Source organism: Sulfuricurvum sp. (assembly GCF_028713855.1).
Classification (GTDB): domain Bacteria; phylum Campylobacterota; class Campylobacteria; order Campylobacterales; family Sulfurimonadaceae; genus Sulfuricurvum.
The window spans coordinates 56581-114251 of sequence record NZ_JAQTNN010000002.1; the positions used below are offsets into that span (position 1 = coordinate 56581).

At 43.6% G+C, this 57671-nt stretch carries 54 protein-coding genes and 1 tRNA gene (2 of these 55 only partly in view); 45 read left to right on the forward strand and 10 right to left on the reverse strand.

Going from position 1 to position 57671, the window contains the following annotated elements; all coding sequences use genetic code 11:
- The 10 genes in view from PHI47_RS02360 to PHI47_RS02405 are tightly spaced (at most 30 nt apart) and all read left to right on the forward strand, a layout consistent with a single transcriptional unit that may run on beyond the window.
- On the forward strand, nt 1-2089 hold the 3' portion of the coding sequence (locus PHI47_RS02360; RefSeq protein WP_299933359.1) for a 2Fe-2S iron-sulfur cluster-binding protein. 167 nt of this gene lie to the left of the window's left edge; only the last 2089 of its 2256 coding nucleotides appear in the window; its start codon lies beyond the left edge, outside the window; its stop codon occupies nt 2087-2089.
- Nucleotides 2086-4572 (forward strand): NADH-quinone oxidoreductase subunit G, encoded by a 2487-nt coding sequence (locus tag PHI47_RS02365; RefSeq protein ID WP_299933361.1) that lies wholly within the window; start codon nt 2086-2088, stop codon nt 4570-4572. Before PHI47_RS02360 ends, PHI47_RS02365 begins: the two co-directional genes overlap by 4 nt.
- Nucleotides 4573-4575: 3 nt before the next feature.
- Complete coding sequence (nuoH, locus tag PHI47_RS02370; protein ID WP_299933363.1) at nt 4576-5565, forward strand: NADH-quinone oxidoreductase subunit NuoH; 990 nt, start codon at nt 4576-4578, stop codon at nt 5563-5565.
- Between the two features lie 12 nt (nt 5566-5577).
- Nucleotides 5578-6201: an NADH-quinone oxidoreductase subunit NuoI gene (gene nuoI, locus PHI47_RS02375; RefSeq protein ID WP_299933365.1), complete on the forward strand. Its 624-nt coding sequence runs from the start codon at nt 5578-5580 to the stop codon at nt 6199-6201.
- A 9-nt stretch (nt 6202-6210) separates the two neighbouring features.
- Nucleotides 6211-6789 carry an NADH-quinone oxidoreductase subunit J gene (locus tag PHI47_RS02380; RefSeq protein WP_299933367.1) on the forward strand — a complete coding sequence of 193 codons (579 nt, stop codon included), beginning with the start codon at nt 6211-6213 and terminating at the stop codon, nt 6787-6789.
- A complete protein-coding gene (nuoK, locus tag PHI47_RS02385) occupies nt 6789-7094 on the forward strand; it encodes an NADH-quinone oxidoreductase subunit NuoK (protein WP_299933369.1) in 306 nt (101 codons plus the stop codon). The genes PHI47_RS02380 and nuoK overlap by 1 nt, the downstream gene beginning before the upstream one ends.
- A 3-nt stretch (nt 7095-7097) precedes the next feature.
- Nucleotides 7098-8984, forward strand: a complete 1887-nt coding sequence (nuoL, locus tag PHI47_RS02390; RefSeq protein ID WP_299933371.1) for an NADH-quinone oxidoreductase subunit L — start codon at nt 7098-7100, stop codon at nt 8982-8984.
- Nucleotides 8985-8993: 9 nt separating this feature from the next.
- The gene (locus PHI47_RS02395; RefSeq protein ID WP_299933765.1) at nt 8994-10541 is read left to right on the forward strand and encodes an NADH-quinone oxidoreductase subunit M; all 1548 of its coding nucleotides are present in this window, start codon (nt 8994-8996) and stop codon (nt 10539-10541) included.
- Complete coding sequence (nuoN, locus tag PHI47_RS02400; protein ID WP_299933373.1) at nt 10541-12046, forward strand: NADH-quinone oxidoreductase subunit NuoN; 1506 nt, start codon at nt 10541-10543, stop codon at nt 12044-12046. Before PHI47_RS02395 ends, nuoN begins: the two co-directional genes overlap by 1 nt.
- Nucleotides 12047-12076: 30 nt before the next feature.
- The gene (locus PHI47_RS02405) at nt 12077-14434 is read left to right on the forward strand and encodes a hypothetical protein (RefSeq protein ID WP_299933375.1); all 2358 of its coding nucleotides are present in this window, start codon (nt 12077-12079) and stop codon (nt 14432-14434) included.
- On the opposite strand, the gene miaA is transcribed toward PHI47_RS02405, so the two are convergent.
- Nucleotides 14426-15322, reverse strand: coding sequence for a tRNA (adenosine(37)-N6)-dimethylallyltransferase MiaA (miaA, locus tag PHI47_RS02410; protein WP_299933377.1), 897 nt, complete (start codon nt 15320-15322; stop codon nt 14426-14428). The two genes, PHI47_RS02405 and miaA, sit on opposite strands and share 9 nt — an antisense overlap.
- Before the next feature lie 68 nt (nt 15323-15390).
- Here miaA and mqnP point away from each other — a divergent pair, with 68 nt between their 5' ends.
- The 5 genes from mqnP (at nt 15391) to PHI47_RS02435 (ending at nt 19070) form a co-directional block, all read left to right on the forward strand.
- Nucleotides 15391-16251 carry a menaquinone biosynthesis prenyltransferase MqnP gene (gene mqnP / locus PHI47_RS02415; RefSeq protein ID WP_299933379.1) on the forward strand — a complete coding sequence of 287 codons (861 nt, stop codon included), beginning with the start codon at nt 15391-15393 and terminating at the stop codon, nt 16249-16251.
- Nucleotides 16248-16766: a hypothetical protein gene (locus tag PHI47_RS02420; protein WP_299933381.1), complete on the forward strand. Its 519-nt coding sequence runs from the start codon at nt 16248-16250 to the stop codon at nt 16764-16766. Before mqnP ends, PHI47_RS02420 begins: the two co-directional genes overlap by 4 nt.
- Nucleotides 16766-17281 (forward strand): hypothetical protein, encoded by a 516-nt coding sequence (locus tag PHI47_RS02425; protein WP_299933383.1) that lies wholly within the window; start codon nt 16766-16768, stop codon nt 17279-17281. Before PHI47_RS02420 ends, PHI47_RS02425 begins: the two co-directional genes overlap by 1 nt.
- Nucleotides 17282-17340: 59 nt before the next feature.
- Nucleotides 17341-17417 (forward strand) — tRNA-Arg (locus PHI47_RS02430).
- Nucleotides 17418-17522: 105 nt separating this feature from the next.
- Nucleotides 17523-19070, forward strand: coding sequence for a phosphoethanolamine transferase (locus PHI47_RS02435; protein WP_299933385.1), 1548 nt, complete (start codon nt 17523-17525; stop codon nt 19068-19070).
- Between the two features lie 81 nt (nt 19071-19151).
- Here the strand turns inward: PHI47_RS02435 and rsfS are convergent, their stop codons facing one another.
- Together rsfS and nadD are read right to left on the reverse strand one after the other, a co-directional pair.
- Entirely contained in the window at nt 19152-19481 is a 330-nt protein-coding gene (rsfS, locus tag PHI47_RS02440) for a ribosome silencing factor (RefSeq protein ID WP_299933387.1), read from the reverse strand.
- Nucleotides 19465-20010, reverse strand: coding sequence for a nicotinate (nicotinamide) nucleotide adenylyltransferase (gene nadD / locus PHI47_RS02445; protein WP_299933389.1), 546 nt, complete (start codon nt 20008-20010; stop codon nt 19465-19467). The genes rsfS and nadD overlap by 17 nt, the downstream gene beginning before the upstream one ends.
- A 77-nt stretch (nt 20011-20087) precedes the next feature.
- On the opposite strand from nadD, the gene gap reads away from it, so the two are divergent.
- The 4 genes from gap to fabI all read left to right on the forward strand — a co-directional run bounded on the left by gap (nt 20088) and on the right by fabI (nt 24000).
- Nucleotides 20088-21092, forward strand: a complete 1005-nt coding sequence (gene gap / locus PHI47_RS02450) for a type I glyceraldehyde-3-phosphate dehydrogenase (RefSeq protein ID WP_299933391.1) — start codon at nt 20088-20090, stop codon at nt 21090-21092.
- Between the two features lie 46 nt (nt 21093-21138).
- Nucleotides 21139-22329, forward strand: a complete 1191-nt coding sequence (locus PHI47_RS02455; protein ID WP_299933393.1) for a phosphoglycerate kinase — start codon at nt 21139-21141, stop codon at nt 22327-22329.
- A gap of 123 nt (nt 22330-22452) precedes the next feature.
- Nucleotides 22453-23172 (forward strand): triose-phosphate isomerase, encoded by a 720-nt coding sequence (locus tag PHI47_RS02460; RefSeq protein ID WP_299933395.1) that lies wholly within the window; start codon nt 22453-22455, stop codon nt 23170-23172.
- Nucleotides 23173-23175: 3 nt separating this feature from the next.
- Nucleotides 23176-24000, forward strand: coding sequence for an enoyl-ACP reductase FabI (gene fabI / locus PHI47_RS02465; protein ID WP_299933397.1), 825 nt, complete (start codon nt 23176-23178; stop codon nt 23998-24000).
- Between the two features lie 109 nt (nt 24001-24109).
- On the opposite strand, the gene PHI47_RS02470 is transcribed toward fabI, so the two are convergent.
- Nucleotides 24110-24580 carry a hypothetical protein gene (locus PHI47_RS02470; protein ID WP_299933399.1) on the reverse strand — a complete coding sequence of 157 codons (471 nt, stop codon included), beginning with the start codon at nt 24578-24580 and terminating at the stop codon, nt 24110-24112.
- A gap of 250 nt (nt 24581-24830) precedes the next feature.
- Between PHI47_RS02470 and PHI47_RS02475 the strand changes: the two genes are divergently transcribed.
- The 3 genes from PHI47_RS02475 to PHI47_RS02485 all read left to right on the forward strand — a co-directional run bounded on the left by PHI47_RS02475 (nt 24831) and on the right by PHI47_RS02485 (nt 27519).
- Nucleotides 24831-26039: a porin gene (locus PHI47_RS02475; RefSeq protein ID WP_299933401.1), complete on the forward strand. Its 1209-nt coding sequence runs from the start codon at nt 24831-24833 to the stop codon at nt 26037-26039.
- Nucleotides 26040-26135: 96 nt separating this feature from the next.
- Nucleotides 26136-26369 carry a hypothetical protein gene (locus PHI47_RS02480; protein WP_299933402.1) on the forward strand — a complete coding sequence of 78 codons (234 nt, stop codon included), beginning with the start codon at nt 26136-26138 and terminating at the stop codon, nt 26367-26369.
- A gap of 196 nt (nt 26370-26565) precedes the next feature.
- Entirely contained in the window at nt 26566-27519 is a 954-nt protein-coding gene (locus PHI47_RS02485) for an ABC transporter permease (RefSeq protein WP_299933404.1), read from the forward strand.
- Between the two features lie 133 nt (nt 27520-27652).
- Here PHI47_RS02485 and nusA read toward each other — a convergent pair whose 3' ends face one another.
- The gene (nusA, locus tag PHI47_RS02490; RefSeq protein WP_299933406.1) at nt 27653-28786 is read right to left on the reverse strand and encodes a transcription termination factor NusA; all 1134 of its coding nucleotides are present in this window, start codon (nt 28784-28786) and stop codon (nt 27653-27655) included.
- Nucleotides 28787-28948: 162 nt separating this feature from the next.
- Here nusA and PHI47_RS02495 point away from each other — a divergent pair, with 162 nt between their 5' ends.
- From PHI47_RS02495 to PHI47_RS02525, 7 genes are all read left to right on the forward strand, one after another.
- Nucleotides 28949-29191 (forward strand): HP0268 family nuclease, encoded by a 243-nt coding sequence (locus PHI47_RS02495; RefSeq protein WP_013459159.1) that lies wholly within the window; start codon nt 28949-28951, stop codon nt 29189-29191.
- Between the two features lie 114 nt (nt 29192-29305).
- A complete protein-coding gene (miaB, locus tag PHI47_RS02500) occupies nt 29306-30607 on the forward strand; it encodes a tRNA (N6-isopentenyl adenosine(37)-C2)-methylthiotransferase MiaB (protein ID WP_299933410.1) in 1302 nt (433 codons plus the stop codon).
- Complete coding sequence (locus tag PHI47_RS02505) at nt 30600-31223, forward strand: lysophospholipid acyltransferase family protein (RefSeq protein ID WP_299933412.1); 624 nt, start codon at nt 30600-30602, stop codon at nt 31221-31223. Before miaB ends, PHI47_RS02505 begins: the two co-directional genes overlap by 8 nt.
- On the forward strand, nt 31213-32061 hold the full coding sequence (locus tag PHI47_RS02510) for a tyrosine-type recombinase/integrase (RefSeq protein WP_299933414.1): 849 nt from the start codon (nt 31213-31215) through the stop codon (nt 32059-32061). The genes PHI47_RS02505 and PHI47_RS02510 overlap by 11 nt, the downstream gene beginning before the upstream one ends.
- Complete coding sequence (locus PHI47_RS02515; RefSeq protein ID WP_299933416.1) at nt 32058-33077, forward strand: hypothetical protein; 1020 nt, start codon at nt 32058-32060, stop codon at nt 33075-33077. Before PHI47_RS02510 ends, PHI47_RS02515 begins: the two co-directional genes overlap by 4 nt.
- On the forward strand, nt 33074-33598 hold the full coding sequence (locus PHI47_RS02520) for a hypothetical protein (protein ID WP_299933418.1): 525 nt from the start codon (nt 33074-33076) through the stop codon (nt 33596-33598). Before PHI47_RS02515 ends, PHI47_RS02520 begins: the two co-directional genes overlap by 4 nt.
- Nucleotides 33595-34113, forward strand: coding sequence for a hypothetical protein (locus tag PHI47_RS02525; RefSeq protein WP_299933420.1), 519 nt, complete (start codon nt 33595-33597; stop codon nt 34111-34113). Before PHI47_RS02520 ends, PHI47_RS02525 begins: the two co-directional genes overlap by 4 nt.
- Here PHI47_RS02525 and PHI47_RS02530 read toward each other — a convergent pair whose 3' ends face one another.
- Both PHI47_RS02530 and fliW read right to left on the reverse strand, forming a co-directional pair.
- Nucleotides 34114-34875, reverse strand: a complete 762-nt coding sequence (locus PHI47_RS02530) for a pyrroline-5-carboxylate reductase (RefSeq protein ID WP_299933422.1) — start codon at nt 34873-34875, stop codon at nt 34114-34116. It abuts the gene before it with no gap.
- Complete coding sequence (gene fliW / locus PHI47_RS02535; protein ID WP_299933424.1) at nt 34868-35257, reverse strand: flagellar assembly protein FliW; 390 nt, start codon at nt 35255-35257, stop codon at nt 34868-34870. Before fliW ends, PHI47_RS02530 begins: the two co-directional genes overlap by 8 nt.
- 126 nt (nt 35258-35383) lie before the next feature.
- Between fliW and bamD the strand changes: the two genes are divergently transcribed.
- Together bamD and lon are read left to right on the forward strand one after the other, a co-directional pair.
- Complete coding sequence (gene bamD, locus PHI47_RS02540) at nt 35384-36103, forward strand: outer membrane protein assembly factor BamD (protein ID WP_299933426.1); 720 nt, start codon at nt 35384-35386, stop codon at nt 36101-36103.
- Between the two features lie 18 nt (nt 36104-36121).
- A complete protein-coding gene (gene lon / locus PHI47_RS02545; protein WP_299933428.1) occupies nt 36122-38545 on the forward strand; it encodes an endopeptidase La in 2424 nt (807 codons plus the stop codon).
- Here the strand turns inward: lon and tilS are convergent.
- Both tilS and rimO read right to left on the reverse strand, forming a co-directional pair.
- Complete coding sequence (gene tilS, locus PHI47_RS02550) at nt 38520-39515, reverse strand: tRNA lysidine(34) synthetase TilS (RefSeq protein ID WP_299933430.1); 996 nt, start codon at nt 39513-39515, stop codon at nt 38520-38522. The genes lon and tilS overlap by 26 nt on opposite strands.
- Nucleotides 39508-40824, reverse strand: a complete 1317-nt coding sequence (gene rimO / locus PHI47_RS02555; RefSeq protein WP_299933433.1) for a 30S ribosomal protein S12 methylthiotransferase RimO — start codon at nt 40822-40824, stop codon at nt 39508-39510. Before rimO ends, tilS begins: the two co-directional genes overlap by 8 nt.
- A 51-nt stretch (nt 40825-40875) precedes the next feature.
- On the opposite strand from rimO, the gene msrP reads away from it, so the two are divergent.
- The 10 genes from msrP to recG are packed head-to-tail and all read left to right on the forward strand — an operon-like array spanning nt 40876 to nt 50791.
- The gene (gene msrP, locus PHI47_RS02560) at nt 40876-41799 is read left to right on the forward strand and encodes a protein-methionine-sulfoxide reductase catalytic subunit MsrP (RefSeq protein ID WP_299933436.1); all 924 of its coding nucleotides are present in this window, start codon (nt 40876-40878) and stop codon (nt 41797-41799) included.
- 11 nt (nt 41800-41810) lie between these two features.
- Nucleotides 41811-42413, forward strand: a complete 603-nt coding sequence (locus PHI47_RS02565; RefSeq protein ID WP_299933438.1) for a ferric reductase-like transmembrane domain-containing protein — start codon at nt 41811-41813, stop codon at nt 42411-42413.
- A complete protein-coding gene (locus tag PHI47_RS02570; RefSeq protein ID WP_299933440.1) occupies nt 42410-43558 on the forward strand; it encodes an aminoacetone oxidase family FAD-binding enzyme in 1149 nt (382 codons plus the stop codon). Before PHI47_RS02565 ends, PHI47_RS02570 begins: the two co-directional genes overlap by 4 nt.
- 36 nt (nt 43559-43594) lie before the next feature.
- Entirely contained in the window at nt 43595-44824 is a 1230-nt protein-coding gene (locus PHI47_RS02575) for an FAD-dependent oxidoreductase (RefSeq protein WP_299933442.1), read from the forward strand.
- Nucleotides 44825-44867: 43 nt separating this feature from the next.
- A complete protein-coding gene (gene kdsA, locus PHI47_RS02580; RefSeq protein WP_299933444.1) occupies nt 44868-45668 on the forward strand; it encodes a 3-deoxy-8-phosphooctulonate synthase in 801 nt (266 codons plus the stop codon).
- A 3-nt stretch (nt 45669-45671) separates the two neighbouring features.
- Nucleotides 45672-46142: a 6,7-dimethyl-8-ribityllumazine synthase gene (ribE, locus tag PHI47_RS02585; RefSeq protein WP_299933446.1), complete on the forward strand. Its 471-nt coding sequence runs from the start codon at nt 45672-45674 to the stop codon at nt 46140-46142.
- On the forward strand, nt 46142-46540 hold the full coding sequence (gene nusB, locus PHI47_RS02590) for a transcription antitermination factor NusB (protein WP_299933448.1): 399 nt from the start codon (nt 46142-46144) through the stop codon (nt 46538-46540). Before ribE ends, nusB begins: the two co-directional genes overlap by 1 nt.
- A gap of 6 nt (nt 46541-46546) precedes the next feature.
- A complete protein-coding gene (locus tag PHI47_RS02595; RefSeq protein ID WP_299933450.1) occupies nt 46547-47593 on the forward strand; it encodes a dehypoxanthine futalosine cyclase in 1047 nt (348 codons plus the stop codon).
- 38 nt (nt 47594-47631) lie between these two features.
- Nucleotides 47632-48981 (forward strand): pitrilysin family protein, encoded by a 1350-nt coding sequence (locus PHI47_RS02600; protein ID WP_299933452.1) that lies wholly within the window; start codon nt 47632-47634, stop codon nt 48979-48981.
- Entirely contained in the window at nt 48962-50791 is a 1830-nt protein-coding gene (gene recG, locus PHI47_RS02605; protein WP_299933454.1) for an ATP-dependent DNA helicase RecG, read from the forward strand. The genes PHI47_RS02600 and recG overlap by 20 nt, the downstream gene beginning before the upstream one ends.
- 82 nt (nt 50792-50873) lie before the next feature.
- Here recG and raiA read toward each other — a convergent pair whose 3' ends face one another.
- Nucleotides 50874-51410, reverse strand: coding sequence for a ribosome-associated translation inhibitor RaiA (gene raiA, locus PHI47_RS02610; RefSeq protein WP_299933456.1), 537 nt, complete (start codon nt 51408-51410; stop codon nt 50874-50876).
- Nucleotides 51411-51704: 294 nt separating this feature from the next.
- On the opposite strand from raiA, the gene PHI47_RS02615 reads away from it, so the two are divergent.
- The 4 genes in view from PHI47_RS02615 to PHI47_RS02630 are tightly spaced (each overlapping or abutting the next) and all read left to right on the forward strand, a layout consistent with a single transcriptional unit that may run on beyond the window.
- Nucleotides 51705-55571, forward strand: a complete 3867-nt coding sequence (locus tag PHI47_RS02615) for a choice-of-anchor L domain-containing protein (protein ID WP_299933458.1) — start codon at nt 51705-51707, stop codon at nt 55569-55571.
- Entirely contained in the window at nt 55565-56332 is a 768-nt protein-coding gene (locus PHI47_RS02620; protein WP_299933460.1) for a prepilin-type N-terminal cleavage/methylation domain-containing protein, read from the forward strand. The genes PHI47_RS02615 and PHI47_RS02620 overlap by 7 nt, the downstream gene beginning before the upstream one ends.
- Nucleotides 56332-57237, forward strand: coding sequence for a type II secretion system protein (locus tag PHI47_RS02625; protein WP_299933462.1), 906 nt, complete (start codon nt 56332-56334; stop codon nt 57235-57237). Before PHI47_RS02620 ends, PHI47_RS02625 begins: the two co-directional genes overlap by 1 nt.
- Nucleotides 57213-57671, forward strand: the 5' portion of a protein-coding gene (locus PHI47_RS02630) for a type II secretion system protein (RefSeq protein ID WP_299933464.1). The gene runs 42 nt beyond the window's last position; 459 of the gene's 501 nt are visible here — the first part of the coding sequence; its start codon is at nt 57213-57215; its stop codon lies off the right edge, out of view. The genes PHI47_RS02625 and PHI47_RS02630 overlap by 25 nt, the downstream gene beginning before the upstream one ends.

Sequence of the window (57671 nt, forward strand, 5' to 3'; positions counted from 1 at the left end):
CGGATTGATTCTCAGCTGTCAAACTCCTCCGACGGAAGGTTTGGGTGTTACGATTAATTCGGAGCGCCTTGAGCAAGAACGGACAAATATTATGCGTCTTTACGATGTCAACCATCCGTTGGAATGCGGCGTGTGTGATAAATCAGGGGCTTGCGATCTTCAAAACAAAACGTTGGAATTTGGTGTCTCCGCACAGCATTTCAGCGCCAAAGAGCATCACCGCACGATCGAGCATTGGGGTCTAATCAATTATGATCCATCACTATGTATTTTGTGTGAAAAATGTGTTCACGTCTGTAACGAAATTATCGGTGACGATGCGATTGAACTTCAATTCGGAGGATATAAATCAGCAGTTATTCCTAAAAACAGTGAGGTTCTTGATTGTACGTTCTGCGGTGAGTGTATTGCCGTATGTCCGGTCGGTGCATTGGTCAGTTCAGAGTTCCAATACAGTGCCAACGCGTGGGAACTTACCCAAATCCCTGCGACGTGTGCTCACTGTTCAGCGGGATGTTCATTGACCTACGAAGTGCGTCACACTTCAAACTCAATCGGTGCAAAAGCGAAGATTTATCGCGTAACGAATAATTTCGAACATACCACTCTCTGCGGTGCGGGACGATTTGGATTTGATTTTGCAGTCGAGGGAACGAAAGACGAAGCCGAATTGGCAAAAGCGGTTCATGCGATTCAAAACGCGACGGCTATCCGTTTCAATTCACTCATCACCAATGAAGAGGCGATGATTCTTCAAGGGCTCAAAGAGAAACTGGGGATTAAACTTTATAACGAAGAGGCACGTGCGTACCAAAGTTTTATGGCTGCATACGCGTCTATCAGCGGAAAAACAGGATTCGGCGGAAGTTTGGACGCCATTGTGCAAAGTGACGGTATTATTGTTCTCGGAGGGCGTATCGTCACCGATAATCCGGCAGTTCGTTATGCGATGACTACAGCGGCTCGTCACCGAGGTGCAAAAGTGGTGTATATGCACCCGCTTGAAGATGAGTGGCTCAAAAATGTCGTTACCCAATTTGTTAAATACGAAGTGGGAACTGAAGAGGGTGTGATTGCTATGTTAGCAAAAACACTTCTCAGCGGCGCGGATATCTCTGAGGAAACAAAAACCTTTTTCGACGGACTTGATGAGGGGTATTTATGCGCCGAGAGCAATGTCGGGGATGAAGAATACACACACATCGCTAAATCATTCGCGCGTGCAAAACGTAAAACGCTGATTATCGGAAGCGATGTATTGAATCATGAACGCGCATCGAATATCGCACGTTTGTGTGCAATGATCGAAACGTATACCGAGTTTTCGATTGTTGTGGTAGCTGGGAGCGTCAATACTATCGGTATATCGCTCATTTGTGATCTTGATGTTGATACGTTCGGCGGAAACGTTGTCGGATATAATGCGGCAGGCGATTATACGATGGGATCGATCGGTGATGTCATGTTGAAACTGCCGTCACTGAATTCTCAAGAGGGAACATTTGTTAGTATCAATCATCAGGTATTGCCGACCAATGTTGCGGTAGCTTTTGAGGGGTATACCCTTAACGACATTGCAAATGCTTTAGGGTTAGTGTCGCAACATACGATTGACTACACCGAAAAACTTCCTGTTTCCAAAGGATTTAATGGAACTTCATTCGATAGTTTGGGGAACTTTTACGGGGCTCTTGGAGAAGATAACCGAGGTTATATTTTGGAAAACATTGACGTTGAAGCCAATGGTATTTTGGAAGAAGTTGAAGATTTGCCGGAATTTAACGGCACTGTTGTGTACCGCTGTAATCCTGTCAATCAGTTCAACGGTTATACGGCTCGTACCAAACAGCTTGAAAAAGAGGCAACATTGCGCGGTTCGGCACAGTTTGCTGCTGCTGCAAAAATCGGTGATGGTGATAAAATTCGAATTGAATTTCCTCAAGGCACTCAAGAACGAATTTTTGAACTCGACTCTACTTTAAAAGGGACAATTGCATTAGTTCCGGCATACGATGTCGGATTCGGTGAATTGAATGAACAATATCGTTTTGAAAAGGTGAAAATTATGAGGATGGGGAGCGAATCATGAATGAAATCACGATTACCATAGACGGCCGCACTGTCCAGACGCAAGAGGGTGAATATATCCTGAATGCGGCACGGGCAAACGGGATATTTATCCCTGCGATTTGTTATTTGACACGATGTTCGCCGACATTGGCATGCCGTATCTGTCTTGTCGAAGCCGATGGTAAACAAGTTTATGCGTGTAATGCAAAAGCCAAAGCGGGAATGGATATTACCACTACGACACCGAATATTGTGGCAGAGCGAAGAGCAATTATGGAAGTTTACGATGTAAACCATCCGTTAGAGTGCGGCGTATGTGACCAATCGGGTGAGTGTGAATTGCAAAACTATACGCTAGAAGTGGGTGTAGATACGCAAACCTATTCGATCAAAGATACCCACAAGCCGGCACAAAACTGGGGATTGATCCATTACGATCCGGCATTGTGTATTATGTGTGAGCGTTGTATCACTGTCTGTAAAGATATGATCGGAGATGCAGCACTCTCTACGGTTGCACGTGGATCAGATGCTATTGAGGCTGAATTCAAAGAATCTATGCCCAAAGACGCCTATGCGATGTGGAACAAACTCAACAAATCGTTGATTGCTCCAAACGGCGGAGATAAACTCGATTGTACCGACTGTGGTGAGTGCAGCTCCGTATGTCCGGTCGGTGCATTAGTCAGCAGTGATTATCAGTACACTTCCAACGCATGGGAACATAAACAAATCCCTGCAACGTGTGCACACTGCTCGGCGGGATGCCAACTCAGTTACGATATCAAACACACCTCTATCGAAAATCCGGAGAGCAAAATCTACCGTGTCAAGAATGAGTGGAATTACGTTTCTCTCTGCGGTGCCGGACGTTACGGATATGATTTTGAAAATCGTGATGTTGTGAAAAATCCGGCTGCTTTTGATGCCGCGATTGCCGCATTCAAAAAAGCCGATACCATTGCATTCACCTCTACAATCACGAATGAAGAGGCTTTGATCCTTCAACGTTTGAAAGAGAAATACGGTTACCGTTTAGTGAATAACGAAGCATTGGCTCTCAAAAACTTTTTAAGCAGTTACAGTACTATTAGCGGGAAATCACTCTACGGCGGCGACTTGAAACAAGTTCATGAAGCCGATTTCGTTGTTTCAATCGGTAGTGCGCTTAAAACAGATAATCCGAATGCCCGTTTCGCGATGAACAACGCGTTATCGATGAACAAAGGGGCGGGGTTGTATTTCCATCCGATCAATGATCCTGTCATTGCGGATATGTCGAAAAATGTGACTCAATTCAACCATGCACCGATGATGGAAGAGGCGGCTCTTTATTTGATGCTCGATCTTTTCGGGGATAAAGCTGCTATGCCTTCAAGTGTTACAGAGTATTTGGCAACTTTTCACTCCACTAAAACAGTAACCATTGAAGAGACGGTCGATGAAAAAGTGACCGAAACCGTCGTCAAAAAAGTACTCAATGAAGAGACCGGGGTTGAAGAAGAAGTGAGCGAAGAGGTCACTAAAACGATTAAGAAAAAAGTTTCCAAAGAGGTCGAAGTGGATGAAAATGCACTCTTCGCTCTTTTAAATGCGCCGGTAGGATTTAGCGATACGCTCACTAAATATTTGGCGAAAAAAGAGAACTTCGCATTGATGGTAGGACCTGACCTCTATACCCATCCAAACACGGCTAACTGCGCACGATTGGTTGCCTTGATCGAAAAATACACTGCGTTTAGTGTCACGATGATTCCGAATCTCTCGAACACTCTCGGTGTCGCGTTGATTTGTGATTTGGACAGTGAGCGAGGAAGTTACACAATCGGCTACAACACCGCGGGTGATTTTACCCTTAGTGCACTTGGGAATGGCGATTTGGATATGCCATCACTTAATCAGCAAGAGGGGACACTCACCGGTATCGATAAACGGGTGAATCCGACTAATGCAGCCCTCAGTTACGGCGGATATATTCTTAATGATATTGCCTCTTCACTTGGCGTTACAGCGAAATTTACGGTGAACTATACAGCGCAGCTTCCGGTTGCGGCAGGATTCAAAGCGGTAGAATTTGATACCCTTCCGAATCACTACACCAACAGCGGGGAAGAGGTTCGCGGTTATTGCTTAGAAGCTCAAGCGATTGCGACGAACGGCGATGAAAGCGTTAAAGGATTTGATTCGAATGCGGCTATTACCGATAGCGTGGTCTATTTGGCAAATCCGGTTCTCCAATTTTCACCGTTTACGGCAGCTTCCCATCAACTTCAAGAAAATGGAGGTCTTTATGTCTCTAAAATGTTTATGGAATCTAACGGATGGAACGAAGGGGATCATGTGCGCGTGAAAACGGCACGTGGCGAGCTGAGTGTCAACGTTATAACCGACGGTAAGATTGCAGGAGATATCCCTTATCTTCCGACGTTCGATACCGCTATCAACTCTGAAGCACTGTTTGACGGTTACCGTTTTACGTGCGTATCAATTCAAAAGGTGTAAAGCATGGATGTAGCATTTATTATTGAGACGATTGCTAAAATCGTCGTCATCTTATTAATCTTCTCAGCACTTGCGGGTCTCGGAACCTATTTCGAGCGTAAAGTGCTCGCGTTCATGCAACGACGACTTGGACCGATGCACGTCGGTCCTTTCGGATTGCTGCAAGTTGCGGCAGACGGGATCAAACTCTTCACCAAAGAGGATATTATCCCTCAAAACGTGGTTAAACCGATTTTTAAAATTGCTCCGGTTATTACAGCGGCAACAGCGTTTATGGCGGCAGCCGCAATTCCGTTTTGGCCTCAATTTACGGTTATGGGCTATACGGTGCACCCGATCGTAGCGGATATTAATGTTGGTATCCTTTACGTGCTTGGGGTTATGGCGATCGGATTGTACGGACCTCTTTTGGGCGGTATGGCATCTGCGAATAAATGGTCACTGATTTCAGCAGCGCGTAGTGCGGCTATTTTTATCTCTTACGAGGTAATTACGGGTCTTTCTTTGTTGGCACCGCTTATGATGGTGGGGTCATTGTCATTGGTCGATATTAACAACTACCAAGTCGGTGGAATCACACACTGGATCGTATGGTCACAGCCGGTTGCATTTGTTCTTTTCTGGATTGCCGCATTTGCGGAGACAGGGCGTACCCCTTTCCACCTTGTAGCGAACGATCACGAAATCATTGACGGTTTCGGTACGGAATATTCGGGTATGCGCTGGGGTCTTTTCTTCATCGGTGAATATGCGAACATGTTCTTTATCTCGTTTGTAATCGCTATTGTTTTCTTGGGCGGTTTTGGTGACGGTACTTTTGCGGGAGCATTCCAATTGATCCTCAAAGTAGCGTTTTTCTTTTTCTTTTTCCTTTGGACACGTGCCGCATGGCCGGATGTCCGACCTGACCAATTGATGTGGTTGTGTTGGAAAGTTTTAATGCCGATTGCGGTGCTCAACGTGGTTGTCACCGGCATCGTGATGATGTTCTAAGGAGGTTGTGCGATGCATCATGAAGAAGTATTTACAGACCGAAACGTAAGTGAACATAGCGCTTATTATTACGTCGATATCGAAACCTATCCGACTACCGGATGGGATAAATTTAAACAGGCGCTCAAACGTGCCGTACGAGGCGAATTGTTTGTGGGCTTGTGGGTTGTTATGCGTGAGATGATCAAATTTGATATCCATACCGTTCAATACCCGAAAGAGAAACTCCCGATCGGTCCTCGCTACCGTGCGGTTCATAAACTGCTTCGTCTGTGGGAGTCGGGATATGAACGTTGTATTGGATGCGGATTGTGTGAAAAAATCTGTATCTCTGATTGTATCCGTATGGATACCCGTATCGATGAGAACAGCCGTAAAGAAGTTACCGAGTATAGTATCAATCTTGGGCGTTGTATCTTCTGCGGATATTGTGCGGAAGTGTGTCCGGAATTGGCTATCGTTCACGGTGGACGTTATGAAAACGGCTCTGAACAGCGTGCCCATTTCGTCATCAAAGATGACATGCTTACTCCGCTTGATCTTCTTAAAGCGGGTGAACAATCAGAGTACCCAGGCTTCGGAGCCATCATCCCAGGAAGCGACGCGTCGGTCAAAAAGACCCCGTTGGCGTATTAAGGAGTAGGAATGTTTGAAGCAATTGCTTTTTATCTGTTTGCGGCGCTCACAATCGTGATGTTTACCATCACGGTAATGACGAGTCAAGCGCTTTATGCGATTACCGCAATGGCAGCTGGGATGATTTTCATCTCGGCGTTTTTCTTTATTTTGGGAGCCGACTTTTTGGGTGCTATCCAAATCATCGTCTATACCGGAGCCGTTATGGCGCTTTATGCGTTTGGTATGATGTTTTTTGATACGACGCGTAACGTGGTAGAAAAACGAACCAACCCTCAAATCGTATTTGTATTGGGCGTATTGGCAGCCGTTATGGTAGTCGCTATCTTCGTTGCACCGATCGTATCGAATAATATTCAAGCGCTTTATCCGATTGATGCGGCAATCGGCAACACGCAAGCGATCGGTATGGTGCTCTTTACCAAATACCTTGTCCCTTTTGAGTTGGCAGCGGTTATGCTTCTGGTTGCAATGATCGGCGGAATCGTTTTAGCCGGCAAGAAAATGGATAAATCGTTGACATTGATGGCCGAAGAAGATATCGGCTCAATGGATGACAGTATTGAACCACAAGCGGGGGGGCACTAATGGAAATCACACTGACCCATTATCTTGTTTTATCAAGTGTTTTGTTCGCGATCGGATTGATCGGGGTTATGCGCCGTAAAAATCTTTTAATGCTCTTTTTTGCAACGGAGATTTTACTCAATGCGACGAATGTTGCATTTGCGGCGATTTCGCATTATATGGGCGATCTCAGCGGTCAAATGTTCGCGTTTTTTATTATCGCGATTGCGGCGTCTGAAGTGGCGATCGGCTTGGGTCTTCTCATCGTATGGTACAAACGTACCGGTAAGATCGATCTAGATCAAATGAATTCAATGCGAGGATAGTCTATGGAACTTTATTTATATATTGCACTCTTCGCTCCGTTGGTTGGGTCATTGTTTTCGGCATTGTTCGGTATGACACCTAAAACGTATCTCACAGGATATATTGCCTCAGGGTTACTGTTTACCTCGTTTGTGAGCAGTGCGATTTTGCTCACTTACGTTATGGGCGGCCATACGGTTCACGTTGAGATGATGACATGGATGGCGACGGGTGATCTTTACATTCCGTTTGGGTTTGTTGTCGATCAGGTCAGTGTCGTCATGATGATGGTCGTAACGATCGTTTCAACCGTTGTTCATATCTATTCTGTCGGATATATGGATCATGACAAAGGGTTCAACCGTTTCTTCGCATGGCTTTCAGCATTCGTTTTCTCGATGATGGTGCTTGTCATGAGTGATAACTTTGCAGGGCTTTTCATAGGATGGGAAGGGGTCGGACTTTGTTCATGGGGACTTATCGGATTCTGGTACCACAAAGAATCGGCAACATGGGCAGCAAATGAAGCGTTCATTATGAACCGTATCGCCGACCTTGGGATGTTAATCGGTATTTTCATGCTTTACTGGAATGTTGGGTCTCTCCAATACGATGTTGTGTTTGCAGAAATCGGTAATCTTCCAATCGTCATTATCACATGGATCGGTATTTTCCTCTTCATTGGTGCTATGGGTAAATCGGCGCAATTTCCGTTGCATACATGGCTTGCCGATGCGATGGAAGGTCCTACTCCGGTATCGGCATTGATCCATGCAGCTACCATGGTTACGGCCGGGGTCTATTTGGTCGTTCGTGCTAACCCAATTTACGATTTGATCCCGAATGTCGGACTCTTTATCGCGAGTCTCGGTGCATTTGTTGCTTTGTTTGCGGCATCAATGGCATTGGTTAACCGTGATATGAAACGTATCATTGCGTATTCAACTCTTTCACAACTGGGATACATGTTCGTTGCCGCAGGTTTGGGTGCGTACTGGGTAGCGTTGTTCCACCTAATGGCGCATGCATTTTTCAAAGCTCTTTTATTCCTTGGGGCAGGTAACGTCATGCATGCAATGCATGATGAACTCGATCCATTCAAAATGGGTGGACTGCGTAAAGTGATGAAAGGGACATTTATCATGATGACCCTTGCATCCGTTGCGTTAGCGGGTATCTACCCATTCGCAGGGTTCTTCTCTAAAGATTTGATCTTGGAAGTCGGATTTGTTGAACATCACTATGTTATCTATACGGTATTGTTGTTGACTGCCGGTTTGACCGCATTCTATTCCTTCCGTCTTGTCGCTTTGATTTTCCACGGGGAAGAACGCTATAAACTTTTCGGTATCCATCCGCACGAAGCCTATAAATTTATGTTGGTGGCAATGTCTCCGTTGCTTTTGTTGGCGATGATTGCAGGTTCATTTAAAATGACCTATTACCAATTGGTCATCAATCTCCTTCCATCGACACAGTATCATGTTCATAATGAAGTGACTTTCTGGATCATGACGATTGGAACACAGCTTTTTGTTATGGCTGCTATTTTGTTTGCGTATAAAAAATACAGTAATTGGAACAGTGTGCCGGATGGCAGCTCTAAAATGGAAAATAGTTTTGGCTATAAATTGCTGTGGAACCAATATTATATTCCGAAATTTTACGAGGAAGTTTTCTCAAAACCGTATTTGGAACTTTCGAAAATTGCCTGGAAACAGATTGATCTTAAAATTGTTGATGCGACGGTAGATATGATTGCCAACGCTATTTACAAAACGGGTGAAAATACACGTGATATCCAAAACGGCAATCTCTCGACGATGCTTCGTTGGATGGTATTCGGTTTAATTGTCTTATTGGCACTTGCCGTCGCCTTTACCGTCGGATACAACGCGGTTAGCGCTTAAGGAGTAATGATGATAGATCATATTTTAACACTTTTAATTTTCTTCCCGGCGTTGGCTGCAATGCTCGGATTTGTCGTCACAAAAGATAGCATGAGAGCCTACGGTATTGCCGTGGCTTTTATCGAGTTTATTCTCTCTTTATGGTTGTGGTATGCCTATGACCCGATGGTTTCAGGAATGCAGTTTATGGAATCTATGCCGTTGATTCCGGCGTTTGGTATTAATTACCTGCTTGGTGTGGACGGTATTTCACTCTTTATCATTATTTTGTCGACGTTTTTTACGTTGCTGGGGATCGGGTCATTAACTGAAACGCGTCATGTAAAAAATCTTATCATCACGCTTTTGTTTCTTGAGATGACGATGGTGGGCGTATTTGCGGCATTGGATGCTATTGTGTTCTATGTTTTCTGGGAACTCTCTCTCGTTCCGATGTTATACATCATCGGTGCATGGGGCGGACCGCTGCGTATTTACGCATCAATCAAATTTTTCCTTTATACCTTTACCGGTTCGTTAGTCATGCTCGTCGGTATGCTTTTTATGGCGTATTTTTATTACCAAGCGACAGGTCAATGGAGTTTCTCAATCCTTGAGTGGTACCGTTTGATTTTGCCGGAGAACTTCCAGTTGTGGCTGTTCGCGGCATTTTTCATCGGATTTGCGATCAAAGTTCCGATGTTTCCGTTTCATACATGGTTGCCATACGCACATGGTCAAGCACCGACTATCGGTTCGGTGATCTTGGCGGCAATTTTGCTTAAAATGGGAACGTACGCGTTTGTCCGTTTCTCATTGCCGTTGTTCCCGGATGCATCGGTATTTTTTATGTTTCCGATCGCCATTATTGCTATTATTATGATTATATACACAGCAATGGTTGCTTATGCGCAAGAGGACATTAAACAAGTCGTTGCGTACAGCTCCGTCTCACACATGGGGGTTATTATCCTCGGTACATTTGCATTGAACGTTGAAGGTGTCAGCGGTTCGGTATTTTTAATGTTGGCACATGGGGTCGTATCGGGGGCACTGTTCTTACTTGTCGGTGTTATTTACGACCGACGTCATACGAAATTGATGTCTGAATTTGGTGGTCTTGCGTCTGTTATGCCGCGTTATGCGACCATTTTTGGGATCATGATGATGGCATCTGTAGGGTTGCCGCTTACGATTAACTTCGTAGGAGAGTTTTTGAGTCTGCTCGGTTTTTACAAACAGTCTCATATGCTGACGCTTACAGCCGGAGTTGCGATTATTGTTGGCGCTATCTATATGCTATCTGCGTATAAAAAAGCATTTTTCGGTACCGTAACGAACGAAGAAAACAGAAATCTAAAAGACGTTAACAAAACTGAGCTATTTGGTCTTATCCCTCTTGTTATCGTTGCTATTTGGTTAGGGGTTTACCCTAAACCGGTGTTGGGTCCGATCAACAACAGTGTTGAGTCGATTATACAGTTGATGCACGATAAAGCTCAAAGCCCTGAAGCGAAAGAACGTATCCCTAATCTTTCGGAATCGAAAAAGATTATTTCTATGAAGGAGGCGAACTAATGTTAGAGCCGATTCATGTTTCGCTTGCGTCGCTTAATTTAGCGACTTTAGCTCCGATGCTTATTGCAATAGTCGGTGCGTTAACTATTTTAGTAATCGATCTGGTAAAAGGAGGGCTGCACAAGTCATTGTACGTTATGGTCAGCCTTTTGTTCTTACTGTTGGATTTAGGATCGTTGGTTGATTTTGCCGGCGTATTTCTTAAAAATGGAACGGTACTTGGGTTCTTTGATGTTATGTTGATGGATGGAATTGCCATTCTTGCGCAGATCATTATTGTTGTAGGTTCGATGCTCTTCATCCCGTTGGCATTGACGTCCAAACGTTTCCATGAGTATAACTATCCGGAATACTTTGCCCTTTTCTTGTTTATGATAGCAGGTTTCCAATTTATGGTTGCGACCGATAATCTTATTTTGATTTTCATCGGACTTGAGACAGCTTCACTGGCCCTTTATACCCTTATAGCGTTGCACAACCGTTCTAAATCATTTGAAGCTGCGGTCAAATATTTCACGATGGGTGCTTTGGCAGCAGGGTTCTTTGCATTCGGTTCAATGATATTTTATGCGATCAGCGGTTCGGTAGAGATCAATCAGATCGCAACGGTATTGGCGGAAGATCATTACAGTAATATCGGGTACGTTTTGATCGGTGTCACGTTTATGATTGCCGCGATCGGATTCAAAATATCGATGGTGCCGTTTCATACATGGACACCTGATGTATACGAAGGTTCATCCGCCGCATTAGCGGGTTATATGTCGATCGTTCCGAAAATCGCAGGCTTTGTCGTCGCAATGCGATTGTTTGAATTTATGGTACACAGCGGAGTCGTATGGCTTCAAGTGATTCTCTATATCGGCGTTGTTGTTACGATGACGGCATCGAATATTTGGGCATTGGTTCAAAGTGATGTCAAACGGATGTTGGCATACAGTTCGATTTCTCATGCCGGTTTTGTTATGGCAGCGATTTTGATCGGTACGACACAATCCAATACGGGTCTCTTTTTGTATTGGGCGTTGTTTAGCTTTACCAATCTTGGTGCCTTTACCATGTTATGGGTCAATCGACAGAAAAACCTCCTTCCGGGGCAAAGTTCGGATCATCCGTACGAGAAGTTCTCAGGAATGGTTAAAACCATGCCAATGGGTGCGGTAATGATGGGGCTCTTTATGCTTTCTCTTGCCGGTATTCCTCCCTTTGGTCTGTTCTGGGGTAAATTGTACATGATCGGTTCGGCCGTCAGTGCAGGATATACCGGATTGGCTCTTATTATGGCGCTTAACTCGGCGATTGCTGGGTATTATTATTTAAAACTTATCGTCTTTATGTTTATGAAAGACCCGATGGTAGGGTATGAAAAGTTTTATTTCATGAATGCATCGCTTTCACTGAAAACCATTATCGGAATTGCGGTAGTCGGAACTATCTTTGCCGTATTTGCCGTCAACCCTTTGTTGAAAGTTATCACTCTATTCGTGTATAATAGCGGCTATTAATCCTTATTATGAGGAAATAAAGGGGAAGGTTTGAGATACTGGATTGCTCTGTGCCTCTGGTTTCCCCTGTACGCTATGGAACTATCCATACAAAGCGGAAAAGAGGAGGGGGAGAAATTTAGTATCCTTCACCTTCAAAATGCCACCCCTTTCAGTTGTGAAGCAACGAACAATGAGTTTGGTGAAACGCGACGCATCGATTGCCGCTTGCCAAGAGTCCCCTCTAAATCTTTTTCTCCGATCAATAATACGCATCTGAATGTCATTGGTGTACCCACAGCACAGGGTTATACGATTACGATTACTCCTAAAGCGAAAATGAAACTTATTCCGCTTGCCTTTGACCTTTCCAAAGAGACAGAAACTTTTCAGGGAAGTATCCGAAGTACAAAACATTGGAGTGTCGTAGGATATACACAAACCCTCCCATTGCTCGCTATCCAACCCCCTTCTTCATCCGCGATCAACTTTCCCGTAAAAATCAACAAAGATATCCGCCCTTTTGTCGGCGGGCTTGACCTCAAGGGAAACCCTATAAAAATCGCTCGGGTTCAAGATGTCACCGATTATATGGAGATGAAAAAAGCATATGAGGCGAAGAAGTACGAGAAAGTTCTTGATCTTAGTACCAATGCACTCAAAAACTATCCTAAAACAGTATTTAAAAATGAATTACTGCTGTATCAAATCCGTGCACTGCATCACGAAGAAGAGTCCGAAAAACTAATCGAAGTCGCCAAACAATTTTTACGTGATTATTCTTCGGATCCGAGTGTCGCCGAGGTATTGGCATACATCGCCAATTCCTATGGAAAACTTGGACAGAGTATAGATGCGGATTACTTTTTTGACCGTCTTTTTGATGAACAATCCGACAGTCCGTTTGCATCATTAGGAATGGTTTATAAAGCTGAACAATTGGAAAGTACGGGAGATCTTAAAAAAGCGGTACAGTTTTATCAAAAAGCCCTTGGAAGCAGCAAGGATGTAGCCATCGCTTCACAAGCTGCCTTTAAACTTGCCCAAATCGAATTGAACAATAATAATGCGAAAAAAGCGGCACTGTATATCGATAAAATCGCATCGGCCAATCCGAATTATTTTGCTGAAGTGCGCGATAATGCCATGGCGATGGCAGAAGTCTTTTTTGATAAGAATGATCCAAAAACCGCAGCGCGTATTTCGGAAGGGCTTATCAATGCAACCGAAAAAAACTCTCCCGATCATGAGATAATACTGAAAAATCTTGGACTTGAGCTGGCTAAAGCCAACAAACGGACGGAAGCGCTCAAACGTTTTAATGAATATTTGGATACCTATAAATACGGTGAGTTTATCGAAGAGGTACGTCGAGCCAAAGATGGCCTATTTTTCGATGAGGGAGATAAAAATACGACCGGAGAGATCAAAAAATACAATGAATTGATTGAACGTTATGGCAATGACAGCGTAGGACGAAAAGCCCTTTATAAAAAGGCACAGCTCCTCTTTAAAGATCAAAAGTATCAAGATATATTGGACATGGAAAGTGAGTTATACCGTTTGGAATCCTCCGAGTATCCTGAAACCACGGCCATGATCACAAAAAGTGCAATCGGTTTGGAAAAAGCACGTCTTAAAGAGGGAAAATGTGTCGAAGCGATGACGCTTCAGCGTATGTATAAAATACGGCTCCTTAGTGAATGGGATGAATATCTTTTTAACTGTGCACTCAAAACGACACAGTACGCCGCAGCCAAAAAAATAGCTCAAAGCCATTTGAAATCCAAATCGATAGCGCAACGGCAAATTTGGTTATATCGGATAGTGAAAACACAGTTTGGTCTGGGTGAGTACAAAGAGGCGATAAAAGGGGGTAATGAACTCATTACCCTGCTGGGGGCAGAAAAAAATCCGCCGTTGAATGATATCTACAGAACAATGTTTGATGCCGCACAGCGTGTAGGTGACGCAGATGGGATGATCCGCTATATCAAAGCGGTTGAGGGAGCATTCGTAAACGATTTTAAAGACATCGAACGTTATACCCAAATGGTGAGCTTGGGACTTAACCGCAAAGATGAAGGAATAGTGCAAACGTATGCGTCTAAAGTAGCAGCGCTGCAGGAGCGAACCAAAACTTATACGCAAAGTCCGTACATCGAATTCACTCTGGCTCAATCGTACCAAAATTTGGGAAAAGACACTGCGGCATTAACGGTTCTTAAAACATTGAACAAACAAAAACTCAACACTGAAAAACGTTCCCGTCAACAATACCTGATCGGTGCGATTGAACAAAAATTAGGGCATAAACGTGAAGCACGTGATGCCTTTAATGCAAGTATCAAAGCGGATAAAAATTCCGCGTGGGGGAAACTGGCTAAAGATGCATCGGGGCTATTGTAGGAGTATTGCTTCGGCGTTGGCTCTTATCTTATCTACCTCACCGCTTCCGTTTAGACTAAACTGATTGGCGTTAAACGTTTGCTGACGTTTGGCGAGTTGCGCCGTATGGGTTGTAATGGTCTCGATCAGTTCACTTTTGGTTATTTTCCCGTCTAAAAACTCCAGCGTTTCGAGTATACCGATTGATTTCATACTGTTGGGAACTCTCCCGTAAAGCCGTTCAAGTTCTGCGACTTCATCGATCAGTCCCATACGAATCATCTTGTTTGTCCGAAGGGCTATGCGTTCACGTAAAACCGCTCTGTCTATTTTGAGTTCGAAGACGGGACATTTCGTGATAATCGGCTGAGGCAGATGAGTACGAAACCATTCAGATGGGGGGATATTCGTTTCAAGATAGAGCAGAAGCATCTTTTCGATCCGATAGGAGTCGCTGGGAGTAATTTTCCCCATATAGAGAGGATCAATAGCCTTGAGCATCGTATGGCATGCAGAGAGGTCTGTGAGCATACTGTTAGCACGTGCAATCGTGTCAGGAGAATATTCCGGGATTTTTGAGAGACCATCTATCATACTTTTTAGATAAAAACTGCTTCCGCCGACGATAATGAGGTTTTTTTTATCTTGTACTGCCTTGTCTCGAATACGGTTGTATTCATCGATAAAGGTTATGACACTGGCATTTTCATCAGGATATAGCCGATTGATTCCGAAATGTTCCACAAGACTTAGTTCTGATGAAGTAGGTTTGGCGGAAGCAATATCGATCTCTTTGTAAATGCTGAGCGAATCGATCGATAATATAAGAGCATTATAGTTTAGTGCGAGTTCAAGAGCAAGATCACTTTTCCCCGAAGCAGTGGAACCGATAAGCGCTATTTGTTTCATTGATGATATTATACCCTCAAAGAGAAATTACGATAAAATAAATAGACTTCATTTATCAAAGGCTAAGAGTGCAACGATTAAGAAAAAGACTTCGCGATTTTAATGAATTGGTGATGTTTGAACATACTGTGTTTTCACTCCCGTTTATTTTTACTGCGATGATCGTTGCTGCAGGGGGATGGTTTGGTTTCAAACTACTTGTTTTAGGGGCATTTGCGGCGATCAGTGCGCGCAATGCGGCAATGGGATTTAATCGTTATGTGGATCGGAAATTCGATCAGCATAATCCTCGAACTGCAGGACGTCCGAGTGTGGACGGGCGACTGGACGGAACCTCGATTGCCATCTTTACGGCAGTGAATGCCATTGTTTTTATAGCGGTTGCCTATTTCATAAACGATTTAGCGTTTTATCTCAGCTTTCCGGTACTGATTGTTTTGCTCAGCTACTCGTATTTCAAGCGATTTAGCTCGATGGCGCATATTGTACTGGGTATCTCATTGGGTCTCGCCCCAATAGCCGGTGCGATAGCCGTATTGGGAACCGTACCGCTTTGGTCGATTTATCTGAGTATCGGAGTGGTTTTTTGGGTTGCAGGATTTGATTTACTTTATTCTTTGCAGGACATGGAGTTTGACCGTACGAATAACCTTCATTCGATCCCTTCGAAATACGGAAGCAGTGCAACATTGAAAATATCCGCTTCGTTTCATGTGCTGAGTGTCGTGTGCTGGTCATTGTTTGTGGTTGAAGCCGGATTGGGATATCCTGCTATCATGGCAATTGTTTTTTCTGGAGCTATGCTCACCTATGAGCACTATTTGGTCCGTAAAGATTTTACGCAGATCGATCGGGCATTTTTTACGGTAAACGGCTATTTGGGATTTGTATTTATCGGATTAATTATTTTAGATAAGGTGATAGTATGAGCGATGTAAGATTGGTAACCGCAACGATTGATTTAGTCTATGATGAAGTATCGGCGAATGCGGATAAATTTGAGTTAGAGTTCAATGAGATTAGTGAAACGGATGAAGATTCGATCGGTCAATGGATTAAACACGCCAAAGTCCGTACGGAAACAAATGACAGTGATGCGCTAATGCTGAATCTATTGGTAGAACTTTATCGCAAGATTGATAAAATCGAGTTAATCCTTACCAAGGGAGCCCCTAAACGTCTGCCTCTTGCGGGTGCAGCCGTGATTGAGAGTATCGGGTTAGAACACTTTAAATTGAATTTAGATAGCTTTGAGCCGGGAAAACATTATTATGGCCGTGTCGAAATAGCAACGTTTCCTAAGCGTGAAATTGCTTTCTTTTTTGAAGCGGTGGACGCTTCGTTGGCTAAAATTGTCAAAATGCATGTGCGGGATGAAAAAGAGTGGGGATATTATATGACGGCATGTGAACGGGCTATGATCCGTCAGATGAAAGGGCTTTAATGAATCATACGATGGAGATTGCCCTGATTGCCTTGGCAGTGATGGTTGTAGGGCTGATCTATTACGTCATCACCAAAGAGGGGGAAGTGACATCTCAAATACGTTCAATTGCCAAAGCGGTTGAAGATCTGCATCGCGAGCTTTTTATGATGGATAAACGGCTTAAGCAAGAACTAGAGATCATCACCTCGCTCCAAGAGAGTGTTCCGCGAGAACAGTATTCACTGCATGCGGAATTGGGACGTGAGGTAAATGAGATATCGGTACCGATTTTAGAATCGCTAGGGCACATTGAAGGGAGTCTGAGCGCATACAAAGAAAAAACGGAAAATCGTCTTCGTTATCTCGAAGAGCGTATCCGTAATCTTTCTCTGCCCACTTCGATCAGCGGATTGGATGATGAGAAAGTGATCAGCCGCTATAACCAGGGGTTGGAAGTGGACGCGATAGCCAAAGAGCTTCGATTATCAAAAGCGGAAGTGGAATTCGTGTTAAAGATCAATCAGCTTCGCTAAAAAGCCTATTAATGCTTTTTTAAGCTTATTGAGCTATAATTTCGTTCTCTTTAAAATGTGCGTCCGTAGCTCAGCTGGATAGAGCACCGGTTTGCGGTACCGGCGGTCAGGGATTCGAATTCCTTCGGGCGCACCATCTATCGCTTCTTAACTAACACCTTAAATCACCCACAGCCTCTTTAGATACGAACTTCCAAAACTGAAATAGTTTTCTATAATAATTATTTTTTGAAAGTGAAAAGTGAAACAAAAGATACAAACCGAGTTTTATACCAATCAATCCTATTTTTATTTCGGCACATTGATATCGGTATTGACGATATTACCGCAGTTCTTATTTTCTCCCAATTCCACACATACTCTATTTTTAGCCATTACCCTTATCGTATTAATCACGATTCCGAAGTTCAGCAAAATACTTTTTTCCGTATTTATTATCTTTATCAACCTTAGCAACATACTGATCGGACATATTGCACTTCATTGGGGGTATGCATTAGCAGATATAAAACCGCGTATCGAGGTCGCTTTTTTATCCCCGATATATGAGAGTAAAGAGTATATTGCACGGTATATTGATTACAGAGACTATTGGCTAATTCTTTTTTCACTTTTTGTATTGTTTCTTTTGTTCAGGTTTCTTAGACATTTTACACACTCCTATAAAATTTTCAGGATTATAGGCTCGGGTGTATTCGCTTTGATTCTTGTGAATGTCACTTTTTACATCAACCCTATCCGAGAGTTTGAACCTTTTAGTGTTCCCTGCGAAATCTGTACCGTGATGGATGATAAAAATAAAATTGATCAAATCATGAAAGCCAGAGAAGAATATATACGTCATATCAAGATACTCGAAGCCAATAAAAAAAAGCAGTTGTACGACAAGATTATCATCGTGATGGGGGAAAGTGCCAATAAAAATCATATGGCCTTGTATGGCTATAAATATCCTACTACCCCGTTTCTAATGTCTCTTCAACAAACGCATCAGCTGTATGTATTGGATGCCATTGCACCGACCAATCAGACGCGCTACTCTCTCCCCATCGATTTGACTGAAGCAAATGTCCACTATTATGAGGATCGATATTTACACTCGTGTTCCATACTGACGAATTTCAAGACGAATCATTATGAAACGTATTGGATTTCAAACCAAGGGCGTGTAGGGAAAAATGATTCTTCCATCTCATCGATGGCAAGTGAAGCAAATACTACCTTTTTTGCGAATCTAAACTACTTAGAGGCTAAAACGGATGAGGTTCTTCTGGATTATCTAAACAAGCTTCAAACAAACTCAGGAAAAGAGATGTTTCTCGTGCACATCATGGGATCGCATTCCGACTACATCAACCGATATAACAAAGGAACGGCTTTGTTTAAAAATGCCAAAAATATTGTGGAAGAGTACGATAACAGCATCCATTACAGCGACTACATTTTAAGCCAAATTTATGAGCGGTTTAAAAATGATAAATTGCTGCTCATATACTTATCGGATCATGGGGAAAACATCAATCTTGACAACAACGGACACGGCTTTTTACCGCCGTTCAAAGATGAATATACGGTTCCGTTTGTGATCTACAGCACTGTCAAAAATCCGCGATTGGACGAACTTTACAGAGATAATAAAAAAGGGTATTTCAATTTGGAAAACTTCAACGATATCGTTCAATATATCAGCGGTATTAGCAACCATAAGAATCTATCGTATTCCCATGACGTCATGGCGGTTGAACCAACCAATATCTATGATTTTGATACGTTGGAATCGTTTAATTAGATTTCTTGCAGAATGGGTGTGTTGAAGGGTAAGAAGTTCATGGTTCGACGGGCTCACCACGAACGGGGATAATTACGTGGATTACGCTTTGTTTTTGCGTGCAGTAATTTCGCCCAAAAAGCTTTCTAAATCGTATTTCACACGATATTGAGGAGTGAGGATATGGACGAGAATGTCTCCCAAGTCGATAGCAACCCAGTCACCGCTTTCATCAACGTATAAAAATTCCTCTTCAGGTTTGAGACCTTTTTTGAGATGATCGAGGAGTGCGAGGGTATGACGCTCACCCAACGATGACGCGATAATAACGTAGTCGGCGAAATAATCGCCCCCTTGGAGGTCAAAAACCTCGATTGCCTCGGCTTTGTTTTGGTCGAGGATGGCGCTTATTTTTTCAATTCTCGGATTCATTGAGTTCCTTATAGTAAGTGATGATTTCATTTTCGATAGTCGGTTCAAGCCCCAGCGAACTGAAAGATGTACGAAAATCAGTCGAACTGATCTTCTCATTAATGGTGAGAGAGATCATATTTTTCGGGATAGATATCTCTCCCCTCGAGGCTACGACCCAGTGTACCATGCGGTTCAATTCGTCGAAGCGGTGCCATTGTTGAAGCTTTTCGAGATTGTCTGCCCCTATGATGAGGTAGATTTCTTCGTAAAAATTCGCATAGTATTCCACCGTTTCAATGGTTGGTGTACTACGATTTTGCCGAATTTCAAAATCACTGATTTCGACGTTTTGATAATCGGCAAAAATGGTTTTTAGCCATTGATAACGTACCTTGCTATTCGCACGTACGGTTGTTTTGAACGGGTTGAGTGACGCAGGGACGATTATCAGCCGATCAACCGGCAGAACCTTCAATGCTTCAGTAACGATACGGACGTGTCCGGCATGCGGCGGATCGAAACTACCGCCGTAGAGTGCAAGCTTCATGAGCCTTAACTTCTTTTAATCGTAATTATAACCGATTTTTGGTAAAATCCCCCCTATTTAGTCTTAGGAAAAAGGTGATGGCATTGAAGATTGCTATTAACGGTTTCGGCCGTATCGGTCGCTGTGTTACCCGTATCATCGCATCACGCGATGATATTGAGCTCGTAGCGATCAATGATATGGCTTCGATCGATATGATACTTTATCTCCTCCAAAACGATTCGGTTCATGGATCCTTTGGAACGGATGTGGCAGTGGTAGAGGGAGAGTATCTGCAAATCGGACGTAATAAAGTCCGAATCTTGTGTGAGAAAAATCCCGAGAATCTCGATTTCGGTGCTTTGGGTGCCGATGTTGTTTTGGAATGCAGCGGTCTGTTTTTGACGGAAGCTTTGACGCGTCACCATTTGGATAAAGGGGTCAAAAAAGTTATTCTATCCGCTCCGACACAGGACGATACAATCCCAACCTTTGTGTTGGGGGTCAATGAACATCTTTATGCCGGTGAAAATATTATCTCAAACGCTTCGTGTACAACGAATTGTTTGGGACCGATTGCCAAAATTATCGATGAAGCGTTCGAGATTGAAAAAGGGCTTATGACCACGATTCATGCGTATACTAACGGGCAGGCGATTATTGATGCGGCACACGGAAGCGATAAACGCCGTTCCCGCGCGGCAGCACTCAATATGATTCCGACGACGACAGGTGCCGCTAAAGCACTGAGTCTCGTTTTGCCTAATCTGGAAGGGAAACTTCACGGACAAAGTGTCCGTGTTCCTACTCCGGATGTTTCTATGGTTGATTTGAACGTTGTCGTGAAAAAACGGACAACCAAAGAAGACGTGAGTACTCTTTTTAAATCGTATGCTCATAATCAGATGCGTGGGATTTTAGAGGTAGATGAACGTTATCGTGTCTCTCAGGATTTTGTAGGTTCAAGTTTCAGTGCTACAGTAGCAGATGACCTTATACAGGTAATCGACGGGAATTTGATTAAAATCATGGCGTGGTATGATAATGAATGGGGTTATTCAAACCGTCTTATCGAAATGGCATTGTTTATTAATAAACAATAAAATATAATAAATTTAATTTTTAAATCTTACAGTAAGAAGGAAAAAAATGCAGTTACTCGGTATCAAAGAGTGTGATATCCACGGCAAAAAAGTTTTTATACGATGCGATTTTAATGTTCCTACGGATGATTACGGCAATATTACTGATGATCGCCGTATCCGTTCTGCTTTGTCAACGATCAGCTATTGTTTGGATCAGGGGTGTGCGATTATTCTGGCATCCCATTTTGGACGTCCAAAAGGAGAAATAGATGAGAAATATTCTCTCTCTCCTGTTGCTAGACGTTTGCATCAACTTCTAAAGATCGACGTAAAAATGGCCACTGACGTGGTCGGAGAAAATGCATTGAAACTCTCTTCCGAGCTCAGAGGCGGAGAAGTGATGTTATTGGAAAATCTCCGCTTTGAAAAAGGTGAGACGAAAAACGATCCTGAACTGAGCCGTGCATTAGCATCAATGGCAGAGATATATATCAATGACGCCTTCGGAGTAAGCCACCGAGCGCATGCTTCGGTTGAGGGGATAACAGAATATTTTGATGCAAAACATAAAGCAGCGGGCTTTTTACTCCAAAAAGAGATTCAGTTTTTCGGTATTCTTTTGGATCGTCCGGTACGACCGTTTGCCGCAATCGTGGGTGGGTCTAAAGTATCGGGCAAGCTTGAAGCATTAATTAATCTGTTGCCGAAAGTTGATAAAGTGTTAATCGGTGGGGGAATGGCATTTACATTCCTCAAAGCGCTTGGGTATGATGTGGGAAACTCATTGGTCGAAGATGATTTATTGGATGAAGCGGTTAACATTATGGCTGAAGCCAAACGTCTCGGTGTCAAATTTTATCTCCCTGTGGATGTGGTTGCTGCAGAAAAATTTGCCCCTGATGCAATGAGCCGTTTATGCAGTGTCCAAGAGATTCCTCACGGATGGATGGGACTTGATATCGGGCCTGCAACGGTACGCTTGTACCGTCAAGTGCTTAATGATGTCCAAACGATTTTGTGGAATGGGCCGATGGGGGTTTATGAGATGGAACGTTTTGCCCGCGGATCCAATAAAATTGCCCATTTTGTTGCCGATTCGTATGCAACTACCGTTGTCGGTGGCGGCGATACGGCTGATTTGGTTCAACGTATCGGACTGGATGAGGAGATGACTTTTATCTCAACGGGAGGCGGTGCGTCATTGGAACTGTTGGAAGGTAAAATTCTTCCGGGCGTAAAACCGCTAATGAAATAAAAAATGAGTGTTAAAAGCACGGCTTGCAGTGCGCGGGCTTTCTGCCGAAGAAAACTCAGCGTTAGCGTAGCCGAGCGGAGCTTAGCTTCGCCGGTGTTATTCCGAACAAAGAGAGGAAATTAAATGATATTGTGTGCTAACTTTAAAGCGAACAAAACACGTCAAGATACACGAGCTTATATGGCAGTGGTAGAGTCCTTTGTAAGTGCAAACAATATCGAGGATACGATTATCGTATTTCCTCCGTTTACGGCATTGGAACATATTCCTCGAAATGTATTGATCGGTGTTCAGAACGCTTATCCTGTCCAAAGCGGTGCTTTCACAGGTGAAATCGCATTGGAGCAGCTCGAAGAATTTGGGATTAAAACGATCCTTATCGGTCATTCTGAACGTCGTCACATTATCGGTGAAACTCAGGAACAAATCGCCGCAAAATTCCGTTTCTTTGCAGAAGAGGGTTTTGCGATCGTTTATTGTGTCGGAGAACCGCTCTCAGTACGCGAAGAGGGGATTAGTGCCCTTATGACATATATTGAACGACAGTTCGAAGGGATTGATCTAACGTATCCGGATCTGATTGTAGCGTATGAGCCGGTATGGGCGATCGGTACCGGATTGACCCCTTCTTCCAATGATATTGAGCAGGTTCACGGCGCGCTTCGTGCTAAAACTACTGCACCGCTTTTATACGGCGGAAGTGTCAAAGTGGAAAATGCGGGTGAAATCATGGCACTCGATAATGTTGATGGCGTTCTCGTCGGATCAGCGGCACTCAGCGCACATGATTTTTGTGAAATGGTAGCTCAGGCTTCAGAATTAAACATAGAAAAAGGAGAATAATAAATGATAATGCAAGGTAAAAAAGGGCTTATCGTAGGTTTGGCCAACGACAAATCGATCGCATACGGAATCGCACAGGCATTGCATGCTCAAGGGGCGCAAATGGCATTCACTTATCTCAACGAAGCATTACAAAAACGAGTAGAGCCTATCGCTGCAGGGTTTAACAACTCTCCTGTCTATAAACTTGACGTCTCGGATGAGTCAGACATGGAAGCGATTGCAGCAAAAGTAGCAGCGGATTTCGGCCAAATCGATTTTTTGGTTCATTCGGTTGCATTTGCTCCCAAAGAAGCATTAACCGAAGGGTTCATGAAAACATCTAAAAGTGCTTTTCAAATCGCAATGGATATTTCTGTTTACTCTTTGATCGATTTGACAAACCGTTTGGAGTCTGTATTAGCACCGGGCGCATCGATTATTACCCTAAGCTACCTCGGCGGACCGAAATACATTCCTAACTACAATGTAATGGGGGTTGCAAAAGCGGCACTCGAATCAACAGTACGCTATATGGCGGTAGAACTGGGTGCAACCAAAGGACAGCGCGTAAACGCGATCAGTGCCGGACCGATCCGAACACTTGCGGCCAGCGGTATCGGTGATTTCAAACAAATTCTTAACTGGAATGAAGCCAACGCACCGTTACGTAAAAACGTTACGATCGAAGAAGTCGGAAATTCGGCGATGTATCTTCTCAGTGATCTTGCCAGCGGTGTGAGTGGTGAAGTTCATTATGTTGACGCGGGCTATAATATTATGGGTATGGCAGCAGTCGAGAAAAATGCTGAGGGCAAAAGTGTTTTTGTCTGGGATGAGAGAGAGTAAGCTCAATAGTGTATTAAAAGATCGCAAGCGATTTTGAGCTCTCTGCTGAAGAGAACTTAGCGTTAGCGTAGCCAATCGGGATTTTATTCCGATGGCGTGTTACTAATAGTTACTTCCCGATTACGGGTAAACTGTTCACTTTATCGATTTCCGAAGGCTCTTTCGGCTGTCCCTCTTTCATCTTCGCTTTGCGCTCATTGTACTCTTTCCACTTATCTGCATATTTTTGCAACGTAAACGGGGTATTGTCCTCCGGTTCCTGCACAACAGGCGCAGTTGTGGTAACTACGGTGCCATTCGGAGCCGTTTTAGTTGTTATCACTTGAGAAGCCTCAGTTTTAGTCGTGATTACCGTTCCATCCGCTGCTGTGGTGGTTTTTACACTCGTCATTGGTGTCCACTCTTCTTTAAGCCAGCTATCGAGGGATTTCTGCATCATACCTCCTTTAGAGGTTGCGGTAGCACTAGGGGTAACGGCACCTAATGAAGGGTTTTGTGATGGGGAAACACCCGCATGATTTGAACAGGCATTCAGTAACAATGCGGATAGAGAGATGACGATCAGATGAGATACTTTCATTATCGATTCCTTTAGACTATTTGATAAATTCATACTAAGTACATACTATACCATAATCACCGCAAAAGGTATTCGCCCGCATAAAAACCCATCTATTACAAAATTGTCACATTCCGTAATATAGGCATTTGCATAAAGTAAACCAATAGAAAACAAAATTATTTTTTTACAGCTATGTTTAAGAATAGCGGCGTTACAATAAACCCGACGAAACAAAAACATAAGGTCAAGCTTAACTTAAGGAGAATCAATGAAGTTAGTTAAAATGAGTCTTGCAGCAGCAGTATTGCTCGGAGCAAGCGCATTCGCGTTAGACAATGTAAAAGTAAGCGGTGACGCTAAACTTTTCTACGGCACAGATGATCAAAACCCAGCAAGTCTTTTTGACAAAGGTAGTAGTTATGCAGATACTGCATTACGTGTTGGAGCAACTGGTGATTTATTAAAAGGTGTTTCTTTTGGTGTAGCTGGAACTGCTGTTAGTACTCTTGGTCTTGAAAATAACCTTGTTTCAAATACTTGGACAGGTGCACACAAAGCAGCTGTAGAAGACAATGGATGGATTAGTGAACTTTGGTTGGCTACAACACTAGGCAAAACAACGGCTAAAGTGGGTCGTATGTCACTTGATACTCCTCTTGCATTTTCTGAAACATGGTCAATTGCAGCAAATACATTTGATGCAGCGGTTCTTATTAACCAAGATCTTCCAGATACAACTTTGGTCGGTGCATGGGTTGGAAAAAGCAATGGTGTAGATGCTGCAAATACTTCTGCAAGTGGAGCAGATAGAGATGGTATCTTCCGTGATGGTGCTGTATTTGGTACATTCGCATTGAAAGGTGCATATGCAGCGGCAATCGTTAACAACACTTTCAAACCTCTTGTTGCTCAAGCATGGTACTACAATGTTATGGATGTTGCAGATGCTTACTGGTTACAAGCGGATTGGGATTGCCAATTGATCAAAGGTGCAAAAGTCGGTGTACAATACGCTGATATGTCACCAAAAGGTGTTGGTGTTGCAGTAGCAGGTAGCACTGATGATAGTAAAGCAGTTGCAGTAAAACTTGCGTATGCAGTAGACGCTCTTAATGTTTCAGCAGCATATTCTGACAGAAATAACAATGGTGGTTTAAAAGTTCAAAACGTAGCAGCTTCAGGACAATCTAAATTGTATACTGAATCATACTGGTCTTATGGATATGTTGGCGCAGCAGACGCAACAGCATGGAATCTTACAGCTGAATACACTGCGAAAGATATTGCTAAATTGGGTGCATACTATACCAATGTAAACACTGATCGGGCAAATAAAGCTGGTGATTTGAGTGAAGTGGCTGTAACAGCTTCTAAATCATTCGGACCATTGGATACAACTTTGGCATACATTAATACTAAAGCAAACAATGCAGATAGTTATAACACTATCCAAGCTTACCTAACTCTTAACTTCTAAGAGATCCGTTTCGCTTCTCACCCCTCACGGGGTGAACCCTTTCCCCCAATTTTTTTCCTCCTTGACTCCCACAACCCCTTCGGTTATAATAGCTTTATGAGTAAATTAGATGAACTAAAAGAAGAAGTAAATTGGCTCGGACGTTGGCTGACTGCTTTTATTGTTACCATGTTTGCATTAGTAGGTTGGCTTGCTCTTAATTATAAAACAGCAGAAGAGTTTCCATTTTATGCTGCTACAATAGGAGTTGCCTTTTTTGCGATTGCTATTTATCTGATCAATCGCAGTGCAATTAAGAAAATTAGACAGATGAAGGAGTTAAAAAAATGAATGAATGGATTTTAATCGGTATTTTTACCTTTGCGGTCGGAATGATGTTATTAAGTGCATGGGAAGCGACTCATATTAGTGAGTAGAAAATAATGAGCATTTCGTTAATCTTTTTTTTAGTAGCCTGTAGCGCATTTTTAGCAGCTGTTTTTTATGGAATTTATAAAACAGCTCAAGAATAATTAATGGTTTTTCTTTGAAATACTTTCTCCGATCCCTCTCCTACACTATCCTTATGCTTTTTTTAATCTCTCTCCTTTCCTTTGGTGCGATTCATATGGCGCCGAACAGTTTTATGGGGGGTGAACTCAATCCCAATATGACACCGGAATCGATCGCTCAGCTGCGTGCTATTTATGGTCTCGATAAATCGCTTCTACAGCAATATACGGATTGGATTTGTAATCTGCTCACTCTCAATTTCGGTATATCATTTGTAAGCGGCGCTCAAGTGCGTGATGTGGTTGCCGATCGGCTGCCCGTGACGCTGTGGATGAACATCGTCGCTATGGCGGTGACGTTTGCGATCTCACTATGGATGGGGATCAAAGGGGCACTGTCATACGAGCAAAAAACCGATAAAATCTTGAACCAAGTATCTTTGCTAAGTTTTGCAATGCCTTCGTACTATCTGGCATTGGTAGCCATGATGCTATTGAGTGTCACGTTAGGGTGGTTTCCGATCGCAGGGATGCATTCACTCGAACCGCCTGAGGGGATAGGTTATTATCTCGATATGGCGTGGCATCTGAGTCTTCCGATAGCCGTTATGGTGTTCGTCGGAATCGGAAGTCTGGCTCTGTATATCCGCTCCCTCGTTATCGAGATTCTTAAAAGCGACTATATCTATTTTGCCCGCTCACGAGGGATAGAAGAGGGGAAAATCATCCGATATTATATTTTGCCGAATCTCTTGCCGCCGATCGTGACGATGTTGGGGCTTTCACTGCCGGGGCTTATCGGGGGTTCGGTGATATTGGAGTCTATTTTTGGGATAGAGGGAATGGGACAGCTGTTTTATCTTTCTGCAATGAGTCGGGATTATCCGGTGATTATGGGGATTTTGATGATGAGTGCGTTTTTGACGTTAATAGGGAATCAGATTGCGGATGCGGTGTTATTGAAGTTAAATCCGTTTGTAAGACGTTAATTCCAAATAAATTCCCGTGATCCAATACCTAGAGCCGTTACGAAGGCAGTAGTGCCGAGAGGAACGAGCGTTCTTGGATCGCGGTATGCTCTTTTGCTACTTTTCTTGCTAAAAAGAAAAGTAGGTATAATTATTAATTCCCAAAAAGCGCTTCGAGCGAACTCAATCCCTCTTTCTTCTCTTCTTGAGCTTTTTCACCCATCTGAGCTGTTCCGCCCACTTCATTGAGTTCGATGGTGTAGCCTGTCAGCATCGATGCAAGACGGATATTAATACCGCTTTTACCGATCGCTTTGGATTTTTGATCGCTCGGAAGGGTGACGATCGCTTTTTTCTCACCGCTCTCAGACTCTTCTACGACAACGGCACTGATTATGGCTGGGCTCATCGCGCGAGAGATGAATAGCTCTGGAGAAGAGCTATATTCGACACAGTCGATATTCTCGCCGCATAGCTCTTCACTTACCGCATTGATACGGACACCGCGTACACCGACAGTTGCACCGATAGGATCGATTTGCGGACGGTTGGTGTAGAGGGCGATTTTTGCACGCTCACCCGGGATACGGGCACATTTCTCAATAACGACGATGCCGTCTTTGATCTCAGGAACTTCGAGGGCTAAAAGCTCTTCGAGGAATTTGGGAGCGGTACGGGAAAGTTCCATTGAGATGCCGTTGGCTTTATCGACATGGACACGGCGGACGAGTGCGCTTACGACATCACCGACTTTGAATTTTTCCCCTTTGATACGGCTTTTCATCGGCAACACAGCACGGATTTCATCAATCTCGATCGTGGTGTTTTGGTCTCCGTCTACACGGGTAACACGGCCGGATACGATTTGATTGATTTTGCTTTTGTATTTGTCGTAGAGTTCGTTTTCAACGAGACGCTGAATATGGAATTCGATTTCACGGTGCAAGGTAGCAAATGCGCTTCGTCCGTAGCTCTCGATATCGTGTTCCATTTGGAGCTGATCGCCGATTTCGGCTTCGTCATCAATCTCTAGGGCTGCGGTGATACCCATATACGCACCGACATTTTCACCTTCTACTTCAGGTGCATCATCGGCGACAACGGTGATGATTTGACGCAGTTTTACCTGCTTGGTGCGGTCATCAATATCGGCTTCAAAAGCGAATGTCGGATTGATAATCCGCTTAGCGGTTTGGATAAATGAGGTTTTGATTGCCTCTTGGACGTTTTCGCGGCTAAGCCCTTTTTCATTGGCAATTGAATCAATAATATCTAAAATATTTTCCATAGGACTATCCTCTTTTGGGTGGTAACTCATAAAAAATTGGTTGGTTGGGAAAGCTTTTTTTATGAAGGATATGTATTATACATAAATTTCTCTTAATAGGATATTTATCATATCACCGCTATAATCCCCCTAATATCAAGAACTCTATAAAAGGGATACAGAATGGAACTCAAACTCGCCCGCAGCGAACACGACAGCAAGCCGAAGAAAATCGACCTTAAAAAAATCACCGAAATGGTTGAAAAAAGCAACTCATCGATCCTCTATTTTGATCGTGAAAATTCACACAAAGACCTTCTTGCACTCCAAGACCATTTCGAAGGCGAAGGTAAAAGTTTTTACATGCGTGAAGTTAAATACGGACTTTCTGCAAATGAATATATGTATGAGGTTCACATATTATGAGTTTTGAACGCAAAAGGAATAAAATCCCTTTTGCTACGTTAACACTGTGTTCTCTTCAGCAGAGAGCTCACGCACGCTTGCGTGCTTTTAAGTCACTGTGATGAAAGTAGTTGAATGAGTAAGAAACTTTTTATCGAGACGCTTGGATGCGCTATGAATGTGCGCGATTCCGAGCACATGATCGCGGAACTGAACGCAATAGAGGGGTATGAACTCACCGACGATGCCGCGTCCGCCGATCTTATCCTCATTAACACCTGCTCCGTACGTGAAAAACCGGTACATAAACTCTTCTCTGAACTTGGGGTTTTTAATAAACTCAAAAAAGCAGATGCTAAAATCGGTGTGTGCGGATGTACCGCATCGCATTTGGGCAAAGAGATAATCAAACGAGCACCCTATGTCAATTTCGTCCTCGGTGCCCGAAATGTTTCGAAAATCGGCTCTGTCCTGCATCGCGATAAAGCGGTTGAAATCGAGATCGATTACGATGAATCGCAGTTTGCCTTTAAAGATTTCCGTAGCAGCCCTTTCAAAGCCTATATCAATATTTCCATTGGATGTGATAAGCAATGTACGTTTTGCATCGTCCCGAAAACCCGAGGGGATGAGATATCGATTCCTGCCGATTTAATTGTCGCAGAAACCCGCAAAGCGGTCGAAAACGGGGCTAAAGAAGTGTTCCTCCTTGGTCAAAATGTCAACAATTACGGCCGCCGTTTTTCGGGTGAGAACGATAAAATGAACTTCACCGAGTTACTTCGCCGTGTGAGTGCGGTAGAGGGGTTGGAGCGTATCCGATTTACCTCTCCTCATCCGCTGCATATGGATGATGAGTTTATCGAAGAGTTTGCTCGAAATCCGAAAATCTGTAAATCGATGCACATGCCGCTTCAAAGCGGATCGAATGAGATTCTCAAAGCGATGAAGCGCGGTTATACCAAAGAGTGGTTTTTAAACCGTGCGGCAAAATTACGGGAATTGGTTCCTGATGTGAATATCAGCACCGATATTATCGTCGCATTTCCGGGTGAAAGCGATGAAGATTTCGAAGACACTCTCGATGTGATGCGTCAAGTACGGTTCGAGCAGGTGTTTAGTTTTAAATACTCTCCTCGCCCTCTTACCGAAGCGGAAGGGTTTACCAACGTGGTTGATTCTGAACTGGGCTCAGACCGTCTTAGCCGGCTTCAAGCGTATCAAGACACGATTCTCGATTCGATCACCACTGAGTTGGAAGGCAAAGAGATCGAGGTCTATTTTGAAGAACTGCGTAATGACGGTTACGTTGCCGGACGCAGCAGCAACAATGTAATGGTAAAAGTCAAAGGCTCTGAAGAGTGGTTGGGCAAAATAGCCCGTGTAAAAATCACAGGAACTTCGCGATCGGTTCAATACGGAGAGATCATTGCGTAAACGATTGCTGCGTACGCTGGCATTATGGTTTATCCCACCGATCGGGACGCTTCTTATTCGTTTCATTTACTTTACGAATCGAAAACGGTTTCATCTCCCCCACGTCATCCCCTCTGAGCCGGTCATCTTTGCCTTTTGGCATGGAGACTTGCTGATGCAGCCGTACCTCTACTATCAATTTCGACAATCTCCTAAAGCCAATGTCCTTATCAGTGATCATTTCGACGGACAAATCATTGCGCGTATTATGCGTTATTTCAAGCTTGGAACGATTCACGGCTCAACGACGCGCGGCGGGGCAAAAGTACTGATTCAAGGGCTTAAATCGCTTTCGCAAGGGTATGATATCGGAATCACCCCCGATGGTCCCAAAGGACCGCGTCATGAAGTGAGTGACGGAGTGGTTGTTATGGCGCAAAAACGCAAAGCCAAAGTAATCGTCTACAGTTGTGTCCCATCGCAGTATTGGCAATTACCGAGCTGGGATCGCTTCAGTGTTCCCAAACCGTTTGGAACGCTCGATTTTTATGCTTCAGAGCCGATAGATCTCGAAAATCTTGAGATGGATGCGGCAAAGAGTCTGATTAAAGAGCGATTGATGGAACATGCACTCTGAAAACAGCCTGCATCTTGCGAAAGAAGCGTTTTTAAAATATCTTGAGCGCATACGGGGGTATTCTTCGTATACGATACGAAGCTACCATGATGCCATAGATGAGATGCTTCAGTATGCTGAGATACAGGATGAGGGTGCTCTTATCATCAATCTGATGCCGCTTCGTCTACATATCGCTTCGTTAAAATCCAAAACCATCGCTGCAAAACTCAGTGCCATCCGTAGTTTTGTCAAATATCTCCGTTCTCAGGATAAAACGGTGGAACTCCGTGGTGACGAGAGCGTCAAAGTCCCCAAAACTCTCCCTAAACCGATAAGTCATGAACACATTATCCATGCATTGCAATTTGCCGATCCGATGGCAAAGCTCGCTATTACGTTACTCTATACGATGGGACTTCGAATCTCTGAACTCTCTCATCTTCGAGTATCGGACATCACCCAGCAATGGTGTCGCATTAAGGGAAAAGGGGAGAAAGAGCGGGATGTTCCGATGCTGGAGAATATTGTGTCAATGGTACAGGCCTATCAGCGTTTATGCCCATCCAAAATGTACGTTTTTGAGTCTGAGGGTGAAAAATTAAGCGAAAATAGTCTAAGATATATGATTACCAAGGCATTCGCAAAGGTTGGACTGAAAGTGACCCCTCATCAATTGCGTCATACGTATGCTACCGAGCTGTTAAACAATGGAGCGCGTATTGCCGATGTTAGCGAATTATTAGGCCATGCAAGTATGGCTACGACACAGATTTATACCAAATTAGGAAATGCCCTAAAAATGGATCATTATCTCAAATCGCATCCATTATGTCATATGTCTGAGGACTCTCAGTGATCGGGTGGTTGTATCAAAAAATTTTCATCGCCGTTGTAAACGATGGCGGCGCATATGATGTACGTGTTAGTACTCTAAAACAAAAAAAACCGATTAACAAAAAGAGCAAACATTTCGAAGGTGAGACTGCCTTTGAGGAGATGCTCACATTTGTACGAAAACAGACAGAAGAATCCCCTTTGCATTATGTATCACTGTTAAATCCTGATCTTAACCAAGGGGCATTAGCAGGATGTTCTGAGAACAACGATTCGCTTCATGGCGCGCAAACACTTTTCCGTAAACAGGAATGGACTCTCTATGCTTCTTCTCGAGAGTTGGATGCATTGCAAAAAAGATATGCTGCTGTTGGACTTGATTTTATTTTTTCGCCGTTTTCGCTGATGGAACATTTTTTCGCAGATAAGCTTTCAGGGGGATTGGCTCTGTACGCATTCGCGCAAAAAGATACGTTCAGTGTTGCTTTTTTTGAAGAGGGTAAGCTTGAATATGCGCACCATTATCCGATGCATCAAAACAGTGTTTCGGTACTAACAGAAGAGGCAAGCCCGGTGGGATTTTCCCTCGGGGTTGATGAGGATCAAGAAAAAGGGATTAATCTCGATGAGATTGAAAGCTTGGATGATTTGGATATTATCGATGAATTGGATGATCTGAGCGATATTGAGGATTTGGATACCCTCGAAGAGATTGTCGAATTTAGCGAAGATGCTCCTACTTCGGTTGAAAAACATGCTTCTTCCCCTCATGCAGATGAAGTAAAAGGAGAACTGGACCGTTTTAATGACGATTATGCCCGCTTTGAATTGATCGAGAAAACATTGGCTGAATTTTATGCGGGCGAACATTGCAAAAATCGGTTTATTGAGACCGTTTACATTGCCGATGCTTATGGGAGCGGCAATGAGCTTAAACGATACCTTGAAGAAGAACTTTTTTTAAATGTTTTGATTCGCCATATCGATGTAGGCAATGAGGTGATGGCCCTCAGCATAGCAGAAGAGGAGGGGCTGTGAACCACAGTTTTATACCCCCACGTTCTAAACGCTTTATCAGCAGTGAATTACGCCTTGTCCTTTTCTTTTTTATTGTTACGATTATGATGTTGGTGGGAACCTATATCTTTTTAGAATACAAAACGTATAACTTTGTCTACGAGCGTAAGAGTGTTGCCCAAAAACATTCAGCTTTGAATAAATCCATCAAAGAGATGGAAGAAGAGATCAAGACACTTGAAGCTGAAGTGAAAATTGCCGATCAGGTGACGACTGACAATACGGTTATGAAAGAGAGTATCCGTAATCTTTTTGACCTGGTTCCGGATGATATCACGCTTGATCGAGCAGAACTCGATGCCAAGTCGCTTATTTTGTATGGGATGACTCCAAATAAAGATACGTATGAATACATGCTTCATGCACCGCTAAGATCTATTTTTAATCGTACCTATACGAGTTTTTATCCCGTGGAAAACGGATGGTATCGGTTCGTATCCTCAAACTATCTGGATAACGACACTGCTGAGGAGATCCAATGAATCGCCAAACACTTTATATGGTGATCCTTTCGTTTATTCTTTTAGTCGTAGTAGTTGTTTTCTCATTTTTACTTTTAATCCCAAAAGGGAAAGAGTACCGATCCCTTCGTTTGGAGAGTAAAAAAGAGTTTCAGCAACTCGAATTGACCCAAAATAAATTCGACATTACGCATAACCGACTTAAAGAAATTCAGACTCAAAACAGCCATACAATCACTGCTTTTAATACACATTTTAATTCGGATCAGTTTGAGCGTATCTATAAAAAAGAGTTTACCGATCTTTACTTGACCGAGGTGACCACATTTGACACCAATGGTACGTTTAAAGTGTATGAAGTAAACGCCACGTCCAAAATCACGTCACCGCAAAGTTTTTATACGTTTTTGGAAAATATCAATAAGAGCAAATGGATTATCGGAGTTAATTTCCCGATCCATTTCGAGCGGGACGGTGACAAAATACGTTCAAGTTTTACGATGAGGGTACATAATAGCAAAGAGAGTAAAGAATAATTACTTCATCCCTTTAGCTCGATCATGGGCTGCACGGATTGCTTCCATACACCCTTCTCGAACTTTCCCTTTTTCCATTGCACCGTAGCCTGCGGCCGTCGTTCCTCCTGGGCTCATAACATTATCTTTTAAAAGTGCGGGATGAACGGTTTGGATCAATTTAGCGAACCCGTCAAAAAGCCCTCGCATAAGCACCATCGCATCATCACGTTTGAGCCCTTCGCGCACCGCTCCGTCACACAGCGCTTCAGCGATCAGAGCCAGATAAGCTGGCCCGCTTCCCGCAAGTGCTGTAGCGATATCGAGTTCTTTTTCGCTTCCAAGCCATAAAGTAGAGCCGATACTGCTAAACAAAGTGATTGCATTCGCCGAAATAGTACTGTCTCCGACCAATGAGGTCATCGACGCGCCTACTTCCGCGGCCAGATTGGGCATTGCACGGCAGTAATTGTTGGCATGGATTGTACGAAGAGAGGCGAGAGGAGTTCCGGCTAAAACCGAATAAAGTGTTTGTGCCGTCCCTTTGAGAAGTGGAGCAACTTCGGCTAAATTAGATGGTTTGACACATAAGATGACCGTTTTATTGGTAATATCTGCATCGGCATAGAGTGTTTTTTTGACTGGAGTCTTTAATGCTCTTTCAAAATTCTCCATAGTGCTCATACTTCGGCCGATTACCTCTATCGTATGGGTTTCACAGAGCCCTTTGGCAAGGGCAAGCGCCATTTTACCGTTACCGACAAAGGTGATCGATTTAGGCATTGTCTGTCCCCTTCAGGTAGTTTTTAATCGGATCGGCAATCCCGAAATCGGCACGGTTGTCGATAATGATCTGTGCCATCATCTGATTATCGGTATTAAAAATGAGCGGAGCGACAAAATTAATGGTTGATTTTTCAATCGGCGTCTGCAAAATCATAATGTTGTAAATCAAAAGATTACTTTCGGGTGTGATACCCATCAAGGCTTGAAGGGAGGTGGGAATATCGAAAGAGTATTCACGGAGGGCAAAAGGGTTGATCAGGGTAAAAGAGGGACCCTCTCCGATACTCTCAAGACGCAAAAAAATTTCGTCTATTTTTTGGAGTTCCATTTTGGAGACCGATTCGAAACCGAGCAACGGGAGCTTTAAATCAAACTGCATAACTACCTTCTTGTATCATAATGGTCTGATTTTAACACATCAAACTAAAAAGTTTCAAATTATGGCAGGGGTGTTTAATCTCTTTACGGTAAAATAGCTCGATATTTAAAAAATGTAGGTTTAACAATGATGAAAACGTGGTTGGTCGCGATGGCGGCACTTATACTTTTTGCCGGATGCGGCAGTAAAGAGCCCGAAGAGTTTAATAAGCCGGCAGAATACTGGTATGAGAAAATGGTTACGTCGGTTTCCAATGGTAATTTGGAAAAAGCGGACAGCTATTTTAGTTCTTTACAAAGTGAACACATAAGTTCACCTTTTTTGTCTGAAGCGACGATGATTATGGCACAGGCACATATGGCGCATGACGAGTATTTGTTAGCGGAACACTTTTTGGATGAGTATATCCGTCGTTACGCTACCCCTGAAGGGCGTGAATTTGCAGAATTTTTGAAAGTCAAAGCAAAGTTTTTAGCTCTTCCTAATCCGGGACGGGATCAGGGACTGATCGATGAAACCCTTAAAGGGGTTGAGACGTTTAAGAAAAATTACCCTTATTCGACCTATATCTCTCAAGTGAATACGATGGAAACACAATTGCAACTCGCTCGTGGGGTGCTTAATGAACAGATCGCTCAGTTGTACGAGCGTTTGGGCAAACCAAAAGGTTCAGAATACTATCGTTCAATGGCACCGGTCACATGGATTAAGTCGGATGAAGTGATTCAAGCCAATATTCCATGGTACCGTGAAATGTTTGAAGGTGACGGCAGTAGCAGTTGGTACGATTTTATGATTCCAAAAACACGTAATGTCGTTTCAATGGATGACAACGAGAGCAAATAACTAAATAGGATTTTTTCAATGCAACTTAGTAATTACAACTCTTTTCCGACAAATTTACCGGTAATTGCGGAAGATGAGCTTTTTTTATATCCCTTTATGATTTCGCCGCTTTTTTTGAACGATGAAAAAAATATTGCGGCAGCAGCCGAAGCAATCGAGAACAATTCACTGATCATTGTCTGCCCTGTAAAACCGGAACATGAAGGGGAACGGGAAGGCGATGCTATTTACGATGCCGGTGTTATCGGTTCTATCATGCGTAAAGTCGTTCTCCCAGATGGGCGTATTAAAGTGTTATTCCAAGGGCTCGCACGTGGTCATGTCATAGAAATGGTACACGACAATCCGTTACGTGCCCATGTCGATTTAATTCAGTCACATAGTGTCAATGAACTCAAAATGGATGCGATTTTGGAAGTATTACGTGAAAAAGTGCGCGCTCTTTCACAGGTTAGCAACTATTTTCCACCGGATTTGCTCCGTACGATTGAGGAAAATCACGAATATAACCGCATTGTTGACCTTATCTGCAGTTCGATCAAAATCAAAAAAGAGAACGCCTACAAACTCTTTATTGAACGGGATCCTGAAAAACGGTTTTTGATGCTGATAGATGAGTTAATCGAAGAGACCGAAGCCAACAAGCTTCAAAAAGAGATCCGCTCGAAAGTTCATACCCGTATCGAAAAAGTGAACAAAGAATATTTCCTCAAAGAGCAGCTCAAACAGATTCAAAAAGAGCTGGGGACCGATACCCACCGTGATGAAGAGATCGAAGAGTTTCGTAAAAAGCTCGATGCCAAAAAAGATAAAATGCATCCCGATGCGTACAAAGAGATCAACAAACAGCTCGAACGTTTTGCCCGTATGCATCCTGACAGCGCGGATGCGGGGATGATCCAAACCTATTTGGAATGGGTACTTGAAATTCCCTACGGTGATGAGGCGAAAAAAGCGCTCAATATCCACGACGTCGAAAATCAGCTCAACAAAGATCACTTCTCTCTCAAAAAACCTAAAGAGCGTATTTTGGAGTATTTCTCGGTCAAAGAATTGCTTGAACTGCGCGGTATTGCCGATAAAGAGGGGCGTGGTGCAATCCTATGTTTCGCGGGCCCTCCGGGTGTAGGTAAAACTTCTCTTGCTAACTCGATAGCGACTGCCCTCAAACGTCCTCTCGTTCGGATCGCATTGGGCGGGTTGGAAGATGTGAACGAATTGCGCGGACACCGTCGTACCTATATCGGTGCAATGCCGGGACGTATCGTTCAAGGGGTGATCGAAGCGAAAAAGATGAACCCTGTTATCGTTCTCGATGAGATCGATAAGGTAGCAAAATCGCATCGAGGTGATCCGACGGCGGTATTGTTAGAGATTCTCGATCCGGAGCAAAATACCCATTTTAGAGATTATTATTTAAACTTTAACCTCGATCTCTCTAAAGCGATTTTTATCGCGACGGCAAACGACGTAGGACAGATCCCTGGGCCGTTGCGTGACCGTATGGAATTTATCTCAGTGAGTTCGTACACACCGCAAGAGAAATTTCAGATCGCTAAACAGTATTTGATCCCTCAAGAACTGAAAAAACATGGTTTGAAAACTTCGGAACTCTCGATTTCGAAAACAGCATTGGCAGAAGTGATCGAGAAACACACCCGTGAAGCAGGGGTACGTAACCTCCGTCGACGTGTGGCCGATATCGTTCGTAAAGCGGCGAAAAAGATTCTTGAAGAACCGAGTACTCAAAAAGTGACCGTGAGTCTAAAAAACCTGAAAGACTTTTTGGAAAAAACCATTTTTGAGATTGATCGAACCGACCATATCGATCGCATCGGTGTCGTCAACGGTCTTGCATGGACAGCCGTCGGCGGTGATGTTCTCAAAATAGAAGCGATCCGTATCAACGGTAAAGGGGTATTACAGCTGACCGGTAGTTTAGGGGATGTAATGAAAGAGTCGGCTCGTATTGCCCTTTCTGTTGTTAAAACCTTGATTGACGAAGGAAAAATTACGGTAGATCATTCGATCATTCCTCTCAGCCCTGCTGAGCGTGAAAGTGATGTCCCTGTGGATGCGAGTGAAGTGTATAAACGTTTCGATTTACATATTCACGTTCCTGACGGTGCAACGCCTAAAGACGGACCGAGTGCGGGGATTGCGATGTCCACTGTTATCGCTTCGATCTTGACCAATAAAAAAGTACGTGCCGATATCGCAATGACGGGGGAAGTATCATTGACGGGGAATGTTCTCCCGATCGGCGGACTCAAAGAGAAGCTGATTGCCGCACATCGTGCAGGGATGAAGCTTGCCCTCATCCCTCAGAAAAATTTTGATCGTGATTTGAGTGATATACCGGATGAAGTGAAATCAGCCATCGAAATCATCGGTGTCAGTCGAATCGAAGAGGTTCTTAGTCGCCTTTTAATTGACGGATAAGACGCATTGTTTCGGGGGAACCGTAAAGATACCCCCGAAGTTTGCTCCCTACTTTTAGTTTTCTGCACTCTTCTTTAAACCCTTTATCCATGATAACGTTACTCTCATATGGAGCGATAAAGGTATAGTTACCCTCGATCGATACTACGGTGTGCCGGGCGATAAGATGTTCTCCGCCACGCTTTAGTGCTTCTTTGTCATGTTGACTGAGTAAATATCCGATATTTTTGAAAAAGGTGTCGATTCCATACACTAACGAGCGGATATTTTTAGGGTTTTGAGCATAGGCAAACCCATTCAGTAATGTAAAATTTATAGGTTCAATCAATGTTTCATTATCCTCTTCCAGGTAACGAAAGCTTCGGCGGATGGCATCGCGATATTCACGCATCATTGGTGCGCTGTAGCGATGTCTAAAAGCATTACGGGTATACCGTTCATCAGCGTTGCTTTCATCAATGTGGTGAGGGATATTTTGAATATGAAGATACGCTTCGATTGATTCACGATCCCATTCGAGTAGAGGGCGGAGTATTTCGATCCCCTCACGTGTATCGTGTGAACGAATTCCGAGTATTTCTGGTAGACCCGATCCGCGACACATTTGCATCATGAGCCACTCCAAACGATCGTTCAGCTGGTGGGCGGTAAGGAGATAGGTATAGCCGTATTTTTTCATCAGATATCCAAAAAATCGGTATCGTTCTTCGCGGGCACGATGTTCGAAATTTGCTCCCCCTAAACGGCACGAATGGATATGACATTGGATATTGTGTTTTTGGGCGAGATCAATAGCGCTTTGCTCTTCGGTGTTACTGGAGGAGCGTGTATGATAGTTGACATGGGCAATATCAAACGAAATAGTGTGTTCAAGGAGAAGATGAAAGAGGGCAGTGGAATCAACCCCTCCCGAGAAGGCAAGGAGAACTTTCCCCTCTTTTAGTAGGTCAAGATGGAGAAGTTCAGACATTTCCCGTTACGGTTGCCAGCGGACGTTTTTCGGCGAGTTCTGTGATACGGGCTTGGTAGATTGTACCGAAGCTAAGTTCTCCTTCAATCTCTCGGTCGTTGACGTAGATTTCACCATCCACATCGGGTGCCCAGTTGAGTGCGCGGGCACTGAGGAGGAATTCGTGTTCATCACTCTCTCCATCGATGACAATGGCAATTTCTGTTCCTACGAGTTTTTGCAGACTTGTTACTTCGACATCCGAAGCGATTTTTCCCAGTTTTTTAGCGCGTGCATTGATCACTTTGGACGGAATTTTTTCGTCCATTGTATAGGCACTTGTTCCCTCTTCGTCAGAGTAGCTAAAGACATTCATGCGATCAAAACCAAAACTCCCTGCAAACTCTGCCATTTCATCAAACATTGCTTCAGACTCGTGCGGATGACCAACGATAAAACTGGTGCGGATAAAGGCATTTGGGAGTGCTTTCATGGCATTAAGAAGCTCGAGGGTTTTTGCTTTTCCGAATCCCCGTTTCATGATACGAAGCATATCGTCGTTGATGTGCTGTATCGGCATATCGAAATAGTTGTGGAACAGTTTCGAATCCCCGATCGTTTTGATCAATTTTAACGTGGTTGTGGATGGATAGAGATACAGGATACGGGCACTTTTTACCCCGTCGATCAGTTCGATCCGTTTGATGAGGTGGATAAGACCATCAGAGATGTTTTGATCTCGTAAATAGGAACTGGAGTCTTGGGAAACGAAGCTGAAATCGTAATATCCTTTGGCAACCAATCCTTCGACTTCACGAGCGATACTCTCTAAATCACGCGAATGGAGTTTCCCTTTGAACGAGGGGATGGCACAGAAACTGCACACCTGATTACACCCTTCGGAGAGTTTAATGTAGGCATGATACGTCGAACCGGTTACAACTCGCTCTGCGCCGTCAATGAGATAGACTTCAGGGGTAAAACGGCTTTGTTTAGCGGCAAGAAGTTCGTCGATTTTGTCATAATCACCGACACCGGTGAAGATATCGACTTCGCTCAGTTCTTTGGACAGTTCCTCTTTGTACCGCTCAGAGAGACATCCTGCCATAACGAGAACCGAATCTTTTTTACGTCCTGCATCGAGATTAAAAATAGTATTTAGTGACTCTTGTTTTGCTGCATCGATGAATCCGCAGGTATTAACGATAATGACATCTGCCTCACCGCTCGCATCGGTCATTTCAAAATCTTTGAGACGCCCAAGCATTACCTCGGTATCGACGAGATTTTTAGTACAACCTAATGAAACAATATGGAGTTTTTTGGACATTTACCAACCCTTGGATAATATAGTGCAATTATAGCCAACTGGAGGTTGAAGATGCTTAGACGACACAATTACGATTTGATCCCCTCATCCGAGATAACATCTGAGTCAATCTATCATGAGCGCCGAGCATTGATGAAACTGGGTGCATCGGCTGCTGTTTTGGCAATGGCTTCCCCGCTTTCAGCTGCCTTGGCTTTTCAAAAACAAAAAAGTTCATTGGACTTGACCCCCTTTGATCTGGTGACCTCCTACAACAATTTTTATGAATTTTCCGTTGATAAAGAGGGACCTGCCAAGCTTTCGAAACATTTTAAATCCCGTCCGTGGACGGTCGCTATCGGCGGAGAGGTGCAAAAGCCGCAGACGCTTGATATTGATGCAATCATAAAAAAAATCCCTTTGGAAGAGCGCATCTATCGTCTTAGATGCGTCGAGGGATGGGCGATGGTCATACCGTGGGTCGGATTTCCTCTTTCTTCATTGCTTAAAGCCGCCGGACTGACCTCAAAATCCAAATACGTTGAATTTGAGACGCTGTTTGATCCTGCCCAATTTCCCGGACAAAAACAAAGTTTTGGTACTATTGCATTTCCTTACCATGAAGGGCTTCGGATTGATGAGGCGATGCATCCGCTCACCATCTTGGCAGTCGGTTTGTACGGGAAAGAGCTGATGCCGCAAAACGGAGCGCCGATTCGGCTTGTCGTGCCGTGGAAATACGGGTTTAAAAGTATTAAGTCGATCGTAAAGATTACGTTGAAAGAACACCAAACGCGCTCGACGTGGAACGAAGTAGCCCCGAATGAATACGGCTTTTACGCCAACGTCAACCCCGCTGTCGATCATCCGAGATGGTCGCAGGCGCGTGAGAGGGTGATAGGAAAGTTTTTTAAACAAGATACCCTTGCCTTCAACGGATACGCTACGGAAGTCGCACATCTGTACAAAGGGATGAATTTACGCAAGTTTTACTAAAAAGGTTATTAATGAGATTTGTTATTTGGTTTGGTGCATTACTGCCGGCATGGTATGCCTTGATCCGTCTGAGTGTAGAGATTCAGCCGGAGTGGATGCGTGAATCTTTTATTTTTTTAGAGCAGTTTATCCCTTTTACATTGACCAAATTTCCAACCGATCCGTTGAAATTTTTAACCGATTTATCGGGTGACAGCGCTTTTTGGCTTTTGGCGCTTACTCTTACTTTTACCCCTGTACGTGTATTTTTAAAACTCAATCTTATTCGATATCGCCGTTTGGCCGGTTTGTTTTCTTTTTTTTATGCACTGATTCATGCGATGCTTTTTATCGGAATCGATCAGGAATTTCATGTCGGAGGCGTCATCCATGAAGTGCTTACGAAACCTTTTATTGCATTTGGGATGGGTGCATTTGTCATTATGCTCACCATGGCACTTACCTCAACCAAAAAACTGTTTGGATTGTTTCGAACATGGCATAGAATGGTCTATATTGCCGCTGTATTGATTGTCGTTCACTATTTGATGAGTCATAAAACGATTACGTGGGACCATATTTCAATGGCGGGAGTTCTTATTTCCCTGCTGGTATTGCGGTTGATTAAGCGATGAGACACTACGACGTTATTATTCTGGGAGCAGGAGCGAGCGGGCTGATGTGCGCGGCGCAGTTGCGAGAACGCACCTCCTTAAAAATTGCGATTATCGAGGGAAATAACCGACCCGCACTAAAGCTTAAAGCATCGGGCGGAGGCAAATGTAATCTTACCAATGTTGAGGTGGACGAGACCCATTTTTTAGGGGATGAGAATCTCGTTAAACAGGCATTATCAGTATTTGGGCAAAAAGCACTTTTGGAGTATTTTAAAGCGGGCGGTTTGCGTCCGGTGATCCGTAAAGAGCGTTATTACTTTTGTCCGAAAAGCTCTGATGAGGTAATCTCGATTTTGATGGGAAAAATAAATGGGTGCGATCTTCTGTTGGGAGATAAAATCCTCTCCTTAGAGGGGGAAAATCCTTTTACCGTTACAACCGACAAAGGGAAAATTCAAGCCCGTCGAGTTGTAGTCGCAACGGGTGGTGCAAGTTACAAAGAGCTCGGGGCAAGTGATATCGGAGTAAAGATTGCTCAAAACTACGGGATTCAAACCGTGCCGTTTTCTCCTGCCTTAGTAGGCCTTACGCTCCAACCAAAAGAGTTCTGGATGAAAGAGCTTAGCGGAATCAGTTGCCCCGCACGAATCCATGTGGCAGGAAAAACACTGGATGAAGATTTGCTCTTTGCTCACAAAGGAATCAGCGGCCTCGTCGTCCTTTCCGCATCGCTGTATTGGCACCGAGGGGAGATCGTTATCGATTTCCTCCCTAATTTTGAGTTAAACGCTATCCGTCGTGAGAAAAAACTGCTTAGTACCGCATTGCCGTTGCCGAAGCGGTTTATCAAAGCGTTTTTAGAGGCTGTCGGGGTTGAAGATAAACCGTGTAATCGCTTGAATGTGGATGAGTGGGAGAGCGTTTTGCGTATTCGCAACTATGCGATGGCACCCTCAGGAACATTCGGCTTTTCCAAGGCCGAAGCGTGTCGAGGCGGAGTGGCATGCGGCGAGATTGACCCCCTCACTATGGAAAGTATCAAAACCAAAGGGCTCTATTTCATCGGCGAAACCATGGATGTGACAGGGGAACTCGGGGGATATAACTTCCAGTGGGCGTTTAGCTCCGCTGTTGTTTGTTCCACTGCAATAATGAAACAGTGATATAATCGTCTCCTGAGCTTTAGAATGAGGGACATTATGAAACGCCATCGTGTTGTTATTGTTGGTGGAGGATATGCAGGAGTTAAAGCACTCAATGTTTTGGCAATGTCAGGAATATGCGATATCGTATTAATCGATCAGCACCCTTATCACTATCTGCAGACCGATGCGTATGAATTGATTGCTAATGAATGCTCCTTGACGATGGTTTCGATCGATCTTGTGGCACTCTGTCTGAGTTACGGAGAACAGGTGCTCTACGTCAAAGACACTGTCCGTGAGATTGATTTTGACAACAAACATGTTCTCGGAGAAAGTTCAGGTCATCCGTATGACTATTTAGTATTAAGCGCCGGGAGCCGTACTGCGTATCCGAGCTCTATCCTTGGACTAAGAGAACATTCTCATGGCGTTAAAACCCTTTCGGGTTCCTTGGCATTTAAACAGCAGTTTGAACAGCGTTTGTATGAAAAAATGGAGAGTGAGGGGGGATGGCACACCGAGCCTTTTAATATCGTGATCGGCGGCGGCGGATTGAGCGGTGTCGAAATTGCTGCGGAGATGGCCTATTATGTACGGATATTTCACAGAGACAACACCCTTACCTGCGAAAATATCCATATTTTTTTAATTATTCCTCATGAAAATGTTTTGGACGGGATGGAAGCATATTTGGTCCGACACGCAACGCAGCGACTTTTGCAGCTCGGGGTGAAAATCATCAATCATTCCCGTATTACATCGGTTGATGAACATTCTCTTATTCTCAATGAAAAAGAGTCCGTTTGTTTTGATTTTATGATTTTTGCGGGTGGGATTGTTGCCTCGACGTTAACAGCAGGATTGGATGTCCCGAAAAATAAAAAAGGGCAATTAATCGTCGATGAGTATTTACGTCTCCCATCCTGCGAAAAGGCATTTGCAGTTGGAGATATAGCCGAATTACAGGATAGAAAAGGGAATTTGATACCACCTACAGCTCAAAGTGCAGTGCAAAGCGCTGAACATGCGGCAAAAAATATCATTGCACTGATGAAAAATGAAATGATGATCCCCTCTGATTTACGGATGCGAGGGACGCTTATAGCTCTGGGCGGAAAGTATGCCAGTATTTCATTGCTGGGATGGATCCGTTTTAGCGGCTTATTAGGCTATTGGATAAAGATGATAGTGATGCGAAGTTATCGTTTTCGTATCCATTTGCAGTGTGCTAAAGGGTCTGAACTGTTGCGAAAAAATAAACGTCCTTGTCGAAAGGGATTTTAATTTTTTCACAGTACAATATCACTATTAACTCATAGGAGCATGGATGATACTTTTAGCCGGACCGTGTGTCATCGAGAGCGAAGAGTCGATTTTTAAAATTGCCAAGTCGCTCGAACGCTATCAGAATGATCCTCGATTTGATTTTTATTTTAAATCGAGTTTTGACAAAGCCAACCGTACTTCGCTGGAGAGCTATCGCGGACCTGGGATCGAAGAGGGATTGCGAATACTCCAAAAGGTCAAAGACGATTTCGGTTATAAAATTGTCACGGATGTGCATGAGAGCTATCAGGTTCCTATTGCGGCTGAAGTCGTTGATATGTTACAGATTCCCGCTTTTTTATGCCGCCAAACGGATCTCCTCGTAGCGGCGGCGAAAACTGATAAAATCGTTAATATCAAAAAGGGTCAGTTTATGACCCCGGCTGATATGCGCTTTTCGGTTGCTAAAGTACTCAAAACACGCGGATGTGATGAAGTGAGTTATGAAGCATCTCAAAAATACGGTGTTTTGTTATGTGAACGGGGTTCAAGTTTCGGATACGGTAACCTCGTCGTCGATATGCGTTCATTAGTTATTATGCGACAGTTTGCACCTGTCGTTTTTGATGCGACCCACTCGGTGCAGATGCCGGGAACGGGAACGGGTAAAACAGGGGGAGACAGCTCAATGGTTCCCCACCTTGCCCGTGCAGCGGCGGCAGTCGGCGTAGACGGTTTTTTCTTCGAGACCCATTTTGATCCGATCTGCGCTTTGAGTGACGGGCCGAATATGTTAAAATTAGAGCAACTTGAAGAACTCAGTGAAACGCTTATAAAAATAGACTCAGTAAAAGGAAATTAAAAAATGAAGATTATCGAAGGTAAATTGCACGTTATTCCGGGCAAGAAAGTTGCTATTGTCAGCACGCGTTGGAACCATTTTATTGTGGATAGATTGGTTGAAGGGGCAAAAGACGCTTACGCACGCCATGGCGGATCAGAAGAAGATGTTACGCATGTTTTAGCACCGGGTGCATTCGAGTTGCCAATGGTGATCGACCAACTTTTAAGTACCGGCAAATACGATGCTATTTGTGCATTGGGTGCGGTAATCCGCGGTTCAACTCCCCATTTTGACTATGTATCAGCGGAAGCGACCAAAGGGATTGCGACGGTGAGTTTGAAACATAAAAAACCGGTCTCTTTTGGATTATTGACCACTGATACCATTGAACAAGCGATTGAGCGCGCAGGAACCAAAGCAGGAAATAAAGGCTTTGAAGCGATGACCGTTGTGATCGAAATGCTTGACCTTTACGAAGCGATTGGCGCATAATGGCGACACGTCATCAAGCCCGCATGGCGGTAGTAAGTTTATTGTACGCATACGATTTGGGTAACCAGAGTATTGCCGACTTCAGTGATGAGATTCTCGAAGAGAAAAAAATCCGTAACAAACAACGCGATTTTGCCCTTGATCTTTTCAAAGGGGTGATTGAACATTTGTCACAAGTGGATGAAGCGATTAACAAGCATCTTAAAGATTGGGATTTTGACCGTTTGGGTTCTATCGAACGTGCGACACTCCGTCTTGGAGCATACGAAATTATGTTTGGTGAACTCGATTCAGCAGTGATTATCAATGAAGCGATTGAAGTGATGAAAGCATTCGGGAGCGAACAATCTCCGAAATTTATTAACGGCGTTTTGGACGCAATCTCCAAAGACAAATAGATTACCATGCGTCTTACTAAAGAACAAGCCCTAGACCTTATTCGTCACGGCGATTTGAAAGAACTCGGAAAGATGGCGTCAGCGCGTAAGCGTGAGCTTCATCCTGAGGGAATTACGACGTTTGTCGTGGACCGTAATATCAACTATACCAATGTCTGCTGGGTTGATTGCAAATTTTGCGCCTTTTACCGTCATGGTAAAGATGAAGATGCGTATGTCCTTACGTTCGAAGAGATCGACCAAAAAATCGACGAGTTGCTTGAGATCGGCGGAACTCAGATTTTGTTCCAAGGGGGCGTCCATCCCAAACTAAAAATTGAGTGGTATGAAGATTTGGTCGAACATATCCATACTAAATACCCTACAATTACTATCCATGGGTTTTCCTCGATTGAACTCGATTTTATTGCCAAAGTTTCCCACATCTCGATTCAAGAGTGTCTTTCACGGCTTCATGCCAAAGGGTTGGCTTCGATTCCGGGTGCCGGAGCTGAGATTCTCAGCGACCGTGTCCGCGATATCATCGCACCGAAAAAAATGGATTCGCTAGATTGGGTAAATGTTCATCGCCAAGCGCATAAACTAGGGATAAAATCGACCGCTACGATGATGTACGGCACAGTAGAAACAGATGAAGAAATTATTGAACATTGGAACTTGATACGTGATCTCCAAGATGAGACGGGGGGATTCCGTGCCTTTATCATGTGGTCGTTTCAAGGGCAAAATACTCAGCTTATGGAAGAACATCCTGAGATTGAAAAACAATCTTCCAATCGTTACCTCCGCCTTTTGGCGGTATCACGTCTCTTTTTGGATAACTTCCAAAATATCCAAAGCTCATGGGTAACCCAGGGACCCTATATCGGTCAGATGGCATTGCTCTATGGTGCAAATGATTTGGGCTCAACGATGATGGAGGAGAATGTGGTTCGCAGTGCCGGTGCGGGATTTCGCATGGCAAAAGACGAAATGGTTCGTCTGATCCGTGATATTGGTGAAACTCCGGCGATTCGTAACACAGCGTATGACGTATTAGAGAAATTTGCGTGAGCTATATTAATTTGAAACACCCAAGGAGCAAAGCTCCTTTGGGCTACGCTAACGCTGAGTTCTCCTCGACGGAGAGTCCACGCGCAGTGAACCGCGCTTTTAGCAAACTTCTTTTTTTCACGATTTTATTATTAGGGCAAGCACTTATGGCAAGCACATTGGATTTTATTGAGGTCAAAGGGGTAAAAATACCCGTTATTTTCGAAGAGGAAAAACGCCTCCCCATCGTTTCGATGCAATTGGTTTTTACCGGCAGCGGCAGTATTGATGAGGGTAAACAGATCGGTTTGGCTCGCGTAACCGCCAAAATGTTGAATGAAGGGAGCCTCAAACGTGGTTCCGTCGGTTTTGCCGATGCTCTCGATGAACGGGCAATACAGCTCAGTGCCAGTGCCGGCAATGAGACGTTTGTTATCGAACTCGGAAGCCTTAAAGAGGAGTTTGATAGAGGACTTTCATTGCTGCGTGAGCAGCTGAGCGAACCTAATTTTACCCCAAAAACATTAGAGAAAATCAAAACAATGACCCTCAGTGATATTTCTCGCAAAGAGGCTGATTTTGATACGGTTGCCTCTGATGAACTCAAAGCAGTGTTGTTTGAAGGGACGCCGATGGCGACCCCAAACATCGGAACCAAAGCAAGCATCGGCGCTATAAAACTCGATGACGTGACCCGTTTTGCAACGTCTCATTTTGTCCTTTCAAATGTCCTGATCGTTATGGGCGGTGATATAAATGTCAGTGACGCAAAACAAAAAATCGAATCAGTATTGAGTATTTTGAAAGTCGGGAAAAAGGGTGAAGAGCGTTATTATGAACCTCGTAAAGATCCTAAAGAATCGATCCTGAAACGCCCGCATACCGAACAGGCTTATCTCTATTTCGGTTCTCCGTTCGCGATGCGTGAAGGTGACAGTGAATTTTATAAAGCCCGCGTCGCAATGTTTATCCTCGGTTCCAGCGGTTTTGGAAGTCGCTTGATGGAAGAGATCCGGGTCAAACGTGGTCTTGCTTATTCCGCCTATTCACGTCTATCCGTTGCCAAAACCAACACCTATTTCAGCGGATATCTCCAAACCAAATTGGAATCCGGTGATGAAGCGAAAAAAACGGTTGTCGAGGTAATCGATACTTTTGTTCGTAATGGGGTAACCCAAGGTGAACTGGATCAGGCAAAAAAGTTTCTTTTAGGATCAGAACCGCTTCGTGTGGAAACTCTCTCTCAACGTTTGGGTCGAACATTTAGCGAATATTATTCCGGTAAACCGCTCGGTTCGAGTGTGCAGGAGTTAGAATCTATCCGTAATCTTAGCCTTGATGAAGTGAACGATTTTATTAAACGTCATAACGAAATTACAAACCTTAGCTATGCTATCGTTACCAAGTGAGGACGGTGACAAGTTTCACCGTCTAGGGGTCGGGAGTGTCACCGCTCTATCGCTTATCGCCCCAATTTCTTTCGAAGATCGCCGTTTAAGCCGTGAACTTCTCCATAATGCTTATTGTGTTATTGATGCGACAGTAGAGCACGTCGTACGTACCCCCAAAACTCTCAAAATCACTTTTTTTGCCCATAACCTTGATAGCGTAATCGATGGAATAATTTTTAATCCAAAGCCCTATATGATTCATCAGTTTCCTAAAAATGAGAGAGGTTATTTTTACGGAAAAGCTCAATGGGAGTTAGGAAAGTGGACGATTGTTCATCCGGTTAAAATCAATGCGGTCGGATCTCTTGTTCCCATCTATAAAACTCCCTTACGCATCGATGTGATGCGCCGCTTGATTGAGAAAACGATCACAGTAAATAATCTAATTCAGGACGGGCTTCCTGAAAAAATAGCACATGAACTCTATACTATCCATTTCCCTGATATCCCCAAACCCTTGAGTGAACAACAGCTTCATGCTCTAAAATTTGGAGAGTTATTTGAATATATGCGCCGTCTTCGAAATAAGCGCCGTTATCATAAAACCGCTTATCGTGCTTCGGGAGACGAACGCGCTTGGATGAAAACACTTCCGTTTGAACTGACAGAGGACCAAAAGAAAGCGATTTCCGAAATAAAAAATGATCTCTCAGGTAACAATGCAGCAAGAAGAATGATTGTCGGAGATGTCGGATCGGGAAAAACGATGGTGATATTGGCTTCGGTTGTTTTGATGCAACCACACCGCTGTATTTTGATGGCACCGACAACGATTCTCGTCGCACAGCTTTATGAGGAGGCGCAAAAGTTTCTCCCTGATTTGCGAATAGCATTGGTGACCAATGCAACGAAAAAAGGCTCGCTTGAGGATTATGATTTTATCATCGGTACCCACGCACTTCTTCATCGGCCTCTCCCGGAAGCGGGATTGGTAATGGTAGACGAACAGCACCGTTTCGGTACTGCTCAGCGCCATGCCCTAACCAAGCTCACTGAAAATGATACCTCGCCACACTATCTCCAATTTTCCGCCACCCCGATCCCCCGTACACAGGCGATGATTGATTCGGCACATATTGATGTGAGTCTGATTGTCCAAACTCCGTTTACGAAAAATATTGCTACTCGCATCATTGGTAAAAGTGATTTCACAAAATTATTAGAGCATATTCGCTCCGAAATAGCCCAAAACCATCAAGTCCTTATCGTCTATCCACTGGTAGAACAGAGCGAAACTATCAACTACCAAAGTATCGATGAAGCACGGGGATATTGGGAAAAGAATTTTGATAATGTTTATGTTACCCACGGAAAAGACAAAGAGAAAGAGGCGGTATTGATGGCGTTTCGTGAAAAGGGGAATATCCTCCTTGCCACTACGGTTGTGGAAGTAGGTATTTCTTTGCCTGCATTGTCGACGGTTGTGATTGTCGGAGCAGAGCGTTTAGGTCTCTCGACGCTCCATCAACTTCGCGGTCGGGTAAGTCGGACGGGATTGCAGGGGTATTGTTATCTTTATACGAATAAAAGCGGCAAGAATGAACGTTTAGAATCATTTAGTAGCTGTAATAGCGGTTTTGAGATTGCGGCACTCGATTTGAAATTTCGTTCAAGCGGCGATTTACTGGAGGGGAGTATCCAAAGCGGTAAAGCGTTTCGATGGGCGGATATTGCTGACGATGAGGAAATTGTAAAAGAAGTTAAAAAGTGGTTAGATAATAATCATTCTGCCCTCACACCAAACCAAGAGCAAGGTCGCTTGCCGTAGGGCAAAAGCGTACCGCCAGCGTTCTGGTGTGAGGGCGATTTTCTTTTGTTTCTTTTCTTATGAAAAAGAAAAGAAAGAGTCTTTAATACAGTCCAAACCGTCCGTCGCCACGTTTGTACATGACACGCATTTTCCCGTCATTGTCGTAAAATACTTCGAAAACTTTGGTACTCTCTTTGAGTTTTTCTACTATTTCCGCAACCTCTTGGGGTTTATACAGCACCAACTCGGTCGGAACGATTTCGTCTTCCATCGTTTCACCGACCGCATGTAAATCAACAGACACAGCGGCAGCATTTTTAGCTTCATTAAGCCCTTCGTTTTTATGATCGGAAATCCGGTCATGCAAACGGCGGAGCGCTTTTTGGGCACGATCGATCGCAATGTCGATTGCTGCGTAGAGATCATCGTCACGCTGGGTAATGACGATGGTGTTTTTTCCGGCTACGTTGATTGTAAATTCGATCGTAACCCCTTTTTTCCGTTCATTGGCCGAGGCAACGGCATTGACACTGATAAGATCGAGATGAAATTTGCTGAGAGTATCGATAGAGTGCATCAGATGATCTTTGATTGCATCGCTGAGCTCGATGTGGCGTCCGACGAGAGAGATATTCATAATTTGACCCACCTTGTAATGATATGTGAAGGAAGTTTGATTATAACACACAAAAAACAAACGTCAAGACTTTTAAGTCAAAAGCAAACCGATAAGTGCAAAATAATTATTAACGTATTTTAATGATTCTTTAATCTACATAGCACTACAATCGAAATATGGCGTCTCCTCTATATATGTTTTAGAAAAGAGGGACAATGGTCGATAGTATCGGATATTAAGAAGTATTGGGCATATAGTTAGTTTCTACCGAGCCCTGAATGTGTGTGTACTAAAAATCCCGAGGAGGATTACATGAGAAATTTTAAACTTATTGCACGACTAACCGCCGTTTTTACTGCGGCGATGATAGTTGCTGTCTCAGGATGGGGTGCAGCTTCTTATGTAAGCGGTGCTACTGCGGCTCAACTGGCAGCTCAAATTCAAGGGCCGGGTATCACAATTACCAATCCCCAACTTAAGAGAGGAAAAGCTTCTCAGGCGGGGACATTTTCGAACGGGATTGCGGGGGCAAAGTTAGAAGTTGATGAGGGGATTATTTTAACGGGTATGAGTGTTAATGAATCTTTTACCACAAATAGTTCATGGCGTACATCACTTGATAATTCCGGCAGTTCAACAGATGCAGATCTATTGGCGATTGATGCAAAGGCAAGATACGATACGGTGGTGTTTGAATTCGATGTTACCCTGGGAGCAAATACACGGCTTCTGATGGTCGATTATCAGTTTGCATCGGAAGAGTATAACGAATATGTCGGATCGCAATTTAATGATGCATTTGGCTTTTTTGTTTCAGGGGGAGATTTAACCAAAACGTATAACATCGCACGAGTTGTGGATGATTCGACGATTGTAACAACGGCTAATATTGAAAACTACGTTCCGGTAACGGTTAATAATGTTAATAATGGAAGCGTCGGCATTTATGATGATACTACACCTCAAATTTTAACCAATTCTCAATATTTTATTAACAACTGTGTAAAGGGGACTGGTGTTCCCAATTGTACTCAATCACAAGCTCCGGTAGATGTCGAATATGACGGGTTGACGCATAGACTGCACGCGACATTGGATAATCTCACTCCGGGGGTTACCTATCATTTTAAAATGGCATTGGCGGACACCGGTGATAGTCAATGGGACACAGGGGTGTTTGTCAATAAAATCATGGGGATTCGCGGACCGCAGCTTTGTTATGACTATGCTTACAAACAAAACAACCAGTTTATAACCAATAAAACATATATTGGGCAAACGCCACAAATAGATAGTACCGTGTTCCCAAATACCGTTGTACCGGTTTCAATCTACATTAAAAATGTGGAAACGTCTGAATTGACAGCCCAAAATTTAAAAATGAGCATTAATGATATCAATATAAGCCAAGCGGTTTATTCACCAAACAGTGTCAGTCTGATCGCACCGAATCAAATGACGGCAACATCGATTCCGGATAGCACAAATGGTATGAGTGTAGCTGACAACTATATACATGATATTCCGATCGGGCAATTAAAATCCAATGAATATTTTTACCTTGGATACAGTTTGATGCCATCTGTTAATACGTTAAAAATGCCGCTTAATGCTTCTTTGAGTTTTGATTTGAGTGTTCAGGGGGTAACGATCCCGTACAGTTATACTTTGGGAAGCAACAAAGTTCCAATGTGTGCTTCTACGGTTTCATATCAGCCCACACCGGGTATCTTTAATATGGTAGATAAACAGCTGAATACGGGGACGTTGACCGCAGGATCGACAAATGTCAAATACAATCTTCCGACACAAATAGCGAATCGTCCGACGGAGATGAAGCTGGTCTCATTTGATCCAATCAGTACTAATATTGTAAAAGCGACCAATACGGTTGTCGCGGTCGAGATGATTGATGCCGGCGGATATTTTGAGACCAATGCGTCCTGCTCGGATCCAAGGAGTGCCATTACCCCAAGAGCATGGGTAAAAATTGGAAATTTCGATGCAAATACGACCAATGTAAATTTTGATAAATCACTTTTGGGAACAGGGATGAATATCGGTGTGACCGAAAGTCAATTCTATAATCAAGTGCGTGAAAATGTTGCATACCGAATGAGCTATAACTTGGATGATAACAACGGCTCGGTTCAGGTAGAGACGTTGGCAAATGGAAAATCAAAGTTGAAATATTTTACAACGTATGCCGGTGAGAAGTGTATGGTAGACATTGATGGAAATCCAAACAGCAATGACACCGTACCTCAGTGGTGCGGAAGTAATGGCGGCGGTCAAGGTACCGGGATGTCACCTGCTGAATTACAAGTCTGTATGGAGTGTATTTACGGAATGAAAACGCGGGTAGTATGCTCACGGGATAACTTTGCCGTTCGTCCCGAGGCGTTCAATGTACAGATGAAAGATCCAACAGGATTGGGTGCTATTCCCTCGGACGCAAATATTTCGGCTGGGTATATGTATAGTTTTGATGCCAATGCTACCAATCATATTGATTCGACTCCGACACCGGGATATGTTGCTTCCTTCAGCAGTACACAAAGTTCAGCTGATAGAAATGTAACCTTGGCTTGGGAACCTAACGGACATGTGGTGACCGGTTGTAATGATATTACCAGCCCGTTTCTTGAATTTTATTTTGTTGACGGAAAAATTACCAATCAAACGCGCAATCACAATAATGTCGGAAGATATGTCTTACAAGCAAGGGATAAAAAATGGGCCGCAGTGGATCAGGCACCGATGAATCATCATGTCGGAAACACGAATTGGATTTCCGGAAACGATTGTGCCGTAGGGGGTGAAGTTCCTCTTTATGATGCTGTCAATAATACGTACAATCTGAATATGGTTGGATGTGAAATTTCTTCGAACCATTTGAATCATAATACCGGAGTGAAGTACAATGATTCGAATTTAACATTTCATCCTTATCAATTTGGAATGAGCGGAAGTTTTAGAATAGGGGAGGGAAATAGTAGTTCCGTTCCACCTAATATTGCCCTCAATACCGGAGATATAAAATTTGTTTATATGGCAGATATTAATAACTCTAATGAAATGAATATGTCGGTACGAGGCGATTATCAAATTACTGCACAAGGTGCAACCAATGGTGCCTTAAGTAATTTCGTACGCAACTGTTATGCAAAAGATATGAATATTACCCTGAACCGTGTCCACAGCATAAACCAAAATCTGTCAAATTATCAAGCGCGCTTTAGCGATAAAAATGTCTCGACCGGGGTTGTTTTACAAGAGCACAATACAACGGTCGTTCCGTTTGGGAATAAATGGTTACGCACTGCCGATGACAGTAATTTTACCAAAGACGGTGCCGGAACTCTAAAAACTGAGGTTCGGCTTAATTATGATCGTAATAGTTTTGTCGTAGTCAACCCTATTACTGTCACCTTTGGCGATTTTGGTGTCAGCTGCGCAAATCCAGCGGAGTGTCAGCATCGAGCCGATGGTCTCACTTCGCATGAGCCGACAGGTAATACGGTGACAAATTTTAGTGTAGCCCACTATTATGGTCGTGCACAAGGGCAGTATACACGTATCCGTTCTCCGAGGGCTCAGGTAAATGCCTTCGGGAATGTTCGTGTAAATTTTGAAGTATTCTGTGGGGATGACGGCGTAAGTAATTGCAATCTCTTAGGTATTGTCAATGCAAATCCTCTTTTGCTCCCAAGCGGAAGAGTCGCATTACGGGGAGATGACAGAGATTGGTATCTAAATCTCGATCATAATGACGTAGATCCGACCAATGCCGCTAATCATGCTGATCACTATTTGAATCCTTACGGGAGAGCAGACCTTGATCTAACGGCGGTTGGGTCAACTAAGGTGACGAATGCCGTAACGATTTCACGGGCATCACAAAATGGGATTAATGGTATTGTCGTAACACAAACAAAAACAGGTTTCGAACGCTACGGCGTCAACTATAGCGGTCAGAATGATTATCCCTATACCGTACTGATCCAAAATACTCCGTCTCCATGGCTGGTGTATAATCGTCCAGGAGATTTAAATCCAAATAGCAATGAGTATATGTTAGAATTTAACAAAGAGAGCGGATGGATTGGTGAAAGTAAATCGAATCAAGCAACCGATAACGATGCCGCCATTAACTCCAGCAGGAGGATCATGTGGTAAGACGCAGCGCTTTTACTTTGATTGAAGTCATATTAGCATTGGTGATTATAGGTATTACGGTGTTGACCGTACCGATGATTATCCAAGTTAATACGGCCAGTACACAAGGAAGTTTGAACCAGGAAGGGATATTTGCGGCATCAGCCAAGCTTTTGCAAACATTGAGTTTCCCATGGGATGAAAATGCAAACAATGCAGAGTTGGCGGCAGAGGGGGCTGATGTATTGGCAGGTGTGGTTAAGGTTACAGCGAATGCGAATACCTCTCCCACGTTTGATGTAACCAATGCTAACAATAGACCCGGATTGATCAGTCGCCAGACACGCAGAGATGGATTTGGAATAGCAGTTGATGTTTCAAATATTGGAAATGATAACCCCAGTCTATTGGTGCGGGGGATTGACGATTTTAACGGACAGGCATCCAATGTCGCAAATGACAAAGGACTTGCCGGAGCAGTGGTTGTTGATGCAGCGGCGGGATATAAGGCAAACTATACTATGACGACAGCGGTGAACTATATTGATGATCAAATAAACTCCGCAGGCGGAACGATCAATTATAATACTCCGAACCCGCTTGTTGCGAACACTTTTGTCCTTTCCAATACACCGGTTGCGGGGCCGACCAATTTACGGATGGTCAGTATTTCAATATTCGGTCGAGATGACGATAATGACGGTAATCCGGATCTGATTAGTGTACTAAATGCCTACGCTGCCAATATCGGTGAAACCAAACCCTACAAAAGAAGATACTGATGAAAAAAGTAAAACATGCTTTTACGATGATTGAGCTTTTGATCGTTATCGTGATAATGGGGATACTGGCAAAATTTGGAACCGAACTACTGCTAAGAACGTATGAAGATTTTGTAGTCGGAACCATGAACAACCGTCTATTATCCCAAAGCGAAACAGCGGTAACTCAGATTGCCAACCGTTTACAATATCGGATTCGTGAATCGATGGTGGTTCGTCAAAATGGCGGGGCACCGACAGCACTTTCAACGACCAATGATGTAGCGGGTAATGTTGTTTTTGAGTGGATCGGGTATGATGTTGACGGGATGCGCGGAGATGGAGCAGGTACCGCATCGACGTGGAGCGGTTTTATCGATGTGGATAACGGGCTTGGATCGACCAATAATCTAGTCTCTCCGGGAAGTGACTGGAATCGTATCGCAGGTGTTATTACTTCCCTTGCTCCATCAGGAGTAGCATCACCTGCCCTTTTCTTTATAGGGGATGAGACAATCAATGTTTTAACCGGTTTTGGATGGCAAGGGGTTTTGGGAAATCAAAACGTTAATATGCATCGGATAAACATAGGAGGAGGAATTGATCAATTTTCCCCTGTTGTCGGTACCGGTACTTTCGGAGGGGTTAATATTTATGAGTATTATCGGTTGGCATGGACTGCGTATGCTTTGGAGCTCTTTACAGATGTGGATGGCCGTCAAAAACTTCAATTATGGTACGATTATCAGCCATGGGATGGAGAAACATATCAGCAAGGCACCTCTCAAATATTAATGGAAGATGTTAGTTCAATAGCGTTTGCAAGTATCGGAGATACGTTAAAAGTGCAAGTGTGTGTAAGCGATAATAATCTCTCCGGAGGAACAGGAGCGTTTTCAGTATGCAAAGAAAAAACTATTTATTAAACAAACGTCCGGGATTTGCCATGATTATGGCAATATTTTTGATGGTTTTAATCGGCGGGATGATGGCGGCATCGATATCAATGGCAGGAATTTCGACCAATCGTACGCAAGATGATTATCTGCATGAACAAGCACAGCTGTTGGCTCGCAGTGCAACAGAATATGCAATCTTGGCTGTCTCAGGGCATGAAGTAAATACGACGAACGGGTGTATCAATAGGATTAACATGGTCTATCCTACTGCAGCCAACCCGATGTTTAACATTGGAATTGATTTGCAATACATAATGTTTCATGATGTGGGGGGAGTTCTAACCGTATATGGAGGGTGTACTCCTATTGCCGGCACCGGGGGAATTGCTCAAACACCTGAGTCTAATGGAACTGTGCTGATGGATGTTACAGTTACAAGCAGTAATCAATTAAATCTTACC

What these genes read in the sequence shown, in the direction of transcription:
- PHI47_RS02365 (WP_299933361.1), top strand. Translation starts at nt 2,086, where the DNA reads ATGAATGAAATCACGATTACCATAGACGGCCGCACTGTCCAGACGCAA.
- nuoH (WP_299933363.1), top strand. Translation starts at nt 4,576, where the DNA reads ATGGATGTAGCATTTATTATTGAGACGATTGCTAAAATCGTCGTCATC.
- nuoI (WP_299933365.1), top strand. Translation starts at nt 5,578, where the DNA reads ATGCATCATGAAGAAGTATTTACAGACCGAAACGTAAGTGAACATAGC.
- PHI47_RS02380 (WP_299933367.1), top strand. Translation starts at nt 6,211, where the DNA reads ATGTTTGAAGCAATTGCTTTTTATCTGTTTGCGGCGCTCACAATCGTG.
- nuoK (WP_299933369.1), top strand. Translation starts at nt 6,789, where the DNA reads ATGGAAATCACACTGACCCATTATCTTGTTTTATCAAGTGTTTTGTTC.
- nuoL (WP_299933371.1), top strand. Translation starts at nt 7,098, where the DNA reads ATGGAACTTTATTTATATATTGCACTCTTCGCTCCGTTGGTTGGGTCA.
- PHI47_RS02395 (WP_299933765.1), top strand. Translation starts at nt 8,994, where the DNA reads ATGATAGATCATATTTTAACACTTTTAATTTTCTTCCCGGCGTTGGCT.
- nuoN (WP_299933373.1), top strand. Translation starts at nt 10,541, where the DNA reads ATGTTAGAGCCGATTCATGTTTCGCTTGCGTCGCTTAATTTAGCGACT.
- miaA (WP_299933377.1), bottom strand. Translation starts at nt 15,322, where the DNA reads ATGAAACAAATAGCGCTTATCGGTTCCACTGCTTCGGGGAAAAGTGAT.
- PHI47_RS02420 (WP_299933381.1), top strand. Translation starts at nt 16,248, where the DNA reads ATGAGCGATGTAAGATTGGTAACCGCAACGATTGATTTAGTCTATGAT.
- PHI47_RS02425 (WP_299933383.1), top strand. Translation starts at nt 16,766, where the DNA reads ATGAATCATACGATGGAGATTGCCCTGATTGCCTTGGCAGTGATGGTT.
- rsfS (WP_299933387.1), bottom strand. Translation starts at nt 19,481, where the DNA reads ATGAATCCGAGAATTGAAAAAATAAGCGCCATCCTCGACCAAAACAAA.
- nadD (WP_299933389.1), bottom strand. Translation starts at nt 20,010, where the DNA reads ATGAAGCTTGCACTCTACGGCGGTAGTTTCGATCCGCCGCATGCCGGA.
- gap (WP_299933391.1), top strand. Translation starts at nt 20,088, where the DNA reads ATGGCATTGAAGATTGCTATTAACGGTTTCGGCCGTATCGGTCGCTGT.
- PHI47_RS02455 (WP_299933393.1), top strand. Translation starts at nt 21,139, where the DNA reads ATGCAGTTACTCGGTATCAAAGAGTGTGATATCCACGGCAAAAAAGTT.
- PHI47_RS02460 (WP_299933395.1), top strand. Translation starts at nt 22,453, where the DNA reads ATGATATTGTGTGCTAACTTTAAAGCGAACAAAACACGTCAAGATACA.
- fabI (WP_299933397.1), top strand. Translation starts at nt 23,176, where the DNA reads ATGATAATGCAAGGTAAAAAAGGGCTTATCGTAGGTTTGGCCAACGAC.
- PHI47_RS02470 (WP_299933399.1), bottom strand. Translation starts at nt 24,580, where the DNA reads ATGAAAGTATCTCATCTGATCGTCATCTCTCTATCCGCATTGTTACTG.
- PHI47_RS02475 (WP_299933401.1), top strand. Translation starts at nt 24,831, where the DNA reads ATGAAGTTAGTTAAAATGAGTCTTGCAGCAGCAGTATTGCTCGGAGCA.
- PHI47_RS02480 (WP_299933402.1), top strand. Translation starts at nt 26,136, where the DNA reads ATGAGTAAATTAGATGAACTAAAAGAAGAAGTAAATTGGCTCGGACGT.
- nusA (WP_299933406.1), bottom strand. Translation starts at nt 28,786, where the DNA reads ATGGAAAATATTTTAGATATTATTGATTCAATTGCCAATGAAAAAGGG.
- PHI47_RS02495 (WP_013459159.1), top strand. Translation starts at nt 28,949, where the DNA reads ATGGAACTCAAACTCGCCCGCAGCGAACACGACAGCAAGCCGAAGAAA.
- miaB (WP_299933410.1), top strand. Translation starts at nt 29,306, where the DNA reads ATGAGTAAGAAACTTTTTATCGAGACGCTTGGATGCGCTATGAATGTG.
- PHI47_RS02510 (WP_299933414.1), top strand. Translation starts at nt 31,213, where the DNA reads ATGCACTCTGAAAACAGCCTGCATCTTGCGAAAGAAGCGTTTTTAAAA.
- PHI47_RS02525 (WP_299933420.1), top strand. Translation starts at nt 33,595, where the DNA reads ATGAATCGCCAAACACTTTATATGGTGATCCTTTCGTTTATTCTTTTA.
- PHI47_RS02530 (WP_299933422.1), bottom strand. Translation starts at nt 34,875, where the DNA reads ATGCCTAAATCGATCACCTTTGTCGGTAACGGTAAAATGGCGCTTGCC.
- fliW (WP_299933424.1), bottom strand. Translation starts at nt 35,257, where the DNA reads ATGCAGTTTGATTTAAAGCTCCCGTTGCTCGGTTTCGAATCGGTCTCC.
- bamD (WP_299933426.1), top strand. Translation starts at nt 35,384, where the DNA reads ATGATGAAAACGTGGTTGGTCGCGATGGCGGCACTTATACTTTTTGCC.
- lon (WP_299933428.1), top strand. Translation starts at nt 36,122, where the DNA reads ATGCAACTTAGTAATTACAACTCTTTTCCGACAAATTTACCGGTAATT.
- tilS (WP_299933430.1), bottom strand. Translation starts at nt 39,515, where the DNA reads ATGTCTGAACTTCTCCATCTTGACCTACTAAAAGAGGGGAAAGTTCTC.
- rimO (WP_299933433.1), bottom strand. Translation starts at nt 40,824, where the DNA reads ATGTCCAAAAAACTCCATATTGTTTCATTAGGTTGTACTAAAAATCTC.
- msrP (WP_299933436.1), top strand. Translation starts at nt 40,876, where the DNA reads ATGCTTAGACGACACAATTACGATTTGATCCCCTCATCCGAGATAACA.
- PHI47_RS02565 (WP_299933438.1), top strand. Translation starts at nt 41,811, where the DNA reads ATGAGATTTGTTATTTGGTTTGGTGCATTACTGCCGGCATGGTATGCC.
- PHI47_RS02570 (WP_299933440.1), top strand. Translation starts at nt 42,410, where the DNA reads ATGAGACACTACGACGTTATTATTCTGGGAGCAGGAGCGAGCGGGCTG.
- PHI47_RS02575 (WP_299933442.1), top strand. Translation starts at nt 43,595, where the DNA reads ATGAAACGCCATCGTGTTGTTATTGTTGGTGGAGGATATGCAGGAGTT.
- kdsA (WP_299933444.1), top strand. Translation starts at nt 44,868, where the DNA reads ATGATACTTTTAGCCGGACCGTGTGTCATCGAGAGCGAAGAGTCGATT.
- ribE (WP_299933446.1), top strand. Translation starts at nt 45,672, where the DNA reads ATGAAGATTATCGAAGGTAAATTGCACGTTATTCCGGGCAAGAAAGTT.
- nusB (WP_299933448.1), top strand. Translation starts at nt 46,142, where the DNA reads ATGGCGACACGTCATCAAGCCCGCATGGCGGTAGTAAGTTTATTGTAC.
- PHI47_RS02595 (WP_299933450.1), top strand. Translation starts at nt 46,547, where the DNA reads ATGCGTCTTACTAAAGAACAAGCCCTAGACCTTATTCGTCACGGCGAT.
- recG (WP_299933454.1), top strand. Translation starts at nt 48,962, where the DNA reads ATGCTATCGTTACCAAGTGAGGACGGTGACAAGTTTCACCGTCTAGGG.
- raiA (WP_299933456.1), bottom strand. Translation starts at nt 51,410, where the DNA reads ATGAATATCTCTCTCGTCGGACGCCACATCGAGCTCAGCGATGCAATC.
- PHI47_RS02615 (WP_299933458.1), top strand. Translation starts at nt 51,705, where the DNA reads ATGAGAAATTTTAAACTTATTGCACGACTAACCGCCGTTTTTACTGCG.
- PHI47_RS02625 (WP_299933462.1), top strand. Translation starts at nt 56,332, where the DNA reads ATGAAAAAAGTAAAACATGCTTTTACGATGATTGAGCTTTTGATCGTT.